This window comes from Leucobacter sp. OLIS6 (assembly GCF_002752355.1).
GTDB lineage: Bacteria > Actinomycetota > Actinomycetes > Actinomycetales > Microbacteriaceae > Leucobacter.
In genome coordinates, this window is sequence record NZ_MRAV01000016.1 from 54,845 (window position 1) to 108,890 (window position 54,046).

Consider the following 54,046-nt stretch of genomic DNA (forward strand, 5'->3'; position numbering starts at 1 on the left):
TCCAAGCTCACCGAGCTCGGCCTCGCCGCTCGCACCGCGTGAGCGAGCAGCCCGCCCGGTCCCGCGTCCTGTCCTCCGGGCTGATCGCCGAGATCGAGGACGACCGCTTCGTGCCCGGCGCCGTGCAACTGGTGGTCGACGGCACTCCGCAGTCGCACGTGAACCTCGACGACCCGTCGGACCTGTTCTTCGAGTACATCCGTCGCATCGGCCACGTCATCGACCTGTTCCGTCCGAGCGGCTCCCCCATCTCGGCGCTGCACCTCGGGGGCGGCGCCTTCACCCTGCCGCGCTACGTCGAAGCCACCCGCCCCGGCAGCCGTCAGCAGGTCATCGAGATCGAGGACGCGCTCGTGGATCTGGTGCGCGAGCACGCGCCGCTGCCGAAGCGCGCGAGCATCCGAGTGCGGCGCGGCGACGCCCGCGCGGTGCTCGCGAAGCTCCCCGCCGGCATGCAGGGCGCGATGGACCTCGTGGTCGTCGACATCTTCGCGGGCGCCCGGACGCCCGCGCACGTGTCCAGCCTCGAGTTCTACGACCTCGTGCGCCTGCTGCTCGCCCCCGACGGGCTCGTGGTGCTCAACGCCGCGGACGGCACCGGGCTGCCCTTCGTCCGCGGTCAGGCTGCGACGCTCGCCGCCCGCTTCGCGAACGTGGTCGCCGTGGCCGAGCCGCAGGTGCTGAAGGGCCGACGTTTCGGCAACGTCGTGCTGATCGCGTCGAACGGCGACGTGAGCGAGCTGGACTGGCTGCCGCGCCTGCTGGCCGGCGGGCCGCACCCGGCGCGCATGCTGGAGGGCGCAGAGCTCTCGGAGCTCATCCGGGGCACCTCGCCCGTGACCGATGCGACGGCCGTGGACTCCCCCGCCCCGGCGCGCGAACTGTTCGGCCGTGGCTGACCTCGAGCGCGTCCGCGTGTGGGCTGATGCGCTCATCCGCATGCATCTGGATCACCGGGCCTGGAGCTTCGGCTTCGACCACGCGCGGCGCCGCGCGGGCCTGTGCGACTACACGAACCGGCGCATCACCGTGTCGAGGCACCTCGCGGCGAAGTTCGATGACGACGAGATCCACCAGGTGCTGCTGCACGAGGTGGCGCACGCGATGGCCGGCCCCTCGGCCGGCCACGGCCCGAAGTGGCGTGCGGTCGCGGCGGGTATCGGCTACGTCGGTGGACGGACGCACGACGGCGAGATCGCGCACGAGCTGGCGCCGTGGGTGGGCACCTGCCCCGCCGGGCACGAGCACTTCCGGTTCCGCAAGCCGACCCGGGTGTCGTCCTGCGCGCGCTGCGCGCGGGGGTTCCGCCCGGAGCACACGATCAGCTGGCGGCGACGCGAGGACGCCCAGCGGGACTGACCCCCTGGCCCCGGCGCCCGGTGGGACCGGCCGGCGCGCGGCGGGATCGGCCGCGCCGTCGCCGCGGCCGCCGGTTCAGCGGCCGCCGGTTCAGCAGCCGGCGGTTCAGCAGCCGACGGTGGCGAGCACCTGGCGCAGCAGCCGGCCGCGCCCGCCGACCAGCTCGGCGAGGGTCTCGGGCGCGAGCGCCTCCTCGGGCGACATCCAGGTCACCTCGAGCGCGTCCTGGCGCGGCGTGCAGCTGCCCGTCACCGGCACCACGTAGACCAGCGACACCGCGTGCTGGCGTTCATCGACGTAGGGGGTGAGCCCGGGCAGGGGGAAGTACTCGGCCACCTGAGCGGGTACCGGGGCCGCCGGGATCAGCGGGAAGGCCATGTGGCCGAGGTCGTTCTCGAGGTGCCGGAACAGCGCGTCCCGCAGCGCCTCGTCCTTGCGGACCCGGCCCGACACGAGCGCCCGGGTCATGCCGCCGTCGGCGGTGCCGCGCAGCAGCAGACCGACCTCGGTGACGCGCCCGAGGCCGTCGACGCGCACGGGGACCGCTTCGACGTAGACGACCGGCACCCGGCCGCGCACGAACGAGAGTTCGTCGTCGCTGAGCCAGCCGCTGCCGTCCGGGCCGAACTGCGGACGGTCCTCGGGGTCCTGCGGTTCCGGCAGCTCGGCGGTGTCGATGCTCATGCGGCCCATTCTGCCCGACTCCGCTCGGGAACGCGCCGCGCCGGGAGGATTCGGCACACCGCGGAGCGCCGGCGGTTTCGAACTACGCTGGACCCATGGCAGAGCTGCAGATCGACCCGGCCCGCGTTCGATGGGCCGTCGACGGTGCGCCGGCGTCCGAAGCGGATGCGCTCGCCGCGCTGGCCGACCGCCCCTTGCTCGTGCTCATGCACGGCTACGGATCCTTCGAGGGCGACTTGATCGAGCTCGCCCCGTTCCTGCCGTCGGCCGTCTGCGCCTCGCCGCGCGCGCCGCTGGTCGCCCCCGCTCCCGTCGAGAACGGCTACGCCTGGTTCCCGCTGTCGTTCGGCGCGCAGGGTCTCGCTCACGATCCGACGCCCGACCGGTTCGAGGGTACGGCGCCCCACGCCGCGGCAGTCGCCGCGCTCGCCTGGATCGACGGCGTCGTCGAGCGCGCGATGGACGCCGGGGCAGAGCGCCGTCCGGCCGTCGCGCTGCTCGGGTTCTCGCAGGGCGGCGCGATGGTCACGTCGTTGCTGCGGCTGCGTCCCGGAGGCTTCGCCGCCGGTGCGATCTGCTCGGGCTTCGTCCCCGCCGGCGCCTGCGACGGGGATCGGGAGCTCGCCGCCGCGCGCCCGCCGGTCTTCTGGGGCCGCGACGTGCAGGACCCCGTGATCGATGCCGCCCGCATCGCACGCACCGCCGAATGGCTGCCCGAGCACACCTCGCTGGTGTACCGGGAGTACACCGGGATCCTGCACGGCATCGGTCGCGACGAGCTCGATGACATCGCCGCGTTCCTCAGGCCGCTCCTCGCAGACGAGCGCGCCTCCGCGGCGAGCGCCGACGGGGCGGATCGGCGATGAGCGCGGACGCTCCGGCCGGTCCCCGCGACAAGACCAGGCGGGTCTACGACCACGTGATGGAGCGGATCGTGGCGGGCGATTTCGCCGCGGGCGACCCGATCCACATCGGCACGCTCGCGGGCGAGACCGGCGTCAGTCTGATCCCGGTCCGCGAGGCGCTGCGCCGCCTGGAGTCCGAGGGGCTCGTCGAGTTCGAGTTCCACCGCGGCGCCCGGGTGGCCGAGCTCGGCGCCGAGGGGTACCGCGACGTGATGCAGACGCAGGCCGTGCTCGAGGGGCTCGCCGTATCGCTCTCGGCGCCGTTGCTGACGGCGGAGGACCTCGAGCGGGCTCGGGAGCTCAACGCGCTGATGGATGCGGCGCACGGGCGCGGCGACTTCCACGCCTACAACGAGGCCAGCCTCGAGTTCCACGGTCTCCTGCAGTCGCGCTGCCCCAATCACTACCTGCGCGACACGCTGCAGCGCGGGCAGCTGCGTGTGGCGGCCATGCGGGCCTCGGTGGTCGGGTACCGCGGGGAGATCAGCGAGCGGCTCTCGCACGAGCACACCGAGCTGGTCGACCGGATCGCCGCGGGCGCGCCCGCCGAGGAGATCGAGGCGCTCATGCGCGCGCACCGCACGGGAACGCTCGCGCACGACTCCGCCGGGATCGCGGAGCGCGCCGCGGGCGCGGGTTCCGCGGTGTCGGAGGTCGACTCTAGGCTGAGGGCATGACCGCATCCGAGAAGGACCTGCTCCGCGTCAAGCTCGACGAGGTGCGCAGCGCACTGCTGTGGAAGCTCGACGGGCTGGGCGAGTACGAGCTGCGTCGTCCCATGACCCCGACGGGCACCAACCTGCTCGGACTCGTGAAGCACACGGCGAGTGTCGAGCTCGACTACTTCGGGCTGGTCTTCGGCCGACCGTCGGGCGTCGCGCTCCCCTGGTTCGCCGACGATGCCGAGCCGAACGCCGACATGTGGGTGCCCGCCGACCAGACGAGCACCGAGATCATCGCGCTGTCCCGCACGGCCGCCGAACGTACCGCCGCGACCATCGACGCGCTCGACCTGGACGCCGAGGGCACAGTGCCGTGGTGGACCCGCAACCCGGTCACGCTCCGGCAGATCATCGTCCACGTGACCGCCGAGTATGCGCGTCATGCCGGCCACGCCGACATCGTGCGCGAGCTCGTCGACGGTTCGGCGGGCATGCGCCCCGATGCGACGAACCTGCCGGCGGTGGACGACGAGTGGCTGGCCGACTACCGGCAGCGGCTCGAGGCCGCGGCGCACGAGGCGGCCCGGCGCAGCGGGGCCCGTGCGAGGATCGACGCATGACCCGTGTGCTGCTCGCGCAGGTGGCGAGCCCCGACGACGAATCGCAGGCGGACCGCATCGCGCGCGTCGAGCAGCTGCTGCTGCGCGAGGCCCCCGGCACCGACCTCGTCGTGCTCCCCGAGCTGTGGAGCGCCGGCTATTTCTCGTTCGACGCGTACGCCGATCGCGCCGAATCGCTCGACGGCCCGACGGTGGCCATGGGCCGCCGCGTCGCCCGCGCTACGGGAGCCGCGGTGCACCTCGGCAGCATCGTCGAACGCGACGGCAGCGGCCGGCTGTTCAACACCGCCGTGCTGCTCGACCGCGACGGGCGCATCACGCAGACCTACCGCAAGATCCACGTCTTCGGCTACCGCTCGCTCGAAGCCGAGCTGCTGACGCCGGGCGATCGCCTGAGCGTCACGAGCAGCCCCGTCGGAGCGCTCGCCAGCACCACCTGCTACGACCTCCGGTTCCCCGGGCTCTGGCAGCAGATCAGCTCGCGCGGCGCCGAGAGCGTCGTGGTGCCGGCGGCCTGGCCCGCCGCGCGGCGCGAGCACTGGCAGCTGCTCACGCGCGCCCGCGCGGTCGAGCACCAGCTGTTCGTCATCGCGGTCAACGCGTGCGGCACGCAGCGCGGCGTCGAGCTCGGCGGCGGCAGCCGGGTCGTCGATCCGTCGGGTCTCGTGCTCGCCGAGTGCGGCGACGGCGAGCAGCTGCTCGGCGTCGACATCGATCCTGCACGCGTCGCCGAGGTGCGCGCGGAGTTCCCCGTCATCGCCGACCGGCTCGTCGACTATGCGGGGCTCGCCGCGGACGCGGGGGCCGAGCCCGAAGGCTAGGCCTCCAGCTCGCCCAGCACGGCGTCGAGCGCGGCGACGAACACGTCGGCCTCGGCGACCGTGAGGGTCATGGGCGGCTTCACCTTCAGCACGTTCTGCCGTTCGGAGGTCGCCTGCATGATGATCCCGTGATCGAGCAGCCGCTCGCAGACCCGAGCGGTCTCCTGCTGCGCGGGCTCCAGGGTCTCGTGGTCGCGCACCAGCTCCACGCCGAGGTAGAGCCCGCTGCCGTGCACCCGGCCGATCAGGCTGCGCCGGGCGGCCAGTTCCTCGATCCGCGCGCGCAGGTGCGCACCGACGACGGCCGCGTTCCGCTGCAGTCCCTCCTCGCGGATCACGTCGAGCACCGCGGACGCGGCGACCGCGCTCGCGGGGGCTCCGGCCGCCGATGAGAAGAACATGCCCTCGTCGCGCAGCGCGTCGACGATCTCGCGTCGGGCGATCACCGCTCCCACCGGGTAGGCGTTGCCGGCCGCCTTCGCGACCGCGATGATGTCGGGGACCGCGCCCTGCAGCTCGGACCCCCAGAATGCGCCGCCCAGGCGGCCGTACCCGACCTGCACCTCGTCGGCGATCGCGAGCCCGCCGCTCGCGCGGATCGCGTCGTATGCGGCCGCCAGGTACCCCTCGGGCGGCATCACGCCCCCGGCGTTGCCGAGCACCGGCTCGCAGATGAAGGCCGCGGCCGGGCGGCCCTCGGCTCCGAGCCGTTCGGCGGCCTCGCCCACCTGCGCGGCATAGGCCGCTCCCGCTCCCGCGCCCCGGTGCGGGCCGCGATAGTCGTTCGGCGCGTCCACGAGGTGGACCCACTCGGGTCGGGATGCGAGCGCCGACGGGTTGTCGAAGGCCGAGGTGCTGACGGCGTCCGCGGCCATGGTCCAGCCGTGGTAGCCCTCGCGGGCCGCGATGAGGTCGCGCCGACCGGTGGCCGCCTGCGCGAGGCGGATCGCGAGGTCGACCGCCTCGGAGCCGCTGTTGACGGGGATCACCGTGTCGAGCGAGGGATCCGGCGCGTGCGCGAGCAGCTTCTCGGCGAAGTCGGCGTAGGCCTCGTAGAGGAATCGGGAGTTGGTGTTGAGCAGGTGCAGCTGTCGCCCGACCGCATCGGCGAGGCGGGGGTGCGCGTGCCCGATCGCCGTCACGTTGTTGACGAGGTCCAGGTACGCGCGGCCCCGGGTGTCGACGAGCAGGGTGTTCCACCCGCGTTCGAACTGGGGCGGGTCGAGGTAATACCGTTCTGCGGCGCCGCCCATGGCGTGCTCGCGGCGACGCTGCTCGTCGCGCAGTTCGCAGGTGGGATCCGGCACTGCGACGAGGCCCAGCAGCGCCGAGGGATCGGCGGCGCCCTCCGGCGCGTACTCGTCGAGCGCACCCGCGAAGAGCGGTGCGGGAGCCGCATCGAGCATGCGGCGCGCGACCACGAGCCGGCCGAGGCCCGAGGCGTGCGTTCCGACGCGTCCGAGCTCCGCCCCCGCGGGGACCGGGCCTGAGCCCGACCGGGGCGCCGCGGGATCGATCCCCTCGATGCGCAGCACCACGCCGTCGGCGCTCAGCTCCGCGAACCCGGCCCCCGTCTCGATGCGTCCGGCGAACGGGGCGGTCACCGTCGCCCCGGGCCGGATCCAGAGCTCCACGCAGCGGGAGCGGGTGTCGGCGGGTCGGCTGACATCGGCCGAGACCCGGCTCAGGCGGGCCTCGCCGAAGCGCATGACCGCGACGGGCGCGGCCGCGAGCGCTTCGCGGGCGAGCTCCTGCTCGATCCCGGGATCGGTCCAGCGCCCGCGGTCGAGCGTCTCACTCCGGATCCCGAGGTCGATGATCCGCGCGCGGTCGAGCCCGGGCACCAGATCCCGGTAGACCAGGCCGGCCCGGTGGGTGAGCCCCGCGGCCAGGCGCAGCTGCGCCTCGACCGGGTGGGGATCGAGCGCGGCGGCCCGCTCGAACACCCGCCACTCGTGCTCGAGGCGCTCGCGCGCGTACGCATTGTCGGGATCGATGCGGATCTGGCTCCACCCGCTGACCGCGAGCACGGCGCCGCGGAGCGTGACGAGGGGCCAGAGCGCGGCGAGCTCGGCGTCGGTCAGCGGCTCCTCGCACGCCGCCGCGAATCCGCGCACGGCGCGGGCCGCGGCCGCGAGGCTGCCCGTGCGTCCCAGCACGTCGGCAACGAGCACGGCGAGTTCGGCGATGCGCCAGGAGCGCGCGGCATCGCCCAGGTCGATGACCCACAGCGCTCCTGCGGCATCGATCATGATGTTGTCGCTCGTGAGATCCCCGTGGATCAGCTGGGCGCGCAGCTGCGGGCGCACGGCGTCGAGCCGTTCCAGCGCCCCGTCGACCGCGCGACGGCACGCATCACGCCGGTCCTCGGGCAGGTCTCCGATGAGCCGCTCGACCACCGCCGCCGCGTTGCCGAGCTCCCACTGGTGGCTGCGCCGTGCCGCGGGATGCTCGACGGCGGCCAGCGCGTTCGCGACGCGCCCCGCCAGGGCTCCGAGCTCCTCGGCACGGGCCCCGTCGATCTCGTGGCGCTCGGCCAGCGCGGTTCCCCGCACGGTCTCGTAGGCGAGCACACGGGACTCCTCGCCCTCGCGGTCCGCGATCGCGAGGGACCGCGATCCCGAAGCCGCTGCGAGGATCCACGGAGTCCGCACCCCGGCCTCGCGCAGCGCGTCGGAGACCCGGATCTGGAGCGAGACCTCGGCCTCGGTCACCGTGGGGTGGACGACCTTCAGCAGGATGCTCGCGTCGCTCGCAGAATCGCCGATCAGGAAGTTGCGGTCCTGCTGGCTGCCCAGTTCGCCGAGCGTACCCGTCGCACCGAATTCGGCCTCCGCGATGCGCGCGACCTCGGCGAGGTCCGGTTCCGGGCGCCGGAGCAGCCATTCCTCCCGCAGCGCATCACCCATCGATCCCACTCCATTCAATCTGGTCATCTTTCATTACCAGTAAAAGCATATCAGTGAGCTTTCATTCTCGATACACTGGTCAGTGTTCACCCGAGACTCCACGGAGGCCCCATGCACGACGCACCGCACGACACCCCGGATGCTCTCGACGACATCGATCGCGCCCTACTGACCGCGCTGCAGGAGGACGGCCGCCTCGGCTACGCGGAGCTCGGGCAGCTCGTCGGACTCACCGCCGGGGGCGCCCGCAAGCGGGTCATGCGGCTCGAGGAACGCGGCACCCTGCAGATCGTCGGCGTCACGAACCCGCTCCGACTCGGATACCGCAGCATGGCGATGGTCGGGGTCGTCGCCGACGGCGATCTCGAGGTCGTCGCCGAGGCGCTGAGCGAGATCGAGAACGTCATCTACGTCGTGCTGGCCGCCGGGCGCTACGACCTGCTCGTCGAGGTCATCGCCGAGGACCAGGAGGCGCTGTTCGAGCTCATCAACCGACGCATCCGCCCCACCCCCGGGGTCTCCCGCGCCGAGACCTTCACCTACTACGGCATCCGCACCCACCGCTTCGGCTGGGGCGCCCGCTAGCCCCACCCTCTTCAACCGAAGAACCCCGGTGCCCGCCTGATGGGCGAGCACCGGGGACGGACCGGGACGGGCTGGTTCGGGGGACGAGGACTCGTCCCGATCCGACTACTCAGAGCGCTCGCGCGAGCGAATGTGACGCGTTTCGGCGCGCGATTTCGAGATCGGCCTGCCGGCCCACCGCAGGTAGGCAACCGCGAGCAGGATCGCGCCGATCATCGCCGGGATCCACCAGGGGAAATGCGGCACCGCGGAGGGCTTGCCCGCTGCCTCGACGTCCGCGGGCGGCGTCGGGGTGATCCGTTCACCCGTGACGAGGATCCGGTGCGAGTTCACTCCGAGCGGGGTGCAGGTGATGAGCGTGACGAGGTCCTCGCCCGCGACCTGATGCAGCGTCTCAGTGTCCTCCGGCGCCACCACGGTGACGTCCTTCACGCGGTAGGTGAGCACCTCGCCGAAGGTCTCGATCGTGAAGGTGTCGCCGGTCCTCACCCGATCCAGATTCGTGAACATCTCAGCACTGGCGAGCCCCCGATGGCCAGTGATGACGGATCGGGTGCTCGCGCCGCCGACCGGCAGCGAGGTCCCCTCGAGGTGTCCGAGCCCGCGCAGCAGGGTGTCGTCATCGGTTCCGTGGAAGATCGGCAGATCCAGGTCGATGGCCGGCACCCGCAGGCGGGCCATCATGCCGCTCGGGGTCACCAGCTGCGATCGGTACGGCCGTGCGGCGGAGTCCCGGGACTCCCCCGCACCGACCGGGGCGTTCGCGCCCGCCGGCAACAGCACCCCGGATGACAGTGCCTCGTTGTAGGCCCGTGCGTTCTTGATCTGGGTCCGCCCGTCGGGCGACGCGTGCTCGACCTGCCGGTCGTAGAAGCCGATCAGCGTGGACTGGTTGTATTGCGAGATCCAGGCCGCGGCGGTCGGGTACAGCAGGATCGCGACGCCGAGCACCCAGCAGGCGGCCGTGATCCACGGTGCGGCGCCGAGCGGTCTGCGTCCGCGCCGCGCGCGCAGCTCGCGGCGCGTGACGGACGGCCCGGGGCGCACCTCGGCGGCCTCGGCCGGGTGCAGCTCGTGATCCATGCGCGGTGTCTCCGATCGGTTCGGGAGGTTCTGGGTCTGGAGGGGGGCCGGGTCCCGGGGTTTCGGGAACGACCGCGGCCGGTCCGGCGCTCCCGCGAGGGTGCGCCGGACCGGCCGGGAGCCGCGTACGGCAGGCGGGAGGCTAGGCCCGCTGCTGCTTGCGGCGCGAGATCAGCACGGTGCCCGCGGCGACCGCGACGAGCGCGAGCCCGCCCGCGATCATGAGGACCTGGCCGGCCGCACCGGTGAGGGGCAGCTCGGGGACCTCCTGCTGCTTGTTCTCGATGTCGATCGCGGCGTTCGCGGTGGTTCCCGGCTTCACGACCACGTTCGTGAGTGCGTCCGCCCCGGTGGGCAGCACGAAGCCGGCGGGGGCCTTCACCTCGACGAGCTGGTAGCAGCGCGTAGCGAGCCCGATGGTCTCCTCACCCTTGTCGTTCACCGAATCGCTGCCGACCCACAGACCGGGGATGTTCACGACGCCGTTCGCGCCGGAGGAGATCACCAGCTTCTTGTTCGTGTCGGCGGGATCCTTCACGTCCGCGAACACGGTGTCGGCGGTGCACTCGGCGGTGTCGCCCATGCGCACCTCGAACTCCGCGCCGGTCAGCCCCTTCTTCGAGGGATCGACCTTGGTGATCTGCGCCTGGCCCCAGCGGGTCTTGACCGTGTTGGTGGGGTTCTCGGGGTCCGGACCGCCGGGCTCGCCCGGCTTCGCGGGCGTGTAGTCCATGTCGTTCACATTCACGAACGCGGTGTTCTCGATCTTGCCGTCTCCGACCGAGGTGATGGTCGCGGCGAACTCGAAGCGCACCTTCGCCCCGGCGGAGAGCTTCGCGAGGCCCGACGCGGTGAGCTGCACCTTGACGGTCTGCCCCGCGGATCCGGTGGTCGTGAAGTCCGCGGCGGCGAGCGCGACGCCGTCGACGAGCACCTTGACGGTGCCGACCTTCGGGCTCAGCCGGCCGTCGAGCGTGTCGGACAGGGTGAACTTCTGGTAGGTCTCGCCCGCGGCGATGCCGGGCACGATCTGCTCGACCGAGAACTGCACGTCGGAGCCGACGGCGGTGCTGCTGGGCGCCTGGTCGTCGATGCGCTTGACGGGCGGATTGCCCACGGTGTTCTTGGGGTACACGTTGACGTCGTAGACCCAGGCGCCCGTGCCGGCGCCCGAGTTGACCGACGGGGTCGGCACGGTGACGATGAACGGATCCGCCTTCTTGGCGGCGTTCGCCGGGGCCTTGACCTCGCGCACCAGGTAGGCGCCGAGCGCCAGGCGGCCGGAGCTCGCGACGCCCGCAGCGTCGGTGTCGGGGAGCGTCGTGCAGTTCGACAGCGTGTAGCTCGCGAGCTGGGTACCGTTCTGCGCGGCCAGCAGCTGCGCGTTCGAGACGGCCTTGACCTGGTTCCAGCCGGTGTTCCCCGCCGCGGTGAGGTCGATGCCGTCGACGTGGCAGACCTCGAAGCCGACGCCCGCAATAGGCTTCGTTTTCGGAGCGGTGCCCGTTCCGTCGGGGTTCATCGTCCCGTTCCCGGGGTTCTCGAACTTGTGAACGATGATCGAACCGGTCTTCGCCGTGTCGATGTTGTCGGCGAAGGCCGCGGTTCCTCCGACGAACAGGCCGGCGGCGCCGACGGCGAGCGCCGCGGTCGCGGCCAGACCGCGCGACAGGGCGCGCGATGCGGTGTGCTCAGACATGGAATGCCTTTCTTTTCATGGGTGTGCCGAGAATCGGCGTCCGGTTCTCCTCCTCGCGGAGGAGAGATCTGGGTGGTCAGTCGACGGCGAGGCGCCGTCTGCGGGTGGTGCGGATCACGAGGAACGCGGTGACCGCGATCAGCAGGCCTCCGCCGATCGAGAACACGAGGGTTCCGATCCCGCCGGTCAGCGGGAGCACGGGCACGTCGATCTGTCGGTTCTCGATCTGGCCGACCGCCACGGCGGTGGCGCCTGAGACGGTCACCTTCACGGGCGCGGTGAGCTTCACGAATCCGGCCGGTGCGCGGGTCTCGATCAGGTGGTAGTCGCCCACCGGGACCTGTCGGAGCAGGAACTTCCCGGCCGCGGGATCGGTGTCGGGGCCCAGGCATCCGGCCACGTTCTGCTGCACGCAGTCGGTGACGTGGACGACGGTGCCGCCGGGGATCGGCGCGCCGTTCCCGTCGACGGGGACGAGGTCCCACTCCGATCCCGCCAGCCGCTGGTGCTGCGGGTCGACCTTCTCCCAGCTCACGTCGACGCCCGGCTTCGCGTTCTTCACGTCGCCGATCCGATAGGTCCAACTGGCTGCGTCGAGAGCGCCCGGCCCGATCACGACGCGCACCGGGTCCGCGGGGAGCACGTAGCCCGCCGGGGCCTTCGTCTCGCGCAGGTCGTAGCTGCCCCACGGCACCCCGACGACGCGGAACTTGCCCGGCGCAGGATCCTGATCGGGTCCGGTGCAGGGCGCCCGGGTGCAATCGACGATGGTCCTCGGCCAGGTGCCCGCAGGCGCGGGAGCACCGGCGACGACGACCGGGCTCAGGGTCCACTCGGAGCCTGCGAGGAGCTTGCTCGAATCGAGACCGTCGACCTTGTTCCAGGCCAGATCGGGCGCGAGCTGCAGGCCGACCTTCGGTGCCTCGTTCGGCAGCATCGGGATCCCGCTCGAGTTGCGGTTTCCCGCGATCGCCACGTTGTTCCAGGCGATGCCGGTCAGGTCGCCGCCGTTCCCGGCGCGGGCCGGGAAGGTCGCGGTGTAGGCGTCGAGCGGCTTCCAGACGCGCGAGCCGAAGTCGATCCGGATCCCGGTGACCTTCGCCCAGCCGGTGCCGATCGCCGCTGCGGCGACCCAGGTGTCGTCGCAGCCGGCCGGCGCGGAGCTCCGCGTCCCTCCGCCCGCGCCCGCGAGCTCGCCGCGGCACGGGTTCGGCGCGGTCGAGTAGAGCACCGTGGTCCCCGCGGGGAGGCCCGTCACCGGTCCGGTCATGAACACGTCGAACGCGGATCCTCGGACGTCCGCACCGGGACGCACGCCGTGGTCGCCGGTGCGGGGCAGGAGGTCGTAGACCACCACGTCGCGCATGTCGACGTTGCCGGTGTTCGAGACGGGGATCCGGTAGCTCGCGGCGCCCGCGCGATCGGTCGAACCGATCCCGGGCGACGGCACGTAGTCCGCGTCGTAGGCCCCCTTGACCTGCTTCTGCGATCCCATGCCGGGGCCCTCGACCACGGTGTAGGGCTTCTGCGTGCGGCACCCGGTGTCGGCCTCTGGCCCCTGCACGGCGTTGCTGAAGCTCAGGTCGCCCCAGCTCTTGACCGGGTCGGAGACCTTGGGGTCGGCGTACGCCCCGGGGTAGGAGCAGTCGAGGTAGCCGGTCGCGGCCTCCTTCGCCTGCACGAGGCTGTAGTTCTGGTACGTCGCCGCAGGAGTGCCCTCCTTGACACGGACGTCGAAACCGACGGTCAGTTTCTCCGACTGACCCGTGGCGGGGTCCCAGATGAAGAGCCCGCTGCCGTCGGCGGCGTTCGGGAAGTCGACGACGATCTTCGTGCGCGTCTTGCCGTCGATCACGACCTCGCTGACCGTGACCCGAGGTGCCCCGAGCTTCGCGATCACCGCCGAGGCGGGGCGGTCGGGGTTGCCCTCCAGCCCCAGGTACACGGGGTTTGCGGGGTCTTTCGGGTCGTAGACCAGGTTCTCGGGAAGGATGTCGGTGATGGTCGGCGTGAAGCGAGCTGCCTGCATGGTCGTGTCGTCGCCCCCTCCCCATGAAGAGCGCCGTGTCTGGATCTCGACGCGCAGCCGGTCGCCGGGCTGGGCGCTGGCCTGCGCCTGCTTCTGGGCGACGGTGGTCGCGGTGCTCGGGTTGTACACCCGCTTCTCGGAGTAGATCGAGACGGGGTCGCGCGCGATGCGGTTGTACCCGCAGCGCCCCTCCTGGTTCGAATCGACCAGGCGACCGTTGGTGGTCATGCTGCCGCCGTTCCACGTGATCGTGTTGTCGGCGGTGCAGTTCTCCACCGTGACCCACAGCGGGTGCTCGGAGGACGGTGTCACGCCGCGCACCGGAGTGGGCTGCGCCGTTCCGGTGGTCAGGAAGTGCGGCTGATAGGTCCCGGCGGCCACCGCCGCGGAGTTGTCGATGGGGATGTCGCGGCTGATGCTGCCGAACAGCAGCAGCTTGCCCTTCGTCCCGCCCTTCATCCGGTTCTTATCGAGCCAGAACTTGGTGATCCACTCGCCCGCACCCATCGGGATCGTGTTCCCCCTCGAGACTCCGTTGCAGAATCGGACCGTGCTGTCGCCCGCGGTGAACCCCTCGGGGATCGTGCAGGCGCCCGTTCGCCCCTGGTTGGTGATCCAGTGCACTGTGAGTTCCGACATGGCGCCGTTCGCGCCGAACGAGATGTCGCGGTACGCCGGCTTCGCACAGGTGGTCGCGTTCGGGTCGGACGGGGAGGTCCAGCCGCACGGCAGCACGTCGGTCATCGACCAGGACCCGACGGCGTTGCCGGTTCCGGTGACGCTGAAGCTGTGCAGGTAGCCGCGCACCCAGTCCCCCTGCGCGGACTTCTCCCCGCGGGTCCACTGCCGCGACGGTCCGTTCGATGCCGCGTAGGAGATCCCCTTCTGCACCGTGAACTTCCCGTCGACCCCGATCCGCAGGTAGTGCTCCGCCTTGGCGCTGTCCGACAGAGTGGTGCCGGGCCGCAGCCAGGGCTGCGCCGTCGCGGACACGGTGTTCGTCTGCAGCAGGTGCTGGTTCGCCGCATTGGTGAACGCGCTCGCGGGGAAGTTCACCGTGACGAGCAGATCATTCGCGAAGGTGCTCGCATCGCAGGAAGCGACACCGTTCGCATCCACCTTCGCCGAGTCGCCGAGGTTCCAGGTGACCGTATGGTTCTGGGCGTTGTAGACGCCGTTCATCGTCGCACTCTTGAACACGGTGCCCGGGGGCAGCTGATCCACGATCACGAGGTTCTTCATCGCCCACAGCCCCGGCGCTTTGCAGAACGAATCGTTGCCGTAGTACAGGTGGCTGCCGCTCGCCGTGAACTGGCTCGGGTAGCCGGACTCGATCAGGTAGGTCACGTCGCCGTCGACGTAGGGATCCTCGGAAGGCGAATACTTGGTCTTGCGGATCTTGAGCCCGAGCTCGGCCGTGATCGTGGCGGGCACGGACGTGGCCGAGGCCGTTCCGAGGCTCGAGGTGAAGGTCGCCGAGGGCGTCACCGTCGTCCCGTCGGGAGTCACCCAGTTCTGCGACTTCAGCATGAAGGTGACGGTGCCCGCGTTCGAACCGGTCATGGTCGGCGGCAGGCTCCACACGATCTTGCGATTCGCGCCGGTCCCCTGCACGCTGACCGGGTAGCTCGTGCCGCCGATCGTCACCGCGGTGAAGCTCTCGACGCTCAGCGAGACCCCGTCGGGCTGGCCGTCGGGAACGGGCACCACGATCTGCCCGTTCGCGCAGGTCGGCGAGTTCGTGCTGCCGCACTCCCACTGCACCTCGAACGAGATGTTCTCGCCGGATTTCACCTGGGTGTCGAGCGGCCGGATGGCCACGGACATGTCGTTGCCCGCGGCCGATGCGGGCAGCGTCACCCCCATGAGCACGACGAGCGCCGCGGCACCCGCCGCGACGAACGCGCGCACGGGCCTGGCCACCTCACGGAAACGCCACCGAGATCTCATACTTCCTCCGCTGATCGAGTTCTTCGGGAGGTCCCCCTCCGCAGCAATCGATGCTGCGGCCGTCCCCCGCAGAGTCAGAGTCGGTTCCCGGGGAATGTGACGCGGTTGCGGAAAAGTTTTCGCTACACGCTGCTACGCTTCTGGGCATGCAGGCTCCGGACGAGGCGCACGGCCCAGGTCCGGGCCCGAACGAGGCGTCCGATTCCGAGCTCTGCGACCTGATCCGAGCCGGCAGCGCCTGGCCGCTCGAGACGCTCTGGCGCCGGCATCACGGGCTCGTGCTCGGCTGGGCCGCGCGCAAGGACCCCGCGGTCGCTGAGGACGCCGTCGCCGAGGCGTTCGATGCCGTGTTCCAGGCGCTGCTCGCCGGGGGCGGCCCGCGGGAATCGTTCCGCGCCTACCTCTTCCGCACCGTGCAGACCCGTCTCGGGCAGCACTGGGAGTCGCGCAAGCGCGGCGCCCCGCTCGAGGATCTGCCGCTCGAGGGAGCCGCGCTCGAGACGCACGACGATTCGCTCGAATCGGCGGAGCAGCGGGCCGCAGCCGCAGCGGCGCTGGAGGATCTGCCACCGCGCTGGCAGCAGATCGTGCTCGCCGTCGACGTCGAGGGCCGATCCGTGCAGGAGGTGGCCGGCGAGCTGGAGCTCTCCCCGAACTCGGCCTCGGTGCTGCTCAAACGCGCCCGCGACGGCCTGCGCAAGGGCTGGGTCGAGCGCATGCACCCGACCCGGAACCTGCCGGAGGACTGCGCGACGAGCGTGGGGCGGTTCAAGGATCTGCGCTGGGGCAAGAAGAACACCCGGCGCCGCGCGGAGGCGCAGGCCCACCTCGACGGCTGCGCGGACTGCCGCAGGCGATGGGTGCTGTTCGGGGAGCAGGCGGGCGCGATCGGGCTCTCCCTCGCGGGGATCCTCGCGCTCACCCGCGACTGGCGCAGGCGCACCGCGACCGGGACCCTCGCGGCGCTCTCCGCCGCAGGTGTCGTGCTCGCCACCGCGGGCACGATCGGCGGCCTCGCGATGCCGGGTTCGATCCCGGCCGAGCCGCACGCACCCGCGTCGAGCACGAGCGGCGTCGACCGGTCCGCGGGGGGCGCCCCGGATCGGGCACCGGCCCCCGTGCGCGATGCGCATCGTGCCGGTCGCACCGCGTCCGGCACCGGGACCGGAGGCGGGTCCGACAACCGCGTCCCCGAGTCCCCGCAGTCGCCGGAGCGCCCTCCGACCGCGCCCGGACCCGAACCTTCACCGACCCCGAGCCCGACGCCGACGCCGGGCACCGACCCGCCGGCTCTCTACTTCGGCGACTGGACCGGGTGGTGCGAGCGCTCGCAGACGTTCTCCGCGGACTGCTGATCAGGCTCGCGAACGCCGGCCTCCCTGCCGGGCCGTACCGACGACCCAGGCGCCCCCGAGCAGCAGGATCACCGCCGCCCAGACGGTCGTGCTCCGGCTCGGGGCATCGGATCCGGTCGCGCTGAGTTCGGCGGGCCAGCTCCCGTTTCCGGTGCCGCTCGCCCCCTCGGCGGCGCCGGTCGCCGGCCCCACCTCGATCGCCGTGCCGTCGGAACCGCGATCCCCATCGCCCGCCGCCGCAGTACCCGGTGCCGCCGTACGCGGCGGAGCGCCGCCCGCGGAGGCACCGCCCGCGCCTGCGGATCCGCCGCCGGAGCCGCCCTTCGCGGATCCGGTGGACCCGGCAGCCGTGCCCGTCCCGGCCGAGGTGCCCGAGCCGGCAGCGGCCCCGTTCCCCGTGCGGTCGTCGGGCATGATCACGAACGGCGGCGGCGGGTCGAGCGGATCGATGTTGCCGACGGGATCCGGCTGGGGTCCGGCCAGTCCCCCGGCGTTCGGGAGCACCCCCTGCCCCGAGAGGTGCAGCGGCTTGCTCTGCACCCGCGTCCTCGCCCCGTCGATTTCCGCGGTGACCGTCGTCGATATCTCGGCGATACCGCCGATCATCAGGTCGTCGACGCGTCCGTCGAATCGGACCGTGCGCAGCTCGCCCGGCGGCAACGGCTCGTCGATCACCTGAGGTTTCCACGGCGCGGAGTCGATGGACACGCGGATCCCGCTGAGCGGCGACGCACTGCGGTTACGCACCAGGACGAACACCTGGACGGGCTTGTCGACGGTCACTCTCCCCTCGCGCCGCGCATCGACGACACGAGCCTTTACATCGGTGTCGATCAGCACGGGAGTCGGCTTCAAAGCCGGGAACGACTCCGGCGCCGCCACGGGACTGGGATCGGACTCGTTCCCCTGCACGACGGCGACCCACTTCGGCGCGTACTGCGCTCCCGCGCTGACCATGCTCAGCGAGAAACCATGCCGGCGTTCTTCGCCCGGTCGGAGGGTGCCGCCTGCGCACAGGAACCGCCCCGCCGATCGCACGCACTCCGCAGGCGAGTCGACGGCTCGACTGTCCGGGCCCTCCGGCCCGAACTCGAGTTGGTATCCGGACGACGCGGTCGCGCCGTCGTTGCGCACCACAGGCGCGAGCTCCATCGGCGTTCGCGGCCCGCCCCAGCTCGCCTCGAAGCGCACGCTCAGGTGCACGGGCGCCGCCGGGATCAGGGCCGCGTCCAGGTTGTTGGACGCCGGGCTGTCGGCGTAGCCGACGAGCTCGGCCTTCGCGGGGTCCTCCGTCGCCAGACGCAGCTGCACCGCGCCTCCGCTGTTCGCCAGGAAGCCGAGGTTGCCGTTGCCGTAGGTCCACGCTCCGCCGAACGATCCGCCGCCGAAACGGGTCCCGTCGACGCCGGGCACGGGGGCCTCCTGGAGCCGGCCGTCGAGCGCGAGCCGCGTGAGCACCGCGCGCCGATCCACGATGCGCAAGCCCCAGAAGTACCCCCGACTCCAGGCGAAGTCGACCGGGACGAAGGAGCCCGTCATCGACACCCTGCCCCGTTCCCGGGTCGCGACATCGACCCAGGCCAGCTGCTTCGATCCCCGCGGGACGTAGTACATGCGATCCGGATGCTCGGAGTCGGCGAAGGCCCCGACCACGCTGGCCGCGCCGAGCCGCATCACGGTCCGCGTCGTCCCGTCACCGAGCACGCGGATCAGATCGCCGCTCGCGTCCTCGATCGCGTAGAGCGCACCGTCGGCCAGGTGCGCGGCGAGCGCGTTGTAGGAGCGGCCCGTCGGCGCGCCGACCGGGTCGAACGCGATCCCGCCGTCGCTCCGCTGGCTGCCCCGCATCAACTGCGTCGGGGATCCGAGCGCCAGGTAGAGCCCCGGCTCGTGCGATTCCGGCGAATCGGCCTCGGCCGAACCCGCCGGCGCGACGAGCAGCGTCGCCACGATCAGCGCACCGCACGCGAGGGCCAGAACGGCCCGCGCGACGGCACGCACCCCCTTGAAGCGCATGCGCGTGTACCCCTGTTTCTCGCGGCGGGTTTCCCCCGAAACGACCGGCCGCGCATCACTTACGCTACTGAGTGTTGCATATTCATCGGATTCCCACCAAGCACCGGTCTAGGGTGTGTGCATGAACCAGGGCCGACCGCGCGATACCGATATCACCGAACGAGTGCTCGAACTCGCCCGCGCGCAGCTGCTCGACGGCGGCCTCGCGGCGCTCAACTACGACGCGCTGGCGATCGGTGCCGGTACGAGCCGCACCGCGATCTACCGGCGCTGGCCGAACCGCACCGACCTCGCCCGCGACGTGGTCGAAGCCTCGACCCTTCCGTGGGTCAGGCCCGAGACCGGATCCGTCGTCGAGGACCTCGTGCAGCACTCCATGCAGAACGTGCTCAACCAGCAGATGGTGCTCCGCGGCCGCGACGCCTCATCGCTGTGGCTCACGATCCTGAGCCCCGAGATCCTCGACCACTTCATGGAGCGCATCGGCCGCCGCCGCAGGGATCTCGGCCGCGAGATCATCGCGGCGGGCATCTCGCGCGAGGAGCTCCCCGCCGATACCGACGAGGAGCTCCTGCTCGATACGCTCGCGGGGCTCGCGCTCTTCCGCAGCGTCGTCGCCCGAAGCCCGGCGGCCGAGCACGAGATACGCACCGTCGTGCGATCCCTGTGCGAGACTCCGCCCCGTCGGGGTGCGGCGCACCCCGACGGGACGGCGAGGACTACCTGACGGGGTCGTCGATCCCGTCCTGGGCCAGCAGTTCTTCTTCGACCTCGCCGCCGTAGCCCTCGGACTGCGGGTCCCCGTGCAGGCCGCCCGAGACCGCGTATTCCTCCTCCGGCGAGAGGATCAGGCGGTGCCGGGTGTAGACGCCGAAGACGATGAGCCCGATCGCATAGACGACCGCGATCGCGACGATCGCCGGGCGGAACGTTTCGTTCAGCAGGAAGCCGAGGAAGATCAGCGCCGAGATCACGGCGGCGGCGCCGGCCCCGAAGACGCCCCACGGGCTCAGGTAGGGTCGCTTCGCGTTCGGGTACTTCCTGCGCAGGATGATGAACGACAGCATCTGCATGAAGTACGCGACCACCGCGCCCCACACCGCGATGTTCAGCACGACCGCGCCGCCGACGCCGCTGCCGCCGCCCGTCAGGTCGACGACGACGAGCGCCGCGAAGCCGATGAGCGCGCCCGCGATGAGCGCCACCCACGGGGTCTGGCGCTTGCCCGTGAGCGAGAGGAACTTCGGGTAGTACCCGGCCCGCGAGAGGGAGTAGAGGTTGCGTCCGTAGGCGAACATGATGCCCTGGAGCGAGGCCAGCAGGCCGAACAGCGCGAAGAGCGCGAGCAGGCCGGCGACCCAGGCGAGGTCGTCGCCGAGGATCTTGCGGAAGCCGTCGAGCAGCGGCTCGCCCGCCTTACCGGTGTCCTTGGCTCCGAGCACCGCGGTGTTGAGGAACAGCACGAGCAGGCCGGTCACGATGAGGGTGCCTCGCGCCCAGAGGCCGGCGCGCGGGATGTCGCGGACCGGGTTGTGCGATTCCTCGGCCGCGAGCGGCAGCTCCTCGATGCCGAGGAACAGCCACATGGCGAACGGCAGCGCGAAGAGGATCGGGAGCACGCCGTGCGGCAGGAACTCGCTCTGCCCCGGATCGGGCGCGATGTTGAAGAGGCTGCCCCAGTCGGCCGAGCCGCTGAAGAGCGCCATCGCGCCGAACAGCACCAGCACGCCGATCGAGATGAACGACACGACGATTGCGAACTTCAGCGAGATGGAGGCGCCCGCCGTGTTGAGCCCGACGAAGGCTGCGTAGAGGATGATCCACCACACCCAGGTCGGCAGGGAGAAACCCATCAGCCCCTCGGTGACGCCGTTCGCGTAGCCCGCCGAGAAGTAGACGATCACCGCGGTGGTCGCGACGTACTCTATGGACTCCGCGAGCCCGGTGACGAAGCCGCCCCAGGGTCCCATCGCCGCTCGCCCGAACGAGTAGGCGCCGCCCGTGTGCGGCATCGCGGCCGCCATCTCGCCGATCGAGAAGACGAGCCCGTAGTACATGACGACGAGGATCGCGAAGGCGATCATCATGCCGCCGAAGCCCGCCGCCTCGATCCCGAAATTCCAGCCCGAGAAGTTGCCCGAGATCACCGCGCCGACCGCGAGGCCCCAGAGCCCCCAGACGCCGGCGGAGCGCTTGAGCTGGCGCTTCTCGAAGTACCCTGCCTCCGCCGTGGTGTACGTCACCCCGGAGACCTTCAGCGTGTCCTTGGCCATGCCGGCCCCTTTCACTTCGTTGTGAACGGTCCGCCCAGAAGCTGCATCTTTGCGGCGCGTCATGATGACTATAACCACCTATTGGTACTTCACAACAACCTTTTCGTACGCCTTTTCAGATCGGATCCGGCACGGAACGAGCCCCGCCATGATGTAATGGTCGGAGTTCCGACCATTCGGGATCGCGGCCCCCGAGTCGCGGCCGTAGGATGGCACCGCACCCCCGACTCTCGACGATGAGCAGAAGGAGAACCATGATCCCCGCGAGCGGAAACCTGACACCCGACGAGCTGCGCGGAGCCGTGAGCTCCGGCGAGATCGACACCGTCATCATCGGATTCACCGACATGCAGGGCCGCCTCGTCGGCAAGCGGGTCTCGGCCCGGTTGTTCGTCGAGGACACGCTCGAGCACGGTGCCGAGTGCTGCAACTACCTCCTCGCGGTCGATGTCGAGCTCAACACCGTGGACGGCTACGCGCTGACGAGCTGGGAGCACGGCTACGGCGACATGGCGATGATCCCCGACCTCTCGACGCTGCGCCGGATGCCCTGGCTGCCCGGCACCGCGATGGTCACCGCCGACCTGACGACCGCGAACGACCACACCCCCATCGAGGTCGCGCCGCGGCAGATCCTGCGCCGTCAGGTCGAGCGGCTCGCCGCGCACGGTTTCGAACCGTTCGTCGGCACCGAGCTCGAGTTCATCGTCTTCGACACCGACTACCGCACCGCCTGGCGCCAGCGCTACAACGACCTCACTCCGGCGAGCGACTACAACACCGACTACGCCCTCCAGGGCTCGACCCGCCTCGAACCGCTGCTGCGCGACATCCGCACCTCCATGGACGGCGCGGGCATGTACTGCGAGGGCGTGAAGGGCGAGTGCAACCTCGGTCAGCAGGAGATCGCGTTCCGCTACACCCACGCGCTCCCCACCTGCGACAACCACTCGATCTACAAGAGCGGCGCGAAGGAGATCGCCGAGGCGCACGGCAAGAGCATCACCTTCATGGCGAAGTTCAACGAACGCGAGGGCAACAGCTGCCACGTGCACACGAGCCTCCGCTCGGAGTCCGGCGAACCGCTGTTCGTCGACGAGTCCGCCGCCGACGGCATGTCGAAGCTGTTCCGCCACTACCTCGCGGGCCAGCTCGCCGCCCTGCGGGAGTTCACCCTGCTCTACGCCCCCAACATCAACTCCTACAAGCGCTTCGCCGAGGGCAGCTTCGCTCCCACCGCCGTCGCCTGGGGTCACGACAACCGGACCTGCGCGCTGCGCGTCGTCGGTCGCGGCATGGGCATGCGCGTCGAGAACCGTGTACCGGGCGGCGACGTGAACCAGTACCTCGCGGTCGCCGGCATGCTCGCCTCCGGTCTCGAGGGGATCGAGCAGGAGCTCGAGCTCGGCGACCCGCTCGCCGGCAACGCCTACGCGAGCGACATCGAGCGCGTACCGAGCACCCTCGCCGAAGCGGCCGACCTCTTCGAGGGATCCGCGCTGGCCCGGCGCGTGTTCGGCGACGAGGTCGTCGAACACTACGTGCACGCGGCGCGCGTCGAGGTCGCGGCGTTCAACGCGGCGGTCACGGACTGGGAGCGGGTGCGCGGCTTTGAGCGTCTCTGAGTCCCGGGCTTCGAGCGCGCCCGGCGCCGCACGCCCCCTGATCGGCATCACCAGCTACCTGGAGCAGGCGCAGACGGGCGTCTGGGACGTCCGCGCATCGTTCCTGCCGAAGGTCTACCTCGACGCGGTCACCGACGTCGGCGGGATCGCCATCGTGCTCCCCCCGCAGCCGGCGGATCCGGACATCGCCCGCAGCATCGTCGCGTCGCTCGACGGCCTGATCCTCTCGGGCGGCGCCGACGTCGATCCCGCCCGCTACGCGCAGGAGCCGCACGCGCGCACCGGCGCGCCCCGCACCGACCGCGACGGCTTCGAGGCGGCCCTGCTCGACGCCGCCATCGAGGCCGAGCTCCCGTTCCTCGGCATCTGCCGCGGCGCGCAGGTGCTCAACGTCGAGCGCGGCGGCACTCTGATCCAGCACCTCCCCGACGCGGTCGGCGACGACCGCTACCAGCTCGGCGACGGCGTCTTCAACCCGATCGAGGTCGAGGTCGACGAGGGATCCCGCCTCGCGGGCCTGCTCGGCGAGGATCTGCGCGCACGCGCTCACCTGTACCACCACCAGGCGATCGACGAGGTCGGCGACGGCCTCACCGTCACCAGTCGCACCGCGGACGGCGTCATCGAGTCGATCGAGCTCGACTCCGTGCCGTTCGGCGTCGCCGTCCAGTGGCACCCGGAGGAGAACCCCGAGGACCGCCGGATCTTCGAGGGCCTCGTCCGCGCCGCACGGGAGCACCGCGCGTCCCATGCACCGTCCACCGCAGCCCCCGCGAAGGAGCAGCCATGAGCTACACCGTCATCAACCCCGCCACCGGCGAGGCCGTCACCGAGGTCGCCCACCTCGACGTGCCCGAGACCGATGCCGCCGTCGCCGCGGCGGTGCGTGCGCAGCGCGACTGGGCGAAGGTCGCGCCCGCGGATCGAGCGAAGGCGCTGCGCCGCTTCGCCGACGCCGTCGACGCCGATCTCGAGCGGCTGGCGCAGCTCGAGACCGCGAACTCGGGCCATCCCATCTCCCAGTCGCGCTGGGAGGCGGGCCACGTCCGCGACGTGCTCGAGTACTACTCGGCCGCCCCGGAACGCCTCATCGGCAAGCAGATCCCGGTCGCCGGCGGTATGGACGTCACGTTCCACGAGCCGATCGGCGTCGTCGGGGTGATCACGCCGTGGAACTTCCCCATGACCATCGCCGCGTGGGGCTTCGCGCCGGCGCTGGCGGCCGGCAACGCGGTCGTGCTGAAGCCCGCCGAGTGGACCCCGCTCACCAGCCTGCGCCTCGGCGAGCTCGCGCTCGAGTCCGGGCTGCCCGAGGGCCTGTTCCAGGTGCTCGCCGGCCGCGGATCCGTCGTCGGCGAGCGGTTCGTCACCCACCCCGACGTGCGCAAACTCGTCTTCACCGGATCCACCGCGGTCGGCAAGCGGATCATGGCGGGAGCGGCCGAACAGGTGAAGCGGGTCACGCTGGAGCTCGGCGGCAAGAGCGCCAACATCGTGTTCGAGGACGCCGACCTCGAACGGGCCGCCGCGACCGCGCCCTACTCGGTGTTCGACAACGCCGGCCAGGACTGCTGCGCCCGCAGCCGCCTGCTCGTGCAGCGCAGCGTGTACGACCGATTCATGGAGCGCTTCGAGACGGCCGTGCAGGGTGTCGCGGTCGGCGACCCGACCGACGAGGCGACCGAGGTCGGTCCGCTCGTCACCCAGGCCCACAAGGAGAGCGTGGCCGCGTTCCTCGACGAGGACGCCCCCGTCGCGTTCCGGGGATCCTGCCCCGAGGGTCCGGGATCCTGGTTCGCACCCACCGTCGTCACCCCCGAACGCGGATCGCGCGTCGCGACCGAGGAGATCTTCGGACCCGTCGTCGCCGTGCTGCCGTTCGACGACGAGGCCGACGCGATCCAGCTGGCCAACGCCACCGAGTTCGGCCTCAGCGGATCCATCTGGACGCAGGACCTCGCCCGCGGCATCCGCACCGCGCGCGCCGTCGAGGGCGGCAACCTGTCGGTCAACTCCCACTCGTCGGTGCGTTACTCGACCCCGTTCGGCGGATTCAAGCAGTCCGGCCTCGGCCGCGAGCTCGGACCCGACGCCGCCGAGCACTTCACCGAGACGAAGAACGTATTCTTCGCCACCGAATAGCCCGTCTTCTTCACGCACGACACTTCAGAAGGAAGCACCATGAACGACATCACCCCGATCGACCTGACCCAGCGGCTCGCCGGGAAGGTCGCCGTCATCACCGGAGGCGCGAGCGGCATCGGCCTCGCCACCGCCCGCCGCATGCGCGCCGAGGGCGCGACGATCGTGATCGGCGACATGAACCCGGCGGCCGGCGAGGCCGCCGCGGCCGAGGTCGGCGGCCTGTTCGTCCAGGTCAACGTGACCGACGAGGCCCAGGTCAACAATCTGTTCGACACCGCGGCCCGCGAGTACGGCTCGGTCGACATCGCGTTCAACAACGCCGGCATCTCGCCCGACGACGACGACTCGATCGAGATCACCGAGCTCCCCGCGTGGGAGAAGGTGCAGGACGTGAACCTCAAGAGCGTCTACCTGTGCTCCCGCGCCGCGCTGCGGCACATGACCGCGCAGGGATCCGGCTCGATCATCAACACCGCGTCGTTCGTCGCCGTGATGGGATCCGCGACCTCGCAGATCTCCTACACCGCGTCGAAGGGCGGCGTGCTCGCCATGACCCGCGAGCTCGGCGTCCAGTTCGCCCGGCAGGGCATCCGCGTGAACGCGCTCTGCCCCGGACCCGTGAACACCCCGCTGCTGCAGGAGCTGTTCGCGAAGGATCCGGAGCGTGCGGCCCGCCGCCTCGTGCACGTCCCCGTCGGTCGCTTCGCCCGCCCCGAGGAGCTCGCGGCGTCGGTCGCGTTCCTCGCGAGCGACGACGCATCGTTCATCACCGCGTCGACGTTCCTCGTCGACGGCGGGCTGACCAGCGCGTACACGACCCCGCTCTGAATCGCGACCCGAGGACCGGGCGACGGCGCGCGTCGCCGCCCGGTCCTCGGCGTACACTCGCAGTGGACCGCGCGGCAGGAGGAGGATCCATGCATCCCTCGGCAGACGGCGTCGAGCTCCTGATCCGGGCCGAACGCCCCACCAACGCCTACGAGGAGACGGTGCAGCGTCTGCTGCAGTCGATCCGCCTCGGCATGATCGGGCCGGGCGAGCGGTTGCCCGCCGAACGCGATCTCGCGGTGATGCTCAAGGTCAGCCGCGACACCGTGCGCGAGGCGCTCGCGACGCTCGCCGAGGCCGGCCTCGTGCTCTCGCGCCGCGGCCGCTACGGCGGCACCTTCGTCGTCGACGCGCTGCCCGACGAGTCCGCGCTGCGCCCCGCCCGCGCCGAGCTCGGCGAAGCGGAGGTGGAGGACACGACCGTGCTGCGGCGGGTGCTCGAGGTCGGGGCCGCGCGCGAGGCCGCAGCCCGTGATCTGAGCGCCGATGAGCGGGCCGCGCTCGCCCGCGCGCTCGAGGAGTGCCGCGCCTCCGACGATGCGAACCATCGCCGCCTCGACTCGCGCCTGCACCTCCTCATCGCGGAGCTCTCGGGCTCCCCCAGCCTCGTCCCCCTCGTCGCGGACCTGCGCACCCGCGTGAACGCGCTGCTCGACGAGATCCCGATGCTCCGCCCGAACCTCTCGCACTCCGACGCGCAGCACGAGGCCGTCGTCTCGGCGATCCTCGCCGGCCGCCCGCAATCCGCCGCCGAGGCCATGCTGGAACACATCGAAGGATCCGCGGCGCTGCTGCGCGGCTTCCTGTCGACGCGCTGACGGAGGCTCCGTCCCGCGGCGCGCGGTCGGGCGAGGGCGAGTCGGGGCGATGGATCTGGCGTCACGGGTGCGGATGCGGCGCCCAGGCGCCGATTCGGCGAGTGGATACCCGACCGACGAAAGAACGCGCGATCGACGGGAGACTCGCCGTCCTCTCGTCGCTGAGGCGTCCCCTGGTGCCGGCGACGCCAGAACCTGCCGCGTCGCCTCCATGCCGTGTCCGCAGGGTGCCCGCTTCCTCGGGAACACCCACCCCGAAAACTCAGAAAGCCCCGGAGCACCCGCAGAAATCTGCGGAAGCTCCGGGGCTTCTCAGTCGGGATGACAGGATTTGAACCTGCGACCCCGTCGTCCCGAACGACGTGCGCTACCAAGCTGCGCCACATCCCGATTGCGCCGAGGCGCAGGGAACAGCTTAGCGTGCTCCGGGGCGCAAACGGAAATCGGGGCGTTCGGGCGTGTGGCGCATGGGAGACTGGAACAATGCTTGCCCAACCGCTGCCCGACCTGATCGCGTTCGACCTCGACGACACTCTCGCACCGTCCAAGTCCCCGCTCGAACCCCGCATGCTGGCCGTGTTCGAGCGCCTGCTGGACCGCACCTCGGTCGCGGTCATTTCGGGGGGCAACTTCGAGCAGTTCGAGAACCAGCTCGTCTCGCAGCTCGGCGACGCCGCGGAGGACGCCCTCGAGCGTCTGCACCTGCTCCCCACTTGCGGTACGCGCTACGAACGCCGTAGCGCCGGCGCTTGGGAGACCGTCTACCGCGAGGAGCTCACCCCCGAGCAGCGCGACGCGGCCTTCGTCGCGCTCCGCGAGGAGGCCGAACGCCTCGGCCTCTGGGAGGCGGAGCCCTGGGGCGAGATCCTGGAGGATCGCGGCTCGCAGGTCACGTTCTCGGCCCTCGGCCAGCGGGCCCCCGTCGCGGCGAAGCACGCGTGGGATCCCGACGGCACGAAGAAGAACACCCTGCGCGCCGCCGTCGCCGATCGCCTGCCCGACCTCGAGGTGCGCAGCGGTGGATCCACGTCCGTCGACATCACCCGTCGAGGCATCGACAAGGCCTACGGCATGCGCAAGCTCACCGAGCAGACGGGGATCCCCCTCGACCGCATGCTCTTCGTCGGCGACCGCCTCGACCCGGACGGCAACGACTATCCCGTCAAGGCGATGGGCGTGCGCTGCCACGCGGTCACCGGCTGGGAGGACACCGCGCACTACCTCGAGCAGTTGCTCGCGGAGCAGTAGACAGCAGCCGCGAGTCCGCTGAACGCAGAGGGGGCGGGATCCTGTCGGATCCCGCCCCCTCTTGCAATTCCGGGCTATTCGGCCGCTGCGGCCTCGACCTGCTTCGGCAGCAGTCCCAGCACGGCGCCCGTCTCGGCGAGCGTCTGCGCGGCGAGGGCCGCGTCGTGGTTGACGCCCGTACCGTAGGCCGGGATCTGCGCGAGGAACTCGTCTCGCCAGCGGGCCTCGAACTGCTCGGGGAAGCACTTCTGCAGCACGCCGAGCATGGCGTGGACCGCGGTCGATGCACCGGGCGAAGCGCCGAGCAGCCCGGCGATGGTGCCGTCGGCGCCCGTGATGACCTCGGTGCCGAACTGCAGCACGCCGCCCTTCTTCGGGTCCTTCTTCATGACCTGGACGCGCTGGCCTGCGGTGATCATCTCCCAGTCGCCGCGCTTGGCGGAGGGCATGTACTCGCGCAGGGTCGAGAGCTGCTTCTCCCGGCTCGCCATGAGCTCGGTGAGGAGGTACTTCTCGAGCGAGAACTCGCTGAGGCCGACGCGGATCATGGGCCACAGGTTGTGCAGGCGGATGGAGCCCGGCAGATCCCACCAGGAGCCCTTCTTGAGGAAGTTCGGGCTGAAGCCGGCGTACGGCCCGAAGAGCAGGCTCTCTTTTCCGTCGACGATACGGGTGTCGAGGTGCGGGACCGACATGGGCGGTGCGCCGACCGCGGCCTTGCCGTAGACCTTGGCGCGGTGCTCGCGCACGACCTCGGGGTTGTCGCACTTGAGGAACTTGCCGCTGATGGGGAAGCCGCCGAAACCCTTGATCTCGGGGATCTTGGAGGACTGCAGCAGCGACAGCGCGCCGCCGCCGGCCCCCACGAAGACGAAGCGCGCGTTGACGGTGCGCTTGCCGTAGCCGGCCCGGTTGCGCACGTACACGTCCCAGGTGCCGTCGGCGCGACGGCGGAGCTTCTTGACCTCGTGTCCGAGGTTGACGGTGACGCCCTGGCCTTCGAGGTGGCTCATGAGCTGTCGGGTGACCGCGCCGAAGTCGACGTCGGTGCCGCTGAGCGAGCGCGTGGCCGCGAAGACCTCGTCCTTGCTGCGTCGTTCGACGAGCATCGGGGTCCACTCGGCGATCTGCTCCGGGTCGTCGCTGAACTCCATGTCGGAGAACAGCGGCTCTTCCTTCAGGAGCTCGTAGCGGCGACGCAGGTAGTCGACGTTCGACTCGCCGCGCACGAAGGTCATGTGCGGGGTCGCGTTGATGAAGCTGGAGGGCTCGCCGAGCACGCCCTGCTTGACCAGGGAGGACCACCACTGGCGGGACAGCTGGAACTGCTCGTTGATGTCGATGGCCTTCGCCGCCGAGAGGCTGCCGTCCTTGCCCTCGGGCATGTAGTTGAGCTCGCACAGTGCCGCGTGGCCGGTGCCCGCGTTGTTCCATGCGTTGGTGCTCTCGGTCGCCACCTCGGTGCGCGACTCGAACAGCTCGATGCTCCAGTCGGGCTCGACCTGGGAGATCATGGTGCCGAGCGTGGCGCTCATGATCCCGCCACCGATGAGGACGACGTCTACCGTGTTGTTGCTCACGATCCTTGATTCTACTCCCCGAGCGCGAGCGCTCTCGCCCGAGCGAGGGTTCCACTGTCGGAATCGACGAGTCTGCGGTACCCGAGTCGCTGCGCCTCGGCCCGTCGCTGCTCGCCGCCGACGACCGGACGGACCTCGCCGGCCAGGCTGATCTCGCCGACCGCGGCGAGTTCGTGCGCCAGCGGCCGGTCGGTGATCGCCGACAGCACCGCCAGCGCGATGGCGAGGTCGGCCGCAGGTTCTGCGAGGCGGACGCCGCCGACCGTGGAGACGTAGACGTCCTTGTCGTGCAGTTTGACCCGGGCACGGCGTTCGAGGACGGCGAGCACCATGGCCACGCGCGCGCCGTCGACGCCGCTGGTGACGCGCCTCGGGTTGGGCGCGGTCGTGCTCGCGACGAGCGCCTGCACCTCGACGGGGATCGCCCTGCGCCCCTCGAGCGCGATCGTGGCGCAGGTGCCGCTGACCGGCTCGGTGCTGCGGCTGAGGAAGAGCCCGCTCGGATCCGGCACCTCCTGGATCCCGCTGCCGCTCATCTCGAAGCAGCCGACCTCGTCGGTCGGGCCGAAGCGGTTCTTGAGGGTGCGGAGGAAACGAAGGGTGGATCGTCGGTCGCCCTCGAAGTGGCAGACGACGTCGACGAGGTGTTCGAGCAGCCGGGGGCCCGCCACGTTGCCGTCCTTCGTGACGTGACCGACGAGGATGACGGGTACGCCGTGCTCCTTCGCCACCCGGATCAGCGCCGCAGCGACCTCGCGCACCTGCGCCGGCCCGCCCGCGCCGCCGTCGACCCGATCGCTCGCGAGCGTCTGCACCGAATCGACGATGACGAGTTCGGGCTGCACCGCCTCGATGTGCCCGAGCACCGTCGCGAGATCGGTCTCGCTGGCGAGGTAGAGCGTGTCGTGCAGGGCCCCGGTGCGTTCGGCGCGCATGCGGATCTGCCCGGTGGATTCCTCGCCGCTCGCGTAGAGCACCCGTCCGCCTCGTTCGGCCGTGCGTGCCGCGGCATCGAGCAGCAGTGTCGACTTGCCGACTCCGGGTTCGCCCGAGAACAGCACCGCGGCACCCGGCACGATACCGCCGCCGAGCACCCGGTCGAGCTCGCCGATGCCGGTGGGGCGGTGCCGCACGGGCTCGCCGCTCAGCTCGGTGATGGGTCGCGCCTCGCGCCCCGACACGGGAGCAGCGGCCTGCACCGTGCGCGCAAGCGTGGCACCGGGCGCGCCCAGCACCTGCACCGTGCCCCACTGCTGGCACTCGCCGCAGCGCCCGACCCACTTGGGTGCGCGCCAGCCGCACTCGGTGCACGCGTAGCCGCCGCTCGATTTCGCCATGCGGCGAGCCTATCCGGGACCGCCGACATCGATCCCGGAGACGGCGATGGCGGCCCGTGCGCGATGCACGGGCCGCCATCGGCGGGTCAGGCCGAGACCTCGACGGGCGCCTTCGTCGGCGGACTCGCCGCACGTCCCATCGCGGTCCGCCAGCGATCCTTCACCCCCTGGCTCACCTTCTGCCAGCTGCGGTCTCGGATGAAGATCGAGTCGATCGCGATCATCGTCAGCGAGAACCACGGCAGGCCCATGAGCACCGCGATGGCGATGTGGAAGCCGAGGATCCCGAACAGGGCGATGATGCGCGTGGGACGGGACAGCAGTGCGAGCGGGAACGCGACCTGCAGGATGATCGATCCCCAGGAGGCGACGGCGACCATCGGGCCCCAGGTCGTCACCAGGTCGCTGAGCACGGGCCAGGTGCCGAAGCGCATGGTGTGCAGCGGGTTGTACACCGCGTAGCCCTCCGACCAGGGGCTTCCGCTGGCCTTGTAGAGCCCGCCCGACGCGTACACGAACATGACCTGCGCGGTCAGCGCGATCAGTGCGAGGTTGTGCAGGGCGTTCCCGATCTGCCGCGGACCGCTCTCCTCCGCGAACCACTCCCGCTTCGCGCGCCTGCGCGCATCCAGCGACCAGCGCGCGGCCGGATCGGCGAAGAACAGCAGGATCATCGCGATGCGGAACATGTTGTCGCCCTGATCGCCGACCATGTCGTTCGCTTCGATGAAGCCGACCCAGCCGACGAAGAAGATCGGCAGGACGATGCGGAACCGCCATCCCAGGATGAACAGCACCGCGAGCGCCATCAGCGCGACGTAGCAGACCGTGTAGAGCACGGGATCTCCGGCGACGGCGTGGAACAGGCTGAAGATCCAGATCTTCGGGAAGTCGCTGACGGGCTCGGCGAGCTCTCCGTTCCACGCCGACCCCGGGCCGAAGGTGTACAGTCGCGTGGAGAAGTTCGCCAGCAGGAGCCCGAGACCGGTGGCCCCGAACAGGATCCGGGTGACCGCGAGGCCGTAGAGGGACTTCTTGCTGACGAGCAGCCAGTTCTCGAAGAACGCGAGCCCCCTGCCGATCGTCACGATCGGGGTTCGGACCGCGACGACGATGAGGCTCCAGACGAATGCGCCGAACTGCGCGACCCGGTTCATTTGCTCATCCGTTCGTACTGTGCGCGGAACACGTCCGCGAAGTCCTGATCGCTCTGCCCGGGCTCCGTCACCAGCGGACGCCAGCCCGGCAGGATCACCGTCGGAGCGGGCCTCTCGGCCTTCGGATCGTTCCGCTGCGCGAACGGGATCACGTTCTGCCGGCTCACCCGGTACTGCACGCGCTCGACGCCCTCGCCCCAGATCGCTTTGGCCACCTGCGTCGCGTACGCGGTCGACATGTGCTCCTGGCCGAGGTACATGCTCATCTGGTCCGAGGTCACCGAGGCCCCGGCGTTGCCGTTCGCCGCGGCCTTCTCATCGAGCTTGTCGTAGAGAGCCGTCTCCCACTCCGCGTTCGAGTAGTCGCCGCCCACGAGCTTCTGCTGGTCCGCGTTGAGCGCGTCGAACGCCGATTTGTAGTTCGACGCGACCTCGCTCGACTGGATCCCCGCTCGGGGCGGGAAGAGGTTGTAGCGGATCATCGATATCTCGACGTCGGTAGCGCTCACCCATCCCGTCGTGACCTCCTTGCCGTCCTGCTTGATGACGGCGCGCACGTTGAAGTGGTAGTCGCCGTTGATCGGCTCGGGAGCGAACACGCTCCACGACTGCCCGAAGAACGGGATCATGTACGAGGTGAGGAGGTTCCCGGGAACCACCTCACGCGCGTTCGCGGAGTAGGGCGCGATCCACAGGAACGATGCGAACACCTGCCATGCGGTGAGGAGCACCGCTCCCCAGGCGATGACGCGCACCACCGGCTTGCGCTTCTTCCGCTGAGCGCGGTTCGACCCGGGTTCGGGAGGAGAGTCTGACGCGGATGGCGGCTCTGGATCGCCGCTCTGCCCGGCACGAGTCGGAGTTTCCTCAGACTCCCCGAGCACCTTCTGATTCACCAAGACCTACAGCTCCTTTCACAGTTCCCTCCCGCGGCTGAGTCTACTGACCCTGAGAGGGAACGGAGAATGGCCGGGACTGCGTCGCAGTCCCGGCCATCCCGTCACCCGATTAGCAGGACGGTCGGTTGTTCAGCACCTTGTCGCTGACCACACCGGTGCCTCCCAGAACGAATCCGGTCTTCGGCTTGATGTCAGTGAAGACACCGTAGACATCCTTCGGGATGCAGTACCGCTGCGTCAGCATGATCGGAGCCGTCTGAGCACCGGCGACCGCGGAGCCCGAGAGGGCGTCCGGGAAGTCGAGACCGGTGGCCAGGTAGACCAGGCCGTTCTTCGTGTTCCACTTCGCCGCGAGCAGCGCCGAGGTCTCGTAGCGGTCGAGACCCGCGTACCGCTTCACGGTGGTGGCGGAGGACCGCACGGAGGTCGCGACGCCCTTCGACACCACTCCCTCACCACCCGCGATGAAGATGTTCTTCAGGTGGAACTGCTTCAGTTCGGCGAGCGCCGCCTTCGAGGCCTTCGGCTGCATACCGTCGACCAGGAGGACCGGAGCACCGACCGCACCCGCCGCGCTGCCCGCGGACAGCGCGTCCGGGTAGTCGCGGCCGGTCGCCACGAACACCGTATCCGTGCCGCTCGCACCCCAGCCGGCCTCCGTGATCTTCAGCGAGGTCTCGTAGCGATCCGCTCCGCCGAGGCGCACCGTCTTGATGCCGAGCGCCTTGATCGCGTTCTCCGTCGCGGTGCTCACCGCACCGGTCTGGCCCGCGATGTAGGCGGTCTTCGGCTTGAGGCGCTTGAGCTCCGCGGCCGTGTCGGTGTTGAGCGACTTGGTCTGCGTGAGCAGCACCGGCGACTTCAGCTTCGCGGCGAACGGGGCCGCCGACAGCGCGTCGGGGGCGATGTCGCTGCGCGCGATGACCACGCTCTGCGAGCCCTTGGGGAAGGTCTCCTGCGAGATCTTCACCGCGGTCTTGAAGCGATCCGCACCGCCGAGGCGCTTCCACTTCGTGGTGTTGACCGGGCCGTCGGCATCCGCCGAAGCGTCGCTCGAGGAGGTGGACTGAGCCGCCGCCTGCGATGCCGCACCGGCGTTCGCGTTGCCGCGGGTCGATGCGTTCGCGTGCGTCGCCGAGTTGGCGTTGGAGTCCGCCGTCGCAGCGGCGGCCACCTGCGCGGCGGCGTTCGCCGCCGCAGCGGTGTTCGCCGTCGCGTTGGTCGTCGCGGTGGCGTTCTGGTTCGCCGCAGCCTTCGCCGCGATCGATGCGTCACCGTTCGCCGCGGCCGAGGCCTGGCTGCTGTTGTCCGCCATCGCCGCGGCCTTCGCCGCCGCCTGAGCGTTCGCGTGGCTCGTGCTGTTCGCGTTCGCCGATGCCGACGCCGACGCGGTCGCGTTGGTGTTGGCACTGGAATCAGCGTTGCTCGAGCTGCTCGAGGTGGCGCTCGCAGCGGCGTTCGCCGATGCGTTCGAGCTCGAGTTCGCGGTCGCCGCAGCCTTCGACGCCGCTTCGGCGTTCGCCGTCGCCGCCGAGGAGGCGTCGGCGTTGGTGGTCGACGTGGCATCGGTGTTCGCCGCTGCCTGGGCCGACGCGGTCGCGGCTGCGTTCGCAGTCGTGGTCGCGGTCGTCGAGGCGTTGGACGATGCCGTCGGGTCCGCAGCCGACTTCGCTGCGGCCTCCGCGTTCGCGGTGGCGGCGGCCGAAGCCGTCGTCTTCGCGTCGGCCGTTGCCGCGGCCTGCGCCGCCGCCTGCGCCGCCGCGTTGGCGTTGCTGTCGGCCTGGGCCGACGCCGCTGCGGACGCCGAGGCGTTCGCGTTGGCAGCCGAGTTCGCGTTCGCGTTGGTGTTCGCGTTGGCCCCGGTACCGCCGTCGGTGACCGTCACGGTCGCCTTCGCCGACTTGTTGCTGGTGCCGCCGGTCGCGGTGAACTCGAGCGAACCCAGAGCCTGGGTCGCCGGAACGGTCCAGGTCTGCGTGAAGGTGCCGTCGGCTCCCGCAGTCGCCGTAAAGGCAGTGCCGCCCGCGGGCGTGATCGTCACCGTCTCACCGGGGGTGAAGCCGTCGCCCTTGAGGGTGACGGTGCCGCCCTGCGCCACTGAGCTGGGCGTCGCCGCCAGCGTCGGGTTCGCGGCGGCCTTGACCGTCGACGAGGCGAACTGGAGTTTGACCGCGTTGCTGCCGAGGATGTTCGGGAGCAGAGCCAGAGACAGCGCACGGACGGAGAATCCGCCAGAGATGTCAGCGGGCTGCGCCGGCGAGAGCTTCGTCGGCTGCTCGTTGATCCTGAGCGTCACGAGTTCGTTCAGCACCTTCTTCAGCGCACCGTCGCTCCCGACGAGACCGTCGAGGACCGGTGTGACGACGCCCATGATCGCCGGCTGCAGACCGCCGATGACGTTGTCGACCACGGGCTTCACGACCGATGCTCCGACGGTGGTGAGCGCCCCGCTCACCAGGTCGATGATCGGTTGGACCAGGCCGCCGATCGGGATCCCGAGCAGATCGAGCTGGCTCACGTCAATGACCGGGGCCGGGTATCCGGGCTGGCCGAGCAGGCCGCCGATCGTGGTCTTGACGGTGACGGGCGCTTTCGCGATGCCGATCAGCACGGAGACGTCGATGTCGAGGTTGACCGCCGTGTCGTAGATGCCCTTCGTGACCAGCGTGACCGCCTTGTTCACGAGCGAGTTCGGGCTGTTGCCGACCAGGGTGTCGGACACGCCGTCGAGAATCGCCGTGACCGTCGCCGCATCGAGCACATCGGTGTTCGCGGGCAGGTCGTTGAGCGAGGTGACCCCGTGGCCCTTGATCGCGAGCTTCGCGAGATCGAGGTGCACGAGCCCGGTCTTCAGGTCGATCTTCACGCTGCCGTCGCTGTTGGCGAGCGGTGTCTGGAGCAACTGCGCCTGGACCGTGCTCACGAGGCTCGTGGTGTCGACCGAGAGCTCTTTGAGCTGGACCTTCACCAGCCCCAGGAGGTTCACGTTGAGAATGCTCTTCAGAGCGGTCTCGAGCGCACCACCGGGAGCGGCGAGGTTCGTGATCGGTGCGACGGCGGTGGTGATCACACCGTCGAGCGACGTCACCACGCCGCCGACCAGGTTGCTGTGCACATCGGCGTTCAGCTCGCTCAGCATGTACTCCGAGGAGTTGGCGCCGAAGGAGTTCTGCGCCTGCGAGGCGACCGCGCCGATGTTGATGGTCGCCTTGTCGAGCACGGTGTCCGTGATCTGCTGGCCGAGCACCTGGGTGAGGAGCGCGGAGAGGTCGAGGTTCGCGGGTTTGAAGTCCGAGTCCTTCGCAGCGTCGACGTTGATCGCGCCCTCCTGCGTGATCAGGCCGGAGGCCGCGTTCGACTTCGTGAGCGTCGGGGAAGCCCCGTAGCTCGAAATCGCTCCGAGGCTGCCGAGATCGAGGAGACCGTTGGTGTGCTGCGCATCCTTGATCAGGGGCAGAGTGATGGTGCCGAGGTTGATCGACGCCGCGCCCCCGAGAAGCGACACGTTGAGCGCATCCCGGTTCGGTCCCTTATCGGCGGAGTAGGCGGAGTTGGCCTCGGCACCACCGGCGAGGTTCAGGTTGAGCGCGTCGACCCAGAGCCCGTGCCCGTGCGCAGCGGATGCCGCGGACGAGACCGGTCCCGAGTTCTTCGAGTCGGCGTTGGCCGCCGAGGCGACGCCGAAGGCTGGAGCGAGGATGGTCGCGGCGGCGGTGACCAGGGCGATGCCCCGGGCTCTCCGCTTGCCGGCATCCGTTCGCCGGAGTTGCTTGGTCAAGTGTTCCCCCAAACGCTTGATGATGAGGTTCGTGAGGCTCCCGGGTCGCAGGCGTTCCCGCCAACGGCCCGACGCTCTCGTCGCGAGCGTAACCAGGGGTCCAGCGAACTCCCAGGACTGTGCGTAACCCCGACTACGCGTACGCGCATACGATTGAAAGCGGTGCGGGATACGGATTCCCTTCCCGCTCACTACTGAGATCGTCGAGGGCACATCTGAGAGTGAAGACATACAACTCCGAATGTTTTTCGGCAGAGCGCACCAAGATGGCTAGGCTGCTGCACATACCGTCGATGACGGGGTATGCGGCTGGGGGAACGGTTCGCACAAACACTGGTGATCTTCAGGAGATGTGACCCATGGTGGATCGGCTCTTTCAGCTGCGCATAGGAATAACGGACGCGATACTCGCGGAGGTCGAACGGCACCCGCTCGTGCTCGTGCTCGGAGAGACCGGACTCGGACAGGGTCACGAGCTCCGCGCGGTACAGAACCGCCTGGGGTCGGCTGTCGGCAGGAGCGAGCTCATCGATTGCGCGGCTCCGGGCGCGGCCGAGCGCGTCGCCGCGGTGCAGCCCCACCGCGTGCTCCTGCTGGACCGCCTCGAGCGGGCCGGTCTCGAGACGCTCCGCGCGCTCAAGTCCTTCGTCGACGCCGGGGGTCATGCCATCGGAGCCCTCGAGATCAGCGAACTGCGCAACAGCTATTCCGACGCCGTCGAAGCGCTCGTCACCGAGGATCCGAGCACACTGGCCTCGCTCGAACACGCGGTCCGGATCCGGCTCGAGCCGTTCGGAGTCCAGCAGGTCGCGGACCTGGCCCACCGGCATGCGCAGCAGCCGCTCGACTCGGCGACGGTCGGAGCGATCCAGCAGCTCTCGCTCGGGCGCCCGTACTGGGCCCTCGACCTGCTGACGATCGCGGAGTCGGGGCAGCTCGTGCCCGGCCCGCAGCCCAGCATCCGTCACGAGCGGCTCCACGAGCTCAATCTGCCGGCCATGCAGGCCGCCTCCCGCCTGGCGCACGGCCTCGACACGCAGACTCTCGCGGCGGCCGCAGTGCTGTCCGAGCTCGACCCCCTGGATCAGGCGTCCGCGGAGGAGCTGACCGGTGGCGACCTGCTGCGCGAGCTCACGGATCGCGGCATCGCCGTTCAGTACGGGTCCACGGATCTGCTCCACGTTCCCGAATTCATCGCGGTGCCGCTGCGCAGCACGATCTCCAGCCAGGAGCTCGAGGTCACGCGTCAACGCATCACCGAGGGATTACTCAGCCTCGAGATGCTCGGCCTTCCCCTCTCGGACCGAGACGCCGAGTTCTGCGCGCGCACTCCCCTGTCGAGCGAGATCCCGCGCGCCGCGCAGGCCGCCGTGCTGCACCGGGTGCTCGAGCAGCGATTGACCTTCGGTGTCGACGGACTCACCCGGGCGCTGTTCCTGCGGGCAGGCGCACTCGGCCAGCCCCTCGATCCGCAGACGCGGGTCCGCGCGCTCGCCGGCCTCAAGGGAGCGCCGACGGGCCTCTCCGCTCTGGTCGAGACCGCGATCCCCGCAGAACCGGTGCCGCGTCTCGCCCACCTCAACGCCTGGGCGGTGCTGAGCGCGGAATCGGGAGTCGATCCCTCCGATCCGCACGCGTTCGCGCAGTTGGATCCGGCAGGTTCCTCGGAGGCCGCGACCGCCCTCGTGCTGAGCCGCCTCAACGACACCGAGCCTCTGGGGTCGGACCGCGCGGCCATCGCCGCGTGCGCGGCGTCCCACCCGTCTCCCGAGGTCGCCTGCGCAGCCGGGATCCTGCAGGTGCTCGACGCGGTACCGCGCGGGGCGGTACCCGCACGGTCCCTCGCGGCGGCGGCCCGCACTCTCACCGGCCGCATGGGCCTGCCCGAGTCCCGGGTGCTCCACCACCTGCACGGATCGATCCTGCTCGGATGGGCCCTCAACACGCTGTTCACCGATACCTTGCGCGAGCACGCCGAAGATCTGCGCGGGGTGGCTCGGCGGCTGCCGGCCGGCGCCTCCCACCTGATCTGGCTCGGCCATCTCGAAGCCGCCGCGGGCGCGCTCTCCGCCGGAGACGCGCACCACGCGCTTCTCGAGTGGCAGCGCATGGAGCAACGGCTGCCGATGTTCCTCCCGAAGCGTCTCACCCACACCGTCGCTCTCATTGCCCGCGCGCTGACCGCCGAGAAGCACCGGGACCGCACTGCGCCCTCGAGCGTCGACACCACGTTCACCGGCATGGTCGGCTACCTCGCCGGCCGTCTCGAAGCCCTCGACCCGTCCGTCGTCCGCATCGACGTCGAAGAGCAACCGGCACCGCTCGTGGCCATCGCCGCCGCGCACCGCCGCGCATTCGATCAGCAGAACCCGGTCGAGCTGTTCCGCATCGCCGAGCACCTCTGCGACGGCGAGCACTGGGCCGCGGCCGAGAACGCCGCGAGCGCCGCGCGGCGGATCCAGCTGAAACGCCGCGCGTCCGGCGCGGTCGGGCGCTGCGACCGCCTGCTCGAACGGATCGACGCCGCGATCACGCTCTCGCTCCCGTGGCGCATGCGCGAACAGATCCCCCGGCCGACGCAGCAGCCGACCCGCACCCCCCTGACCGCACGAGAGCGGACAGCGGCCGAACTCGCCGCGCAGGGCCTCGGAAACCGCGAGATCGCCGAGCGGATGGGCTGCGGGGTCCGCACGGTCGAGTCGCACATCGCCCAGGCTCGCGCCAAGCTCGGAGCTGCGAATCGCAGCGAGCTGGTCGAGCGACTCGCGCAGGAACACGCCGATTTCACATTCGGCGCCCGCATCCCCTAAGCTCTTTCTCGGTGACGTGTCCGAGCGGCCGAAGGTGCAACTCTCGAAAAGTTGTGTAGGGTAACCCCCTACCGTGGGTTCAAATCCCACCGTCACCGCCAGAGCTGAGGCCCTGACTCCCTTACGAGGGAGCCGGGGCCTCAGTCATTTCCGGCAGCGTTTGCCCACATCTTGCCCACGCTTCCGGCCGGTGGCCCGGCCGGAGTGCCGGACCACCGTTCGGTGCTCACCCGAGCCGCACCGCCTCGCCGCTCGCGACGGATCGGCGCGCGGCGTCGACGACCTCGAGCGTGCGCAGCCCCACCGCGCCATCGGGGCGGGGGCGGCGACCCGATCGGACGGCGTCGAGGAACTCGTCGAGCATGGCCGCGTCGAGGTTGTCGCCCGTCGACGCCCAGACCGGCCCGTCCGACGTGACCCCGGCCACGTGCTGGGCGAAGGGGTCGATCGTGATACTGCCGCGCGTCCCGATCACCTGCAGCGTCAGCCCGCCCCAGGTCGGCCCGTTCTCGGGCATGCTCCAGGTGCAGTCGACGCTCGCGATGACCCCGCCCGGGTAGTTCGCGGTCACGAGCCCCCCGGTCTCGACCGCGGCTCCCGAGTGGATCGCGCGATTCGCTACCGCGTAGACCGTCTCCGGCCGCACGCCGAGCAGCTCGTCGATGAGGTCCGCGCAGTGCACGACGTGGTCGACGAGCGCGCCGCCGCCGGCGAGCTCCGGATCGGTGAACCAGGCACGATCCGCAGGGAGCTTGCCGTTGTTCGTGCCGCGCACCGCGAGGATCGTGCCGAGTTGCCCCGACCGGACTCGCTGCACGAGGTCGGCGAAGGCGGGAGCGAATCGCACCGGATACGCGGTCATCAGCGCGACCCCGGCCCGCTCCGTCGCCGCGAGCATGGCCCGCGCGTCCTCGACGGTGGTCGCGAGCGGCTTCTCGCAGAGCACGGGGGCCCCGTGGGCGGCGGCCAGCTCGACCAGTTCGCGGTGCCGCGAGTTCTCGGCCGTCACGATCACCGCGTCCGGCCCCCAGGCCATCGCCTCCGTGTAGTCGTCGACGTAGTCGACGCCCAACGCCGCAGCGAGTTCCGCTCCGCGAGGAGCGTCGTCCGGAGCCGCGGCGCCATCCGGATCCGCTGCGATGAGCTCGATGTCCGCGCGCCCCGACAGCGCCTCGCAGTAGCTGATCGCGTGCGTGTGCGCGAACGACAGCACCGCGATCCGGAGCGGCCTTCCCGACTCGGTATTCATCGTGCGTTCTCCGTCTCGATCGGGTCGAGGGTCACCTCGACCGGCTGTCCGGTGATGAGGGACGCGGCGGCCGCCTCGGCGAGCTGCACCGCGCGTACGCCGTCGACGGGCGTCACCGCGGCGTCCTCGCCCGAGGCGATCGCCGCGACGAAGGCGCGCAGCTCCGCCGTGTATGGGCTGAGGACGTTCGTCTGCGGCGGCAGGTATCCCCCGCTCGCGGAAGCGCCCGGCAGCTCGATCCGGCTCGGGCTGTACGCGGTCGAGTCGATCGACAGCGTTCCGCGGCTGCCCGCGAGGTCAGCGCTCGTGCGGAACTGCAGACCGGGCGGCCCCCAGGTCCCCTGCACGTGCGAGACGGCACCGCTCGCGTGGGTGAGCACGACGTGCGCGGTAACAGCATCGGGCGCGATCGCGTCCGCCGCGGGCGCGCTGCGCACCGCGTACACGCGCACGACGTCGCCCGCGATCCAGAGCGCCTGATCCAGGTCGTGGATCATCTGGTCCCGGATGATCCCGCCGCCTTCGGCCTCGACATGGAACCAGGATCCCGTGCGGGGGGCTTCTCCCCCGCGCAGGAACCGCAGCACGGCAGGCTCGCCGATGCGCCCGGCGACGACCTGCTCGCGCAGGGCGACGTAGTCGGGGAAGAACCGGACGACGTGCGCCGGGAAGAGCCGCACGCCGGCATCGCGCGCGGCCGTGACGATCTCGCGCGCCTCAGCAGCGGTGCCGGCGAGCGGCTTCTCGCAGATCACGTGCTTGCCCGCCCGGATCGCGGCGTGCGCGAGCGGGCCGTGGCTCGTGGTCGAGGTCACGATGTCGACGAGGTCGCAGGCCGCCAGCAGCGCCTCGAGGTCGGGCGCCACCGCGAAGCCGTACTCGGCGGCGAGCGCCTCGGCGCCCTCCTGGGAGAACACGGTCACGTCGGCGTCGAGCGCCCGCCACCCGTCGGCGTGGACTCGGGAGATTCCGCCGGCCCCGATGAGGCCGACACGAAGGGGTTTCACTGCAGGAGCGCCTTTCTTCGGAGGTTACTTCAGCCCCGAGAACGCGATGCCGTCGATCACGCGCCGTTGCATGGAGAGGAACAGGATGAGCACGGGCGCCATGGCCAGGAGGCTGGCCGCGAGCAGCAGCGGATAGTCGGGGATCGACCTCTGGCTGGTGAGCGTCGCGATGCCCGGTGCGAGCGGCATCTGCGTCGCGTCGGTGGCGACGATGAGCGGCCAGAGCAGGTCGTTCCAGGACGCGAGCACCGTGATGATCGCGAGCGCCGAGAGTCCGGGCTTCGCGAGTGGCAGCATGATCTTCCAGAAGATCTGGAAGTGGTTCGCCCCGTCGAGGCGGGCGGCCTCCGAGAGTTCTTCGGGCAAGCCCATGAAGAACTGCCGCATCATGAACGTGCCGAACGCGCTGAAGATGCCGGGGGCGGCGATTCCCGCGATCGTGTTGAGCCAGCCGAGGCCCTGGACGATCTGGTACTGCGGCAGGAGGTAGACCTGCGGCGGCACCATCAGGATCGCGAGGACGATCGCGAAGATCGTGCGCTTGAACGGGAACTCGAGGCGGGCGAACGCATACCCCGCCATGGAGCAGAGCAGCAGCTGCCCCACCGTGCGGATCGTCGTGACCGCCGCCGAGACCCAGAGCTGGTTGAGGAACGGGAGCTGGTCGAAGACGTGCGCGAAGTTCTCGAAGTGCAGTTCGCCCGGCCAGAAGGTGGGCGGTACCGAGGTGACCTGGGCATTGGTCGCGAGCGACATGAGGATCTGCCAGAGGAACGGGAAGATCATGGTCAGCGACGCGACGATCAGGACCGCGTGCGTGACGCCGTTGCCGAGGCGGAGCCGCTTGCCCGCTGCGCGCTGCCGGATGGCGAGCGCGGTCGTCTGCGTGTCAGTCATAGGTCACCCACCGCTTCTGCATCCGGAACTGGAGCATCGTGAATGCGCCGACGAGCAGCAGGATCGCCACGCCGACCGCCGCCGCGTACCCGTTGTCCCCGGCCTGCTGGTGCGCGAAGAAGAGGTAGACGAGCGACTGGGTCTGGTTGATCGCGGGGTTCTGCGTCCCCATGAGCGCGTAGAGCAGGTCGAAGACCTGGAACCCGGTGATCACGGTCATGACCGAGACGAAGAAGATGGACGGGCTGAGGAGCGGCACCGTGATGGAGAAGAACTGCCGCGCGCGGCTCGCTCCGTCGAGGGTCGATGCCTCGTACATCTCGGGCGGAATCCCCCGCATGCCAGCCGAGAGCACGATCAGGTTGAAGCCGAGTGAGATCCACATGCCGACGAGTCCGACGGACAGCAGCGCGAACCACTCGGTGCTGAGCCAGTTCGGGCCCGTGAGGCCGACGAGCGACAGCGTGTAGTTGAGGATCCCGAAGTCGCCGTTGAAGATGATCCGCCACACCATGGCCACGGCCGCGGGCATCGCCACGTAGGGCAGGAAGAACGCGGTGCGGTAGACCGCAGCGAATCGCAGGCCGGGCCGGTTGATGAGCGCGGCGAACAGCACCGCGACCGGGATCCCGAGCAGCAGGATGCCGACGTAGATCAGCGTGTTGACGATGGCGCGCCAGAAGTCGGGATCGCCGAGCATCGTCTCGTAGTTGTCGAGCCCGGTCCAGGTCGCTCCGCCGAACGCGCCCCACGTGGTGAAGCTGAAGTAGGCGTTGCGGAAGATGGGCCAGATGTAGAAGACGAGCACGCCGAAGAGCAGCGGGCCGACGAAAAGGAGCGCCCAGAGGGAGCTCCTGAGCCGGGCCCGAGGGCGCGGATCCGAGGATCCGCGCCGCCCGGTTCGGGGTGCGGTCGCCTGCGCGGCGACCGCACCCGGAGCAGATGCGAAACCCGTCACTTCTGCTCTTTCTCCAGCGCCTTGTTCATCTCGGCGGCGAGCTTCTTCGCCACGTCGGGCACCGGCTGCTCACCGCTGAACGCAGCGGGCAGCAGGTCGTTCTCGAGCTTGTTCCACGCAGCCGTGTTCTTCGAGATCGGGTACGGGAAGGCGTACTCGGTCGCCGCGCTCTCGAAGATGTTCAGGTCCCAGGGCGCCGAATCGACGAAGGCCTGCTGCGTGCCGTTGAAGGCCGGGTTCGCAGCGCCCAGCTTCGCCTGGGTTTCGGCGGCCTGCTTGCTGCCGAGGTAGTTCTGGAAGGCGAGCGCCGCGGCCTTGTTCTTCGACCCCTTCGCGACCGCATTGGCGAGGCCGTGGATCACGGTCGCCTTGCGCTCGCCCTTCGGCAGCGGCGCGACCGCGATCGAGTCCTTCACCTGCGAGCCGAGGAATTCGGAGTTCGACCAAGTGCCCGACCAGATCATCGCCGACTTGCCGTTGATGAACCACTGGTCCTGCGGGGTGTCGGAGAGCTGGGACGGGGTCGGTGACGAGCCGTCGGCGACGAGGTCGCGCACGAACTGCAGCCCGGCGATCGACTTGGGATCGTCGTATCCCGACTTCTTGCCGTCCTCCGAGATGATGCTGCCGCCGGCCTGCAGGATCGTGTTGTAGTAGACCTCCTGCCCGCCGTTGAGCCCGCTCGCGACGCCGTAGATGCCCTTGGGCTTCAGCTTGTCGGAGATGGCCTTGGCCTTCTGGTGGAACTCGTCCCAGGTCCAGTCCGCCGTCGGGTAGGCGACGCCGGCCTCATCGAAGATCGCCTTGTTGTAGTAGACGGCGATCGTGTCGAAGTCCTTCGGAACGCCGTACTGGGTCCCGTCCCACGAATAGAGGTCGTTGAGCGCCTTCGGGTAGTCCGCCGGCTTCAGATCCTTGCTCATCGGCTCGAGCATGTCGTTGGAGGCATACAGCTGGAAATTCGGGCCGTTCAGCCAGAACACATCGGGCAGCGTGTTCGAGCTGCCCTGCGTCTGCAGCTTCGTGAAGTAGTTCGCGTAGGGGGTGATCTGGGTCTTCACCGTGATGTTCGGGAACTCCTTGTTGAAGTCCTTGATCAGGGCCTCCATCGCCGGCTTCTGGTTGACGTCCCAGAACGCGTACGAGATCTCGGCCTTCAGGTTGTGGTCGCTGGCCGCCTCGGAGGCGCCGCCGCCGGAGCATCCCGACAGGGCCAGGGCGGTCACCGCGAGCGCCCCGGCGAGCGCGAGGGTCTTCTTCTTCATGGATTCTCCTTTGAATACGGGGTCTGAATAGGTCGTGCCCGGAACCGCGGCCGGCGGATCAGAGCCGCTCGTCTACGCCCGGATCCACCGGACGCACGCGGCGCGGCTCGCCGTCGGCCCGGATCGACTCGGTCGCGGCGACCGCGGTGGCGACCGCGTCGCGAGCCGCGACCGCCGAGGTCGTCGTGGCGATCCCGTCGCGCACGAACGCGACGAACTCGGCGACCGTGAGCCGATCGGCGTCGCCGTGCCCGTCCGCGTCGCCGCTCACCGGGTGCTCCGCGTCGCCGTGCTCGGAGTAGAGCGTGCGCGTGTTCCAGACCCGCACGACCGCCCCGTCGCCGTCGCCGAAGTTCTCGAGCCGTCCCTCGGTGCCGATCACCGTGTAGTTGCGCCAGTAGTCGGGGGTGTAGTGGCACTGCTGGTACGACGCGAGCACACCGTTGTCGAGTCGCATCACGACCATCGACAGGTCTTCCACGTCGATGACGGGGTTCAGCTCGGTCTGGCTCAGCGGAGGCCAGGTATCGAGCGAGAACCACTCCGGCATGGTGCGATCCGAATTGTCGCGGCGATCGTCGATCCCGCCGTAGAGCGTGAGCCCGCCGAGGCCCGTGACCAGCTCGGAGGTACCGCCCGCGAGCCAGTGGATCACGTCGATGTCGTGGGCGCCCTTCTGCAGCAGCAGCCCGTTCGCCTTGGACCGGTCCGCGTGCCAGTCCTTGAAGTAGTAGTCGCCGCCGTTGCCGACGAAGTGGCGGCACCAGATCGCCTTGACCTCGCCGATCTCGCCGCGGAGGATCAGTTCCCGCATCGCGCGCACCACCGACATGTGCCGCATGTTGTGCCCGACGTAGAGACGGGTTCCCGATTCGGCTGCGGCCGCCAGGATCGCGTCCGCGTCGTCGACGTCGATCGCGAGGGGCTTCTCGAGGTAGACGGCGATCCCCGCGTTCAACAGCGCGACCGCGATCTCGGCGTGCGTATCATCGGGCGACGTGACGAACGCGGCGTCGACGTCGAGGCCCGATGCGGATGCCCCGATCAGTTCGTCGAGGGTCGCGAACGTCGCCTCGCAGGCGAAGGATGCCGAGGCGCGCGCTCGCGCAGTCGCGCTCGGATCCACCGCGGCGACGATGCGTGCGTCGCCGGACTCGACCGCGTACCGGGCGATCGCAGATCTGGCGCCCGCGCCCACGACCGCAAGGCGGAGCACCGACGGTTCCTCGTGCTGCGGGTTCATCCGTCGGCTCCTTCCTGCTGCACGCTCGCGCGCCCGATCACCGCGCGCACCTGCGCGAGGTCGAATCCGGGATCCGCGGGCGGCTCGCCCGGATGGCGGATCTCCGCTGCGCGCTGCGCAGCGAGCGAGAGCGCGCCGAGCGCCACCGATTCGGCCCCCAGCCGGGACGGCACGATCTCGGGTTCGACCGGCAGGGTGATCTCGGCGTTGACCGCTCGACGCAGCGGCCCGAGCAGTTCCTCACCGGCGAGCGAGAGGCCTCCGCCGACGATCACCAGATCGGGATCCACCGCCATCGTGACGATCGCGACGCCGACCGCGAGGCCCTGCGCGAACCGCACGATCTCCTCGCTGGCGGCCCGATCGCCGGCCGCCGCCGCCCGGAACACCTGCTCGCCGGACTCCGCGCTGCTCCACCGGAGCTTGCCCGTGCTGTCGACCTGGGACGAGAACGCGAAGCCGCCGAGGCCGATCTCGCCCGCGACGGAGTGCTTGCCCCGACGGATCTTGCCGTCGATGATGAGGCCGAGCGAGACCCGGTGCCCCGCGAAGACGTAGGCCACGTCGTCGACGTGCTTCGCCGCGCCCAGCCGGAACTCGGCGAGCGCCGCGAGCCGGATGTCGTTCTCGACCACGGCGGCGCAACCGAATTCGGCGCTCAGCAGTCCGGCGAGATCCACGCCCTCCCACTCCGGGAAGTTGTGGGAGATCAGGATCCGGCCCCCGGGGTCGACGACGCCCGAGACCGCCAGCGCCAGGCAGGAGTAGTGGAGCAACCGCTCCGGGTCGACGCCCGAGTGGCGGAGCGCCGAGCGGACGGTCGCGATGACGAGGGCGATGCGCGCGTCTCCGTCGATGCCGAGCACGCTCTCGGTCTCGTGCCATCCGACGACGCGGCCGTCGAGCTCGGCGAGCACGACGCGCAGCCGATGGATGCCGACGTCGACGCCGACGAGGAGGCCTGCATCGGCGCAGAACTCGAAGAACCGGGCGGGGCGTCCGGCACGACGCTCGCCGGCATCGGCGTCGTCGACCACGCGCGCGAGCCCGAGCTCCCGCAGCCGGGACAGCTCGGCGTCGACGGTCGGGCGGGACAGTCCCGTGCGCTCCGCGATCTGGGTCACGCTGGCGCGCCCGCTCTCGAGCAGCGCCGCGGCCACGCGCGCGTTCACCGTGCTCGGCAGCCCGCTGCTTCCGGGTGCATCGCTCGCAATGGGTGTCATGGGACCTCGCCGTCCGAATTAAGAAAGTGACTTTCGTAATATGCTCGCAAGTAGACCACGCACCATCAAGACATGTCAAGACATGCCGCGAAGCGGGACGGTTCCTGCCCGAATACTCAGCCGAGCAGCGCCAGGCCCCAGAATCCGGCCGCCGCAGCGAGGGTCGACAGCGCGGCCGTGCCGCCCGCGTAACCGAGGGCGGCATTCCAGCGACGCGCCGCGATCAGGCGGGCCGCGTCGACGCTCGCGGTCGAGAATGTCGTGTATCCGCCGAGGAACCCGGTGCCGAGCACCGCGAACCACTCGTGCGGCAGCACCTGCGCTCCCCCTGCGAGGCCGGCGAGCGCGGCGAGGATGCCGAGCACCAGGGAGCCCGACACGTTGATGAGCAGCGTCGCCCAGGGGAAACCCCGGGACCCGGGGCGCTCCAGTTTCCGCAGCAGCGGCTGCATCGCCGCGTCGAACGAGAACCGGGCGACGGCGCCCACGCCGCCGGCGAGCGCGACACCCAGCAGGAGGAGCGGAGTCACGCAGGTTCCTCCCTCCGGCGACGCAACCGGCCGCCGAGGAGGATCCCCAGCGTCGCAGCGGCGATGCCGAGCAGGACCGAGAGCGCGAGATAGCCGATCCCGCCCCAGGGCGATCCCCCGTGGGCGAGCTCGATCGCGCCGAGCGCGAGCGTGCTGTAGGTCGTGAAGCCGCCCATCACTCCGGTGCCGAGCAGCAGCCGCAGGTCGGCGACCGCCACGGGCTCGGGAACGGGTCGCAGCAGCGCTTCCAGCAGGATCCCGAGCAGGAGCGCTCCGAGCACGTTGATGACGAGGATCGCGATGGGGAATCCGCCCGGCTTCGGGATCGCGGCGTCGAGCACCGCTCGCACCCCGGTCCCGACCGAACCGCCGACGAAGACGAGCAGCAGCGCGCGGATCCTCACGACGATCCCCTCTCTGCCCCTCCTGCGGAGCGGTACGGACTTCTGGCGGTCAGACGAAGAGTTCGGGAAGCTCCGCTTCGGCGAACGCTCGCAGCTGCTCGCTCTTGCGGAACACGATGGTGTCCCACTCCTCATCGGTGGTGGAGCTGTCGGCGAAGTCCGACGGGACCTTCAGGATCACGAGTTCCAAATCGAAGCGGGCGCAGAGTGCCGCGATCGCGTAGCTCTCCATGTCGACGAGTTCGGCGCCGAGTTCGGCGATGCGGGTGCGCTGCGCGTCGTCCTGGACGAACACGTCGCCCGTCGCGACCGTCAGTTTCGGCGCGAAGACCGGACCGCGCGGTTCGATCGCGGGTGAGGGCAGTGAGAAGTCGTGCTGCTTCACGGCGCCGATCTGGTAGACGGTGTCGAGGTCGGGGCCGTGGTCGACGACGCCGGCGGTGCCGAGCACGATGACGCGCGACACGGATCCGGCACGGTCCGCCAGTTCGCCGGCGAGCGAGACCGCTGCATTCACCTTGCCGACCCCGGTGACGAGGTGCGGGACGTCGCTGAACGCGGATGCTTCGTCACGATGCGCGAAGACCAGCAGGGTGGATCCGGGGGCGGCCGTTCGCTGCGGCGCTTGCGCCGTGGATTCTCCGTGCTGCATGCCGCCCTTTCCGCGTCTTCGTGCGTTTTCGGCGCGATTCGAAGCCGCGCACGGGCAGAGTCTAGCAATTCTCGAACTTTTCGGTTATGCTCGTGGATTGAGCTTGCGCAGCCGCATGCCGTGTCCGCCAGAAGCCATTCATTGGCCGGCGTCGACACCGGCTCGCTCCCGGCCGCAGCGCTCCATTCCACCGGGATCCACGGATCCGCTCCGAGGCGTTCACACGAACGTTCCGATCCCACCGGTCGACCGCATTCGCGTTCGATCACGTACCGCGTTCCCGCCGTTCGGCGAGGAACGCTCGGCGCCGCGCCGCGATTCGCGGGCGGCTGCCGCACACACAGAAAGGACAGCACCATGCAGCACACTCTGCACGCCAGCGATGTCGCGACGCGCCGCTTTGCACCGGTCGCTCCCGTCGCGCAGGCCTCGCGCACCCCGTACCACGCCCTCGGCACCGATTCCGCTCCGCGGATCCCGGCTTGGGCCGAACACCGTTCGGTGTACCGGGGTTCCGGTCGCACGCTCTACCTCGTCGAGACGAAGAATCTCGATGCTGCGGGCAACGACCTGCAGCGCCTCTCGGCCGGTGGCTGGGATGTTCGCGTCGAGCGTTCGGCCGATTCGGCTCGGGTCGCTCTGATGGCGGCCTGACCGCCGCGACAGCGCGGGCGCGGGCGCGAGCGCGCTCGCGCTGTCATCCGCGGTCACGCGGGCCCGTTTCACGGCGGTGCGGCGTAGCGTGGGTTCGGAAGAACCCTGCTGCGCCGCACCGCCGTTCTGCTTCCAGCATTTGCTTCGTTTCGGTGCGACGCACAAGATCCGAGGAGGAGCCGTGGGCGAAGTCGAGTTGGCCGAGGTCGAGAGCTTCGCGCTCGATCACACGAAGGTGCGTGCGCCGTATGTGCGCCTCATCGGGGTGGAGCGCGGACCGAGGGGCGATGCGATCTCGAACTTCGATATTCGGCTGGTGCAGCCGAACGAGGGCGAGATTCCGACCGCCGGGCTGCACACGATCGAGCACACGATCGCGGGTCTGCTGCGCACTCGTCTGGACGGTGTGATCGATATTTCTCCGTTCGGCTGCCGCACCGGCTTCCACCTGATCGTGTGGGGCGAGCCGGGCAACGCGGAAGTCGCGTCTGCGATCAAGGCGTCGCTCGCAGATATCGCCGAACGGGTGACCTGGGACGATGTCCCCGGCACGGACGCGGTGAGCTGCGGCAACTACCGCGACCACAGCCTGCACTCGGCCCGCGAGTGGTCGCGCGCCGTGCTGGAGCAGGGCATCAGCGTCGACGCGTTCGATCGTTCGGTGCTCGCCTAGGTCTGCTCCCGCTCGGTGTCGGCTCGGGGGTGCTCCCGTTCCGTGCCGGCCCGGGGCTGTTCCTGTTCGGCGCCTGTCCGGCTCGGCGTACCGTTCGGTGCCGATACCGGGGTCGGCGGAGCTGACGGCTCCGACAGATCTCGCGAGCTCGGGGCTTCGGAAGCGCGTCGAGGCGCGAGCTCCGGCTGCGCTCGGAACTGACCGGACAGTCCGAGTCCGAGGGCGACCGCGCCGAGCACGATCCAGCCCGCGGCACCGAGCGGACTGACGAGTGCCGGATCGAGCGGAGCCCCGGACGCCGCGAGCAGCATGAAGGTGCCCGCCGCGGCGTTCAGCGCGCCGTGTCCGACGACGGCGGGCCAGACCGATCCACTGCGCAGACGGAGCCAGCCGAAGAATACGCCCCAGGCCACGCAGCCGAGCACCATGAACGCGACGCCGGTCCAGTCGGTGCGGCCGAAGTTGTAGCCCAGCAGGATCAGCGGCGAGTGCCAGAGGCCCCAGATCACGCCGGATCCGAGGAGCGCCGGCCAGGTACCGAGCGGCCGCAGGGCGGGCAGCAGCCATCCGCGCCAACCCACCTCTTCGCCGAAGGCGAGGAGCGAGTTGAACAGCGCCCCGAAGGGCATGGAGATCAGCTGGATCGCCACGAGTACCGCGATGGGCGGAAGCGCTTCGATCGGGTTCTGCGCGGGGAGGGACGCACGGATGGCGTCCGCGTAGGCGGAGAACCCGACGAGGTCGAGCCGCAGCCAGCCGCACGCGGCGGCGACGCCGACGGTGGCGAAGGTCAGCAGAATCGGCAGGAATAGCGCAGCGACCGTGAACCACACGACCCGCTTCGCCGGACGGAGCGGCCACATTCCGAGGAACCGCAGGAACCCGCCTCGCTCCTCGGGCGCGACACCGCGGCGCCTCTCGAGACGTCGCCCGGGCGCGCCCATGAGCCGCACCACCAGCACAGCGATACCCGGAGTGAACATGGTGGCGGAGGCCAACAGGCTGAACAGCGTCGGGAACGCGGGGGTCTTCGGATCCAAGGTCCAGAGCGGGAGGCATACGAGCCAGGCCAGGCCGAACGACACGACGATGAACACGGCGACCGATCCCCAGGGAACCGCGGACGCACTACGCCAGGCTTCGACCGGCCCGGCAGGCGGCGCAGGAGCAGCAGCGCCCCCGGGCGCGCCCCCGTCTGGACGCCCCGGAAGCACCGGCAGTTCGGGATCGCTCACCGTGCGCCCTCCGATCCGGCGTCGGTGCCCGGGCCCGTGCCCGTGCCCGCGCTGCGAGCGGCCGCAGCGAGCACGGCTGCGCCGGTCTCCGCGTCGTCGACGGTAATGCCGAAGATGCTCCCGCTGCGACGCGTGACGACGATCCCCGGGCCTGTGCGCAGGACGATGCCGAACCGTCCCGGCATCCACCGGACCCCCCATCCCCCGAACTCGCCGAGGGGATTGATCTCGGAAGCCGCCACTCGGTCGATATCGGCCGCGTGCACGCGCACGACCGGCCAACCGAGCATCGATCGTGCTTCCAGGCCCGCCGCGTCGATGCGCACGCGGAAACCGATGGTCGTCACGATCAGCACGCTCACCAGCGCTCCCACCAGCGCGAGGTACCACCATCCCGGGAACTGCGCGACGAGGCTGCTCACGCAGAGGATCAGCATGAGCGCGACCATGATCCCTGCGAACCATCGATAGCCTGCGTTCGGCAGAGAGCGACCGATCCAGACCGCTCGCTCGTGCTCGGACAGCGGGAACGGCTCACTGTCGGCTGAAGCCGGCGCCGCGACCGTAACCTTGGGTTGCGCGAACCACCCCAGCACTCCGGCAGCGACGGCCGAGAGCAGGGCGATCACCATCGGACCGGCGACGGTCCCAACAGTACGGGCGTCTGCGACATCGAGCTGGATCTGCACGAGCCCGGCGATGAGCACCGAGATGAACACGATCGTCGCCGCCCCGAAGACGGCGAGAAGCCGCGAGGCGCTCGACCACACGGGGAATCCAGTCCGCCGCCCGCGGGGGATCAACAGGATCACGGCGAAGATGAGCGTCATGCCGACCCCGGTGATGGCGAAGAACAGGATGTTGCTCCAGGGGTCGGAGAAGCCGTCCGGCCCGCCGCTGCCGCCCCAGTGCGTAGCGATCGGGTCAGGCAGGCGCGGGATCCAGAGAATCTGCAGGAGCACGCCCAGCGCCACCATGATGAGCGGCGCCCAGACCCCGACCCACAGCGCGGCGCGGCGCGCACGTGCGACATCGGAGGAGAGCGCTCCGCGCATCGCGCCGGGTGCGTTCGAGGGGTCCGGGACGCCGGTCCGGTCTGTGGTCATCGGAGACTCCTGTCTGATTCGGATACGGCTTCGCCACGGTGATGCGCGGGATCGGTGATCATCGCCGCGAGGGTGCTCGGCGCGACCCCGAGGACTCGGGCGCGGGCCACCAGGACCGCGACGTCGGCGTGCAGGGCGACCAGCTTGGGAGCGGCCTCCGTGACCACCGCGCCGCGCCCCCTGCGGAGGTCGACGAGGCCCTCGTCTCGGAGCTCCTGATAGGCGTGGAGCACTGTGTGCGCATTGATCCCGAGGCCCGCTGCGATCTCGCGGGCCGGTGGAAGCAGTTGCCCGGCGAAGACGCGCTGCGCGGCGATCGACCCACGAATGGAGTCGGCGATCTGCGCGTAGATGGGCCGCTCGCTCGCGGCATCGATCCGGACCAGCATACGCACCCCCTGATGTCAAAAATTATAGCCGAATATGAACTTTTACCGATATGACAATCCGATTTCCTTGGGATCAGTTCGGCAGGAGCGCAACCTCCACGAGGGCAGGGGCCTGAACCCGGCCGAGCTTCTGCGCGAGTCGAACGATCAGACGCCCGCGGGCACCGGGCTCGAACAGGTCGATGGAATGCGCTCGGATCACCGTCCAGCCGGCGTCCCGCGCCCGATCGAGCCGCCGGTTGTCGCGCAGGTACTGCGCGCGGCTCGTGCGATGCTGTTCTCCGTCGTACTCGAGGATGACCCGCCGCTCGACGCAGACCAGGTCGAAACGGCCGATGACGCCCGCGCCGTCGCTGACTTCGACCTGGAACTCGAAGTACCCGGCCAGTCCGTACGCTTCGAGCAGCAGCCGGAGCAGCGTCTCCATGCGTGACTCCGCGCCGACCCGAGCGAGGCCGAGCGCTCGTCTGAGCCGCCGCGCACCGCGCCCGGTGAAGGTCGCTGCGCCTGCACGAAGCGCGTCGAGATCGGCAAGCGCCCAGACCAGTCCCCCGGTACGCCGTTCCCTGATGGCGTGATCCACCGCCACGACCAGCTCGATGAGCGGGAGTTCTGCGGCGGACTGCCGCAGCGCACGCTCGATGGGCACCACCGGAATCGGCGGCAGACCAGATTCCGGCATGATCCACGGGCGGATCTCGGTCGACTCGATCCAGACCGCCTCGAAGCCGTCCGCGGAGATGTGGCCGATCGTGCCCGCTGCCCTTCGGGCATGCGCCGGCGAAGGAATGGTCAGATGTACTGGCTGGTCTGCGTTGGCGCGTATGGGGCATTCGAACAGCCGCAGAGCGGTCGAATGACTGAAGGCTTCCCCGTGTCGCAACACCGGCACGAAGGACAGCACTTGCATGATCCATCGGTCTTCGCGTGTCTGTAATTCGAGCGACGCCTTCGCGTCTGCGGAGAGCCAGTGAGCACCGTGCGGCGTTGGCGCGAACCGCCGGTGCCAGAGCACCCGATCGCTCACGCCGGAGACCCGCGCTTCGGCGCGCGAAAAGGGCCCTCGGGCGAGATGCCCGGGAAGCGCGGTCTGCCGTCGTGTCATTGCAGCAGTTTGCCGGGAGGAAGCCACCGTTCTCGGGTTATCCACTGCTCGTGGAGACCATTCGGACGCAACGCTCGATGTTGACGATGACTCGTTCCTGCGGCGGTCACCAAGAACGAATCGACCGGCCCCAAATGAACCTTTTCTCGAGAGGAATGGTCAATTTGGGTCCAGTCGATGCGAGGGAGGGAGGGCTGTCTCTTATACCCAGCTGACGCTGCCGACGATCTACTGTCTGTAGCTAGCGGTGGTAGCTGCACGCGTGAAAAAACAATACAACA

At 70.1% G+C, this 54,046-nt stretch carries 45 protein-coding genes and 2 tRNA genes (1 of these 47 only partly in view); 20 read left to right on the forward strand and 27 right to left on the reverse strand.

The genetic code is table 11. The features are described 5' to 3' along the window. The 3 genes in view from BMH31_RS14305 to BMH31_RS14315 are tightly spaced (each overlapping or abutting the next) and all read left to right on the forward strand, a layout consistent with a single transcriptional unit that may run on beyond the window. Positions 1-42: the 3' portion of a glutaredoxin domain-containing protein gene (locus BMH31_RS14305; protein WP_099723169.1), read on the forward strand. It extends 249 nt beyond the left edge of the window; the window shows 42 of its 291 coding nt (coding positions 250-291); its start codon lies off the left edge, out of view; its stop codon occupies positions 40-42. Beyond that, positions 39-899: a fused MFS/spermidine synthase gene (locus tag BMH31_RS14310; RefSeq protein WP_099723170.1), complete on the forward strand. Its 861-nt coding sequence runs from the start codon at positions 39-41 to the stop codon at positions 897-899. Before BMH31_RS14305 ends, BMH31_RS14310 begins: the two co-directional genes overlap by 4 nt. Further along, positions 892-1,359, forward strand: a complete 468-nt coding sequence (locus BMH31_RS14315; protein ID WP_099723171.1) for a SprT-like domain-containing protein — start codon at positions 892-894, stop codon at positions 1,357-1,359. Before BMH31_RS14310 ends, BMH31_RS14315 begins: the two co-directional genes overlap by 8 nt. A gap of 105 nt (positions 1,360-1,464) precedes the next feature. Here the strand turns inward: BMH31_RS14315 and BMH31_RS14320 are convergent, their stop codons facing one another. Further along, on the reverse strand, positions 1,465-2,043 hold the full coding sequence (locus BMH31_RS14320) for a DUF4916 domain-containing protein (protein WP_099723172.1): 579 nt from the start codon (positions 2,041-2,043) through the stop codon (positions 1,465-1,467). Between the two features lie 95 nt (positions 2,044-2,138). On the opposite strand from BMH31_RS14320, the gene BMH31_RS14325 reads away from it, so the two are divergent. From BMH31_RS14325 to BMH31_RS14340, 4 genes are read left to right on the forward strand one after another with little or no spacing between them, the layout of a single operon-like run. Further along, a complete protein-coding gene (locus BMH31_RS14325) occupies positions 2,139-2,909 on the forward strand; it encodes a hypothetical protein (RefSeq protein ID WP_099723173.1) in 771 nt (256 codons plus the stop codon). Continuing rightward, entirely contained in the window at positions 2,906-3,625 is a 720-nt protein-coding gene (locus tag BMH31_RS14330; protein WP_099723174.1) for a GntR family transcriptional regulator, read from the forward strand. Before BMH31_RS14325 ends, BMH31_RS14330 begins: the two co-directional genes overlap by 4 nt. After that, positions 3,622-4,230 (forward strand): DinB family protein, encoded by a 609-nt coding sequence (locus BMH31_RS14335; protein WP_099723175.1) that lies wholly within the window; start codon positions 3,622-3,624, stop codon positions 4,228-4,230. The genes BMH31_RS14330 and BMH31_RS14335 overlap by 4 nt, the downstream gene beginning before the upstream one ends. Continuing rightward, positions 4,227-5,051, forward strand: coding sequence for a carbon-nitrogen family hydrolase (locus BMH31_RS14340; RefSeq protein ID WP_099723176.1), 825 nt, complete (start codon positions 4,227-4,229; stop codon positions 5,049-5,051). Before BMH31_RS14335 ends, BMH31_RS14340 begins: the two co-directional genes overlap by 4 nt. On the opposite strand, the gene BMH31_RS14345 is transcribed toward BMH31_RS14340, so the two are convergent. Then, positions 5,048-7,987 carry an aminotransferase gene (locus tag BMH31_RS14345; protein WP_241898315.1) on the reverse strand — a complete coding sequence of 980 codons (2,940 nt, stop codon included), beginning with the start codon at positions 7,985-7,987 and terminating at the stop codon, positions 5,048-5,050. The two genes, BMH31_RS14340 and BMH31_RS14345, sit on opposite strands and share 4 nt — an antisense overlap. Positions 7,988-8,071: 84 nt before the next feature. Here BMH31_RS14345 and BMH31_RS14350 point away from each other — a divergent pair, with 84 nt between their 5' ends. Next, positions 8,072-8,545 carry an Lrp/AsnC family transcriptional regulator gene (locus BMH31_RS14350; RefSeq protein ID WP_099723177.1) on the forward strand — a complete coding sequence of 158 codons (474 nt, stop codon included), beginning with the start codon at positions 8,072-8,074 and terminating at the stop codon, positions 8,543-8,545. A gap of 105 nt (positions 8,546-8,650) precedes the next feature. Here BMH31_RS14350 and BMH31_RS14355 read toward each other — a convergent pair whose 3' ends face one another. The 3 genes from BMH31_RS14355 to BMH31_RS14365 form a co-directional block, all read right to left on the reverse strand. Further along, on the reverse strand, positions 8,651-9,628 hold the full coding sequence (locus tag BMH31_RS14355; RefSeq protein WP_099723178.1) for a class C sortase: 978 nt from the start codon (positions 9,626-9,628) through the stop codon (positions 8,651-8,653). A gap of 142 nt (positions 9,629-9,770) precedes the next feature. Then, positions 9,771-11,327, reverse strand: a complete 1,557-nt coding sequence (locus tag BMH31_RS14360; RefSeq protein WP_099723179.1) for a SpaH/EbpB family LPXTG-anchored major pilin — start codon at positions 11,325-11,327, stop codon at positions 9,771-9,773. A gap of 76 nt (positions 11,328-11,403) precedes the next feature. Beyond that, a complete protein-coding gene (locus BMH31_RS14365) occupies positions 11,404-15,267 on the reverse strand; it encodes a SpaA isopeptide-forming pilin-related protein (protein WP_158234976.1) in 3,864 nt (1,287 codons plus the stop codon). A gap of 185 nt (positions 15,268-15,452) precedes the next feature. Between BMH31_RS14365 and BMH31_RS14370 the strand changes: the two genes are divergently transcribed. Further along, complete coding sequence (locus BMH31_RS14370; RefSeq protein WP_158234975.1) at positions 15,453-16,661, forward strand: sigma-70 family RNA polymerase sigma factor; 1,209 nt, start codon at positions 15,453-15,455, stop codon at positions 16,659-16,661. On the opposite strand, the gene BMH31_RS14375 is transcribed toward BMH31_RS14370, so the two are convergent. After that, positions 16,662-18,677, reverse strand: a complete 2,016-nt coding sequence (locus tag BMH31_RS14375; protein WP_099723182.1) for a hypothetical protein — start codon at positions 18,675-18,677, stop codon at positions 16,662-16,664. It lies immediately after the preceding gene. A gap of 121 nt (positions 18,678-18,798) precedes the next feature. Between BMH31_RS14375 and BMH31_RS14380 the strand changes: the two genes are divergently transcribed. Beyond that, positions 18,799-19,404: a TetR/AcrR family transcriptional regulator gene (locus BMH31_RS14380; RefSeq protein WP_099723183.1), complete on the forward strand. Its 606-nt coding sequence runs from the start codon at positions 18,799-18,801 to the stop codon at positions 19,402-19,404. On the opposite strand, the gene BMH31_RS14385 is transcribed toward BMH31_RS14380, so the two are convergent. Then, a complete protein-coding gene (locus tag BMH31_RS14385) occupies positions 19,397-20,950 on the reverse strand; it encodes an amino acid permease (RefSeq protein WP_099723184.1) in 1,554 nt (517 codons plus the stop codon). The genes BMH31_RS14380 and BMH31_RS14385 overlap by 8 nt on opposite strands. A gap of 254 nt (positions 20,951-21,204) precedes the next feature. Between BMH31_RS14385 and BMH31_RS14390 the strand changes: the two genes are divergently transcribed. The 5 genes from BMH31_RS14390 (at position 21,205) to BMH31_RS14410 (ending at position 26,366) form a co-directional block, all read left to right on the forward strand. Continuing rightward, positions 21,205-22,575 (forward strand): glutamine synthetase family protein, encoded by a 1,371-nt coding sequence (locus BMH31_RS14390; RefSeq protein ID WP_099723185.1) that lies wholly within the window; start codon positions 21,205-21,207, stop codon positions 22,573-22,575. Then, the gene (locus tag BMH31_RS14395) at positions 22,562-23,365 is read left to right on the forward strand and encodes a gamma-glutamyl-gamma-aminobutyrate hydrolase family protein (RefSeq protein WP_099723186.1); all 804 of its coding nucleotides are present in this window, start codon (positions 22,562-22,564) and stop codon (positions 23,363-23,365) included. The genes BMH31_RS14390 and BMH31_RS14395 overlap by 14 nt, the downstream gene beginning before the upstream one ends. Then, positions 23,362-24,717, forward strand: a complete 1,356-nt coding sequence (locus tag BMH31_RS14400) for an aldehyde dehydrogenase family protein (protein WP_099723187.1) — start codon at positions 23,362-23,364, stop codon at positions 24,715-24,717. Before BMH31_RS14395 ends, BMH31_RS14400 begins: the two co-directional genes overlap by 4 nt. A gap of 39 nt (positions 24,718-24,756) precedes the next feature. Further along, positions 24,757-25,548, forward strand: a complete 792-nt coding sequence (locus BMH31_RS14405) for a 3-oxoacyl-ACP reductase (RefSeq protein ID WP_168187886.1) — start codon at positions 24,757-24,759, stop codon at positions 25,546-25,548. An 89-nt stretch (positions 25,549-25,637) separates the two neighbouring features. Next, on the forward strand, positions 25,638-26,366 hold the full coding sequence (locus BMH31_RS14410; protein ID WP_099723188.1) for an FCD domain-containing protein: 729 nt from the start codon (positions 25,638-25,640) through the stop codon (positions 26,364-26,366). 316 nt (positions 26,367-26,682) lie between these two features. On the opposite strand, the gene BMH31_RS14415 is transcribed toward BMH31_RS14410, so the two are convergent. Then, positions 26,683-26,756: transfer RNA gene (locus tag BMH31_RS14415), tRNA-Pro, on the reverse strand. A 93-nt stretch (positions 26,757-26,849) separates the two neighbouring features. Here BMH31_RS14415 and BMH31_RS14420 point away from each other — a divergent pair. Further along, a complete protein-coding gene (locus BMH31_RS14420; protein WP_099723189.1) occupies positions 26,850-27,614 on the forward strand; it encodes an HAD-IIB family hydrolase in 765 nt (254 codons plus the stop codon). A gap of 74 nt (positions 27,615-27,688) precedes the next feature. Here the strand turns inward: BMH31_RS14420 and BMH31_RS14425 are convergent, their stop codons facing one another. From BMH31_RS14425 to BMH31_RS14445, 5 genes are all read right to left on the reverse strand, one after another. Further along, positions 27,689-29,194: a malate:quinone oxidoreductase gene (locus BMH31_RS14425; RefSeq protein WP_099723190.1), complete on the reverse strand. Its 1,506-nt coding sequence runs from the start codon at positions 29,192-29,194 to the stop codon at positions 27,689-27,691. Positions 29,195-29,205: 11 nt separating this feature from the next. After that, positions 29,206-30,531, reverse strand: a complete 1,326-nt coding sequence (gene radA / locus BMH31_RS14430) for a DNA repair protein RadA (RefSeq protein WP_099723191.1) — start codon at positions 30,529-30,531, stop codon at positions 29,206-29,208. 86 nt (positions 30,532-30,617) lie between these two features. Then, positions 30,618-31,688: an HTTM domain-containing protein gene (locus BMH31_RS14435; RefSeq protein WP_099723192.1), complete on the reverse strand. Its 1,071-nt coding sequence runs from the start codon at positions 31,686-31,688 to the stop codon at positions 30,618-30,620. Further along, positions 31,685-32,446: a DUF5819 family protein gene (locus BMH31_RS14440; protein WP_099723193.1), complete on the reverse strand. Its 762-nt coding sequence runs from the start codon at positions 32,444-32,446 to the stop codon at positions 31,685-31,687. Before BMH31_RS14440 ends, BMH31_RS14435 begins: the two co-directional genes overlap by 4 nt. 250 nt (positions 32,447-32,696) lie before the next feature. Continuing rightward, positions 32,697-36,365 (reverse strand): choice-of-anchor G family protein, encoded by a 3,669-nt coding sequence (locus BMH31_RS14445; protein WP_099723194.1) that lies wholly within the window; start codon positions 36,363-36,365, stop codon positions 32,697-32,699. A 359-nt stretch (positions 36,366-36,724) separates the two neighbouring features. On the opposite strand from BMH31_RS14445, the gene BMH31_RS14450 reads away from it, so the two are divergent. After that, positions 36,725-39,175 (forward strand): helix-turn-helix transcriptional regulator, encoded by a 2,451-nt coding sequence (locus BMH31_RS14450; protein WP_143469902.1) that lies wholly within the window; start codon positions 36,725-36,727, stop codon positions 39,173-39,175. A 10-nt stretch (positions 39,176-39,185) separates the two neighbouring features. Then, positions 39,186-39,276, forward strand: a tRNA-Ser gene (locus BMH31_RS14455). A gap of 125 nt (positions 39,277-39,401) precedes the next feature. On the opposite strand, the gene BMH31_RS14460 is transcribed toward BMH31_RS14455, so the two are convergent. From BMH31_RS14460 to BMH31_RS14505, 10 genes are all read right to left on the reverse strand, one after another. Further along, the gene (locus BMH31_RS14460; RefSeq protein WP_099723196.1) at positions 39,402-40,424 is read right to left on the reverse strand and encodes a Gfo/Idh/MocA family oxidoreductase; all 1,023 of its coding nucleotides are present in this window, start codon (positions 40,422-40,424) and stop codon (positions 39,402-39,404) included. Next, the gene (locus BMH31_RS14465) at positions 40,421-41,431 is read right to left on the reverse strand and encodes a Gfo/Idh/MocA family oxidoreductase (protein WP_099723197.1); all 1,011 of its coding nucleotides are present in this window, start codon (positions 41,429-41,431) and stop codon (positions 40,421-40,423) included. The genes BMH31_RS14460 and BMH31_RS14465 overlap by 4 nt, the downstream gene beginning before the upstream one ends. 24 nt (positions 41,432-41,455) lie before the next feature. Next, positions 41,456-42,328 (reverse strand): carbohydrate ABC transporter permease, encoded by an 873-nt coding sequence (locus BMH31_RS14470; RefSeq protein ID WP_052961495.1) that lies wholly within the window; start codon positions 42,326-42,328, stop codon positions 41,456-41,458. Next, positions 42,321-43,286 carry a sugar ABC transporter permease gene (locus BMH31_RS14475; RefSeq protein ID WP_099723198.1) on the reverse strand — a complete coding sequence of 322 codons (966 nt, stop codon included), beginning with the start codon at positions 43,284-43,286 and terminating at the stop codon, positions 42,321-42,323. Before BMH31_RS14475 ends, BMH31_RS14470 begins: the two co-directional genes overlap by 8 nt. Next, positions 43,283-44,551, reverse strand: coding sequence for a sugar ABC transporter substrate-binding protein (locus tag BMH31_RS14480; protein WP_099723199.1), 1,269 nt, complete (start codon positions 44,549-44,551; stop codon positions 43,283-43,285). Before BMH31_RS14480 ends, BMH31_RS14475 begins: the two co-directional genes overlap by 4 nt. Before the next feature lie 58 nt (positions 44,552-44,609). Next, entirely contained in the window at positions 44,610-45,794 is a 1,185-nt protein-coding gene (locus tag BMH31_RS14485; RefSeq protein WP_099723200.1) for a Gfo/Idh/MocA family oxidoreductase, read from the reverse strand. After that, positions 45,791-47,017 (reverse strand): ROK family transcriptional regulator, encoded by a 1,227-nt coding sequence (locus tag BMH31_RS14490; RefSeq protein ID WP_099723201.1) that lies wholly within the window; start codon positions 47,015-47,017, stop codon positions 45,791-45,793. The genes BMH31_RS14485 and BMH31_RS14490 overlap by 4 nt, the downstream gene beginning before the upstream one ends. Positions 47,018-47,133: 116 nt before the next feature. Next, a complete protein-coding gene (locus BMH31_RS14495) occupies positions 47,134-47,547 on the reverse strand; it encodes a CrcB family protein (RefSeq protein ID WP_099723202.1) in 414 nt (137 codons plus the stop codon). Beyond that, on the reverse strand, positions 47,544-47,951 hold the full coding sequence (locus BMH31_RS14500; RefSeq protein WP_241898316.1) for a CrcB family protein: 408 nt from the start codon (positions 47,949-47,951) through the stop codon (positions 47,544-47,546). Before BMH31_RS14500 ends, BMH31_RS14495 begins: the two co-directional genes overlap by 4 nt. Positions 47,952-48,000: 49 nt before the next feature. Continuing rightward, complete coding sequence (locus BMH31_RS14505; RefSeq protein WP_099723204.1) at positions 48,001-48,603, reverse strand: purine-nucleoside phosphorylase; 603 nt, start codon at positions 48,601-48,603, stop codon at positions 48,001-48,003. Between the two features lie 357 nt (positions 48,604-48,960). Between BMH31_RS14505 and BMH31_RS14510 the strand changes: the two genes are divergently transcribed. Beyond that, positions 48,961-49,257 (forward strand): hypothetical protein, encoded by a 297-nt coding sequence (locus BMH31_RS14510; protein WP_099723205.1) that lies wholly within the window; start codon positions 48,961-48,963, stop codon positions 49,255-49,257. Positions 49,258-49,438: 181 nt separating this feature from the next. Next, positions 49,439-49,930, forward strand: coding sequence for an S-ribosylhomocysteine lyase (locus BMH31_RS14515; RefSeq protein ID WP_199068434.1), 492 nt, complete (start codon positions 49,439-49,441; stop codon positions 49,928-49,930). Here the strand turns inward: BMH31_RS14515 and BMH31_RS14520 are convergent. From BMH31_RS14520 to BMH31_RS14535, 4 genes are all read right to left on the reverse strand, one after another. Then, complete coding sequence (locus BMH31_RS14520; RefSeq protein WP_241898317.1) at positions 49,927-51,027, reverse strand: CPBP family intramembrane glutamic endopeptidase; 1,101 nt, start codon at positions 51,025-51,027, stop codon at positions 49,927-49,929. The two genes, BMH31_RS14515 and BMH31_RS14520, sit on opposite strands and share 4 nt — an antisense overlap. A gap of 134 nt (positions 51,028-51,161) precedes the next feature. After that, complete coding sequence (locus tag BMH31_RS15785; RefSeq protein WP_099723207.1) at positions 51,162-52,271, reverse strand: DUF1648 domain-containing protein; 1,110 nt, start codon at positions 52,269-52,271, stop codon at positions 51,162-51,164. Next, positions 52,268-52,660, reverse strand: a complete 393-nt coding sequence (locus tag BMH31_RS14530) for a GntR family transcriptional regulator (protein WP_099723208.1) — start codon at positions 52,658-52,660, stop codon at positions 52,268-52,270. Before BMH31_RS14530 ends, BMH31_RS15785 begins: the two co-directional genes overlap by 4 nt. A 73-nt stretch (positions 52,661-52,733) precedes the next feature. After that, the gene (locus BMH31_RS14535; RefSeq protein ID WP_099723210.1) at positions 52,734-53,765 is read right to left on the reverse strand and encodes a DUF559 domain-containing protein; all 1,032 of its coding nucleotides are present in this window, start codon (positions 53,763-53,765) and stop codon (positions 52,734-52,736) included. Between the last annotated feature and the right edge of the window lie 281 nt (positions 53,766-54,046).

Bases quoted from the DNA above. Each gene is read 5' to 3' on its own strand.
- BMH31_RS14320 (WP_099723172.1), bottom strand. From the start codon at position 2,043: ATGAGCATCGACACCGCCGAGCTGCCGGAACCGCAGGACCCCGAGGAC.
- BMH31_RS14325 (WP_099723173.1), top strand. From the start codon at position 2,139: ATGGCAGAGCTGCAGATCGACCCGGCCCGCGTTCGATGGGCCGTCGAC.
- BMH31_RS14330 (WP_099723174.1), top strand. From the start codon at position 2,906: ATGAGCGCGGACGCTCCGGCCGGTCCCCGCGACAAGACCAGGCGGGTC.
- BMH31_RS14335 (WP_099723175.1), top strand. From the start codon at position 3,622: ATGACCGCATCCGAGAAGGACCTGCTCCGCGTCAAGCTCGACGAGGTG.
- BMH31_RS14340 (WP_099723176.1), top strand. From the start codon at position 4,227: ATGACCCGTGTGCTGCTCGCGCAGGTGGCGAGCCCCGACGACGAATCG.
- BMH31_RS14345 (WP_241898315.1), bottom strand. From the start codon at position 7,987: ATGACCAGATTGAATGGAGTGGGATCGATGGGTGATGCGCTGCGGGAG.
- BMH31_RS14350 (WP_099723177.1), top strand. From the start codon at position 8,072: ATGCACGACGCACCGCACGACACCCCGGATGCTCTCGACGACATCGAT.
- BMH31_RS14355 (WP_099723178.1), bottom strand. From the start codon at position 9,628: ATGGATCACGAGCTGCACCCGGCCGAGGCCGCCGAGGTGCGCCCCGGG.
- BMH31_RS14360 (WP_099723179.1), bottom strand. From the start codon at position 11,327: ATGTCTGAGCACACCGCATCGCGCGCCCTGTCGCGCGGTCTGGCCGCG.
- BMH31_RS14370 (WP_158234975.1), top strand. From the start codon at position 15,453: ATGCAGGCTCCGGACGAGGCGCACGGCCCAGGTCCGGGCCCGAACGAG.
- BMH31_RS14375 (WP_099723182.1), bottom strand. From the start codon at position 18,677: ATGCGCTTCAAGGGGGTGCGTGCCGTCGCGCGGGCCGTTCTGGCCCTC.
- BMH31_RS14380 (WP_099723183.1), top strand. From the start codon at position 18,799: ATGAACCAGGGCCGACCGCGCGATACCGATATCACCGAACGAGTGCTC.
- BMH31_RS14385 (WP_099723184.1), bottom strand. From the start codon at position 20,950: ATGGCCAAGGACACGCTGAAGGTCTCCGGGGTGACGTACACCACGGCG.
- BMH31_RS14390 (WP_099723185.1), top strand. From the start codon at position 21,205: ATGATCCCCGCGAGCGGAAACCTGACACCCGACGAGCTGCGCGGAGCC.
- BMH31_RS14400 (WP_099723187.1), top strand. From the start codon at position 23,362: ATGAGCTACACCGTCATCAACCCCGCCACCGGCGAGGCCGTCACCGAG.
- BMH31_RS14405 (WP_168187886.1), top strand. From the start codon at position 24,757: ATGAACGACATCACCCCGATCGACCTGACCCAGCGGCTCGCCGGGAAG.
- BMH31_RS14410 (WP_099723188.1), top strand. From the start codon at position 25,638: ATGCATCCCTCGGCAGACGGCGTCGAGCTCCTGATCCGGGCCGAACGC.
- BMH31_RS14420 (WP_099723189.1), top strand. From the start codon at position 26,850: ATGCTTGCCCAACCGCTGCCCGACCTGATCGCGTTCGACCTCGACGAC.
- radA (WP_099723191.1), bottom strand. From the start codon at position 30,531: ATGGCGAAATCGAGCGGCGGCTACGCGTGCACCGAGTGCGGCTGGCGC.
- BMH31_RS14435 (WP_099723192.1), bottom strand. From the start codon at position 31,688: ATGAACCGGGTCGCGCAGTTCGGCGCATTCGTCTGGAGCCTCATCGTC.
- BMH31_RS14450 (WP_143469902.1), top strand. From the start codon at position 36,725: ATGGTGGATCGGCTCTTTCAGCTGCGCATAGGAATAACGGACGCGATA.
- BMH31_RS14460 (WP_099723196.1), bottom strand. From the start codon at position 40,424: ATGAATACCGAGTCGGGAAGGCCGCTCCGGATCGCGGTGCTGTCGTTC.
- BMH31_RS14470 (WP_052961495.1), bottom strand. From the start codon at position 42,328: ATGACTGACACGCAGACGACCGCGCTCGCCATCCGGCAGCGCGCAGCG.
- BMH31_RS14480 (WP_099723199.1), bottom strand. From the start codon at position 44,551: ATGAAGAAGAAGACCCTCGCGCTCGCCGGGGCGCTCGCGGTGACCGCC.
- BMH31_RS14485 (WP_099723200.1), bottom strand. From the start codon at position 45,794: ATGAACCCGCAGCACGAGGAACCGTCGGTGCTCCGCCTTGCGGTCGTG.
- BMH31_RS14490 (WP_099723201.1), bottom strand. From the start codon at position 47,017: ATGACACCCATTGCGAGCGATGCACCCGGAAGCAGCGGGCTGCCGAGC.
- BMH31_RS14505 (WP_099723204.1), bottom strand. From the start codon at position 48,603: ATGCAGCACGGAGAATCCACGGCGCAAGCGCCGCAGCGAACGGCCGCC.
- BMH31_RS14510 (WP_099723205.1), top strand. From the start codon at position 48,961: ATGCAGCACACTCTGCACGCCAGCGATGTCGCGACGCGCCGCTTTGCA.
- BMH31_RS15785 (WP_099723207.1), bottom strand. From the start codon at position 52,271: ATGACCACAGACCGGACCGGCGTCCCGGACCCCTCGAACGCACCCGGC.
- BMH31_RS14530 (WP_099723208.1), bottom strand. From the start codon at position 52,660: ATGCTGGTCCGGATCGATGCCGCGAGCGAGCGGCCCATCTACGCGCAG.
- BMH31_RS14535 (WP_099723210.1), bottom strand. From the start codon at position 53,765: ATGACACGACGGCAGACCGCGCTTCCCGGGCATCTCGCCCGAGGGCCC.